At 71.1% G+C, this 57,671-nt stretch carries 41 protein-coding genes, 1 tRNA gene and 5 pseudogenes (2 of these 47 cut by a window edge); 25 read left to right on the top strand and 22 right to left on the bottom strand.

Going from position 1 to position 57,671, the window contains the following annotated elements:
* Positions 1-977: the 3' portion of an MFS transporter gene (locus IF22_RS0104245; protein WP_081883692.1), read on the top strand. It extends 415 nt beyond the left edge of the window; the window shows 977 of its 1,392 coding nt (coding positions 416-1,392); its start codon lies beyond the left edge, outside the window; the stop codon is at positions 975-977.
* Between the two features lie 14 nt (positions 978-991).
* Here IF22_RS0104245 and IF22_RS0104250 read toward each other — a convergent pair whose 3' ends face one another.
* The gene (locus tag IF22_RS0104250; RefSeq protein ID WP_081883693.1) at positions 992-2,026 is read right to left on the bottom strand and encodes an NAD-dependent epimerase/dehydratase family protein; all 1,035 of its coding nucleotides are present in this window, start codon (positions 2,024-2,026) and stop codon (positions 992-994) included.
* A 189-nt stretch (positions 2,027-2,215) separates the two neighbouring features.
* Here IF22_RS0104250 and IF22_RS33605 point away from each other — a divergent pair, with 189 nt between their 5' ends.
* A complete protein-coding gene (locus tag IF22_RS33605; protein ID WP_051708170.1) occupies positions 2,216-3,193 on the top strand; it encodes a helix-turn-helix transcriptional regulator in 978 nt (325 codons plus the stop codon).
* A gap of 175 nt (positions 3,194-3,368) precedes the next feature.
* Positions 3,369-4,673: an ABC transporter substrate-binding protein gene (locus tag IF22_RS0104260; RefSeq protein WP_051708171.1), complete on the top strand. Its 1,305-nt coding sequence runs from the start codon at positions 3,369-3,371 to the stop codon at positions 4,671-4,673.
* A 744-nt stretch (positions 4,674-5,417) separates the two neighbouring features.
* Here IF22_RS0104260 and IF22_RS0104270 read toward each other — a convergent pair.
* From IF22_RS0104270 to IF22_RS0104280, 3 genes are all read right to left on the bottom strand, one after another.
* Positions 5,418-8,720 carry an ATP-binding protein gene (locus IF22_RS0104270; protein ID WP_036410755.1) on the bottom strand — a complete coding sequence of 1,101 codons (3,303 nt, stop codon included), beginning with the start codon at positions 8,718-8,720 and terminating at the stop codon, positions 5,418-5,420.
* A 137-nt stretch (positions 8,721-8,857) separates the two neighbouring features.
* The gene (locus IF22_RS0104275; RefSeq protein ID WP_156057295.1) at positions 8,858-12,043 is read right to left on the bottom strand and encodes a hypothetical protein; all 3,186 of its coding nucleotides are present in this window, start codon (positions 12,041-12,043) and stop codon (positions 8,858-8,860) included.
* A 29-nt stretch (positions 12,044-12,072) separates the two neighbouring features.
* Positions 12,073-12,852 (bottom strand): hypothetical protein, encoded by a 780-nt coding sequence (locus tag IF22_RS0104280; protein WP_030328604.1) that lies wholly within the window; start codon positions 12,850-12,852, stop codon positions 12,073-12,075.
* A gap of 243 nt (positions 12,853-13,095) precedes the next feature.
* Here IF22_RS0104280 and IF22_RS32840 point away from each other — a divergent pair, with 243 nt between their 5' ends.
* The gene (locus IF22_RS32840; RefSeq protein WP_156057297.1) at positions 13,096-13,470 is read left to right on the top strand and encodes a hypothetical protein; all 375 of its coding nucleotides are present in this window, start codon (positions 13,096-13,098) and stop codon (positions 13,468-13,470) included.
* 482 nt (positions 13,471-13,952) lie between these two features.
* On the opposite strand, the gene IF22_RS0104290 is transcribed toward IF22_RS32840, so the two are convergent.
* The 4 genes from IF22_RS0104290 to IF22_RS0104305 all read right to left on the bottom strand — a co-directional run bounded on the left by IF22_RS0104290 (position 13,953) and on the right by IF22_RS0104305 (position 20,180).
* Positions 13,953-15,584, bottom strand: a complete 1,632-nt coding sequence (locus IF22_RS0104290; RefSeq protein WP_030328608.1) for a hypothetical protein — start codon at positions 15,582-15,584, stop codon at positions 13,953-13,955.
* A complete protein-coding gene (locus IF22_RS0104295; protein ID WP_425339838.1) occupies positions 15,581-16,252 on the bottom strand; it encodes an ABC transporter ATP-binding protein in 672 nt (223 codons plus the stop codon). The genes IF22_RS0104290 and IF22_RS0104295 overlap by 4 nt, the downstream gene beginning before the upstream one ends.
* Before the next feature lie 346 nt (positions 16,253-16,598).
* On the bottom strand, positions 16,599-17,477 hold the full coding sequence (locus tag IF22_RS0104300; protein WP_030328612.1) for an alpha/beta hydrolase: 879 nt from the start codon (positions 17,475-17,477) through the stop codon (positions 16,599-16,601).
* Positions 17,478-17,480: 3 nt separating this feature from the next.
* Positions 17,481-20,180, bottom strand: coding sequence for an ATP-binding protein (locus IF22_RS0104305; RefSeq protein ID WP_030328614.1), 2,700 nt, complete (start codon positions 20,178-20,180; stop codon positions 17,481-17,483).
* A 66-nt stretch (positions 20,181-20,246) separates the two neighbouring features.
* Between IF22_RS0104305 and IF22_RS36365 the strand changes: the two are divergent.
* Positions 20,247-20,525, top strand: a pseudogene (locus IF22_RS36365) (hypothetical protein); the annotation flags it as partial.
* Positions 20,526-20,826: 301 nt separating this feature from the next.
* Here IF22_RS36365 and IF22_RS0104315 read toward each other — a convergent pair.
* Together IF22_RS0104315 and IF22_RS35310 are read right to left on the bottom strand one after the other, a co-directional pair.
* A complete protein-coding gene (locus tag IF22_RS0104315; RefSeq protein WP_081883702.1) occupies positions 20,827-21,726 on the bottom strand; it encodes a 2-hydroxyacid dehydrogenase in 900 nt (299 codons plus the stop codon).
* A 151-nt stretch (positions 21,727-21,877) separates the two neighbouring features.
* Positions 21,878-22,112, bottom strand: a pseudogene (locus IF22_RS35310) (hypothetical protein); the annotation flags it as partial.
* Positions 22,113-22,304: 192 nt separating this feature from the next.
* Between IF22_RS35310 and IF22_RS35315 the strand changes: the two are divergent.
* A complete protein-coding gene (locus tag IF22_RS35315; RefSeq protein WP_081883695.1) occupies positions 22,305-22,640 on the top strand; it encodes a hypothetical protein in 336 nt (111 codons plus the stop codon).
* A 117-nt stretch (positions 22,641-22,757) separates the two neighbouring features.
* Here IF22_RS35315 and IF22_RS34885 read toward each other — a convergent pair whose 3' ends face one another.
* Complete coding sequence (locus IF22_RS34885; RefSeq protein ID WP_156057301.1) at positions 22,758-22,997, bottom strand: winged helix-turn-helix domain-containing protein; 240 nt, start codon at positions 22,995-22,997, stop codon at positions 22,758-22,760.
* 459 nt (positions 22,998-23,456) lie between these two features.
* Between IF22_RS34885 and IF22_RS34890 the strand changes: the two genes are divergently transcribed.
* The 6 genes and pseudogenes from IF22_RS34890 to IF22_RS36375 form a co-directional block, all read left to right on the top strand.
* Entirely contained in the window at positions 23,457-24,023 is a 567-nt protein-coding gene (locus IF22_RS34890) for a hypothetical protein (RefSeq protein WP_156057303.1), read from the top strand.
* 125 nt (positions 24,024-24,148) lie between these two features.
* Complete coding sequence (locus IF22_RS0104330; protein ID WP_030328623.1) at positions 24,149-24,385, top strand: hypothetical protein; 237 nt, start codon at positions 24,149-24,151, stop codon at positions 24,383-24,385.
* Between the two features lie 351 nt (positions 24,386-24,736).
* Positions 24,737-25,084, top strand: a complete 348-nt coding sequence (locus IF22_RS35755; RefSeq protein ID WP_156057305.1) for a hypothetical protein — start codon at positions 24,737-24,739, stop codon at positions 25,082-25,084.
* Between the two features lie 247 nt (positions 25,085-25,331).
* Positions 25,332-25,940 carry a TetR/AcrR family transcriptional regulator gene (locus tag IF22_RS0104340; protein WP_030328628.1) on the top strand — a complete coding sequence of 203 codons (609 nt, stop codon included), beginning with the start codon at positions 25,332-25,334 and terminating at the stop codon, positions 25,938-25,940.
* 910 nt (positions 25,941-26,850) lie between these two features.
* Positions 26,851-27,057 (top strand): annotated as a pseudogene (locus tag IF22_RS36370) (IS5/IS1182 family transposase); the annotation flags it as partial.
* Positions 27,050-27,178: pseudogene (locus IF22_RS36375) on the top strand (IS5/IS1182 family transposase); the annotation flags it as partial. The pseudogenes IF22_RS36370 and IF22_RS36375, both read left to right, overlap by 8 nt.
* Positions 27,179-27,592: 414 nt before the next feature.
* Here the strand turns inward: IF22_RS36375 and IF22_RS33610 are convergent.
* Positions 27,593-28,051, bottom strand: a complete 459-nt coding sequence (locus IF22_RS33610) for a hypothetical protein (RefSeq protein ID WP_167337270.1) — start codon at positions 28,049-28,051, stop codon at positions 27,593-27,595.
* A 190-nt stretch (positions 28,052-28,241) separates the two neighbouring features.
* Between IF22_RS33610 and IF22_RS36380 the strand changes: the two are divergent.
* From IF22_RS36380 to IF22_RS0104370, 4 genes and pseudogenes are all read left to right on the top strand, one after another.
* Positions 28,242-28,505 (top strand): annotated as a pseudogene (locus tag IF22_RS36380) (transposase); the annotation flags it as partial.
* The gene (locus IF22_RS35760) at positions 28,501-30,033 is read left to right on the top strand and encodes an IS701 family transposase (protein WP_280940597.1); all 1,533 of its coding nucleotides are present in this window, start codon (positions 28,501-28,503) and stop codon (positions 30,031-30,033) included. The pseudogene IF22_RS36380 and the gene IF22_RS35760, both read left to right, overlap by 5 nt.
* Positions 30,034-30,473: 440 nt before the next feature.
* Positions 30,474-30,803: a PrgI family protein gene (locus IF22_RS0104365; protein WP_156057307.1), complete on the top strand. Its 330-nt coding sequence runs from the start codon at positions 30,474-30,476 to the stop codon at positions 30,801-30,803.
* Between the two features lie 2 nt (positions 30,804-30,805).
* Positions 30,806-31,813 (top strand): MmcQ/YjbR family DNA-binding protein, encoded by a 1,008-nt coding sequence (locus IF22_RS0104370; RefSeq protein WP_156057309.1) that lies wholly within the window; start codon positions 30,806-30,808, stop codon positions 31,811-31,813.
* 9 nt (positions 31,814-31,822) lie between these two features.
* Here IF22_RS0104370 and IF22_RS0104375 read toward each other — a convergent pair whose 3' ends face one another.
* The 3 genes from IF22_RS0104375 to IF22_RS0104385 all read right to left on the bottom strand — a co-directional run bounded on the left by IF22_RS0104375 (position 31,823) and on the right by IF22_RS0104385 (position 33,544).
* Positions 31,823-32,845 carry a tyrosine-type recombinase/integrase gene (locus tag IF22_RS0104375; protein ID WP_030328637.1) on the bottom strand — a complete coding sequence of 341 codons (1,023 nt, stop codon included), beginning with the start codon at positions 32,843-32,845 and terminating at the stop codon, positions 31,823-31,825.
* Positions 32,842-33,318 (bottom strand): hypothetical protein, encoded by a 477-nt coding sequence (locus IF22_RS33620; protein WP_156057311.1) that lies wholly within the window; start codon positions 33,316-33,318, stop codon positions 32,842-32,844. The genes IF22_RS0104375 and IF22_RS33620 overlap by 4 nt, the downstream gene beginning before the upstream one ends.
* A 139-nt stretch (positions 33,319-33,457) precedes the next feature.
* A tRNA-Leu gene (locus IF22_RS0104385) sits at positions 33,458-33,544 on the bottom strand.
* Between the two features lie 231 nt (positions 33,545-33,775).
* On the opposite strand from IF22_RS0104385, the gene IF22_RS36385 reads away from it, so the two are divergent.
* The 5 genes from IF22_RS36385 (at position 33,776) to IF22_RS0104415 (ending at position 43,967) form a co-directional block, all read left to right on the top strand.
* On the top strand, positions 33,776-36,631 hold the full coding sequence (locus tag IF22_RS36385) for a fibronectin type III domain-containing protein (RefSeq protein WP_280940596.1): 2,856 nt from the start codon (positions 33,776-33,778) through the stop codon (positions 36,629-36,631).
* A 219-nt stretch (positions 36,632-36,850) separates the two neighbouring features.
* The gene (locus IF22_RS0104400) at positions 36,851-39,475 is read left to right on the top strand and encodes a fibronectin type III domain-containing protein (RefSeq protein ID WP_030328645.1); all 2,625 of its coding nucleotides are present in this window, start codon (positions 36,851-36,853) and stop codon (positions 39,473-39,475) included.
* Between the two features lie 27 nt (positions 39,476-39,502).
* On the top strand, positions 39,503-40,498 hold the full coding sequence (locus IF22_RS0104405) for an AAA family ATPase (protein ID WP_030328647.1): 996 nt from the start codon (positions 39,503-39,505) through the stop codon (positions 40,496-40,498).
* A gap of 14 nt (positions 40,499-40,512) precedes the next feature.
* The gene (locus tag IF22_RS0104410) at positions 40,513-41,685 is read left to right on the top strand and encodes a DUF58 domain-containing protein (RefSeq protein WP_030328649.1); all 1,173 of its coding nucleotides are present in this window, start codon (positions 40,513-40,515) and stop codon (positions 41,683-41,685) included.
* Entirely contained in the window at positions 41,679-43,967 is a 2,289-nt protein-coding gene (locus IF22_RS0104415) for a transglutaminase domain-containing protein (protein ID WP_245233521.1), read from the top strand. The genes IF22_RS0104410 and IF22_RS0104415 overlap by 7 nt, the downstream gene beginning before the upstream one ends.
* A gap of 16 nt (positions 43,968-43,983) precedes the next feature.
* Here the strand turns inward: IF22_RS0104415 and IF22_RS0104420 are convergent, their stop codons facing one another.
* Both IF22_RS0104420 and IF22_RS0104425 read right to left on the bottom strand, forming a co-directional pair.
* Positions 43,984-44,775 carry an SDR family oxidoreductase gene (locus IF22_RS0104420; protein ID WP_030328652.1) on the bottom strand — a complete coding sequence of 264 codons (792 nt, stop codon included), beginning with the start codon at positions 44,773-44,775 and terminating at the stop codon, positions 43,984-43,986.
* The gene (locus IF22_RS0104425; RefSeq protein ID WP_030328654.1) at positions 44,772-45,755 is read right to left on the bottom strand and encodes an LLM class F420-dependent oxidoreductase; all 984 of its coding nucleotides are present in this window, start codon (positions 45,753-45,755) and stop codon (positions 44,772-44,774) included. Before IF22_RS0104425 ends, IF22_RS0104420 begins: the two co-directional genes overlap by 4 nt.
* A gap of 154 nt (positions 45,756-45,909) precedes the next feature.
* On the opposite strand from IF22_RS0104425, the gene IF22_RS0104430 reads away from it, so the two are divergent.
* Both IF22_RS0104430 and IF22_RS0104435 read left to right on the top strand, forming a co-directional pair.
* Complete coding sequence (locus IF22_RS0104430) at positions 45,910-47,130, top strand: low temperature requirement protein A (RefSeq protein WP_036410760.1); 1,221 nt, start codon at positions 45,910-45,912, stop codon at positions 47,128-47,130.
* A 47-nt stretch (positions 47,131-47,177) separates the two neighbouring features.
* Positions 47,178-48,041 carry a DUF1028 domain-containing protein gene (locus tag IF22_RS0104435; protein ID WP_030328657.1) on the top strand — a complete coding sequence of 288 codons (864 nt, stop codon included), beginning with the start codon at positions 47,178-47,180 and terminating at the stop codon, positions 48,039-48,041.
* A 36-nt stretch (positions 48,042-48,077) separates the two neighbouring features.
* Here IF22_RS0104435 and IF22_RS0104440 read toward each other — a convergent pair whose 3' ends face one another.
* Together IF22_RS0104440 and IF22_RS0104445 are read right to left on the bottom strand one after the other, a co-directional pair.
* The gene (locus IF22_RS0104440; protein ID WP_245233522.1) at positions 48,078-48,746 is read right to left on the bottom strand and encodes a maleylpyruvate isomerase N-terminal domain-containing protein; all 669 of its coding nucleotides are present in this window, start codon (positions 48,744-48,746) and stop codon (positions 48,078-48,080) included.
* An 8-nt stretch (positions 48,747-48,754) separates the two neighbouring features.
* Complete coding sequence (locus tag IF22_RS0104445) at positions 48,755-49,642, bottom strand: phosphatase PAP2 family protein (RefSeq protein ID WP_030328658.1); 888 nt, start codon at positions 49,640-49,642, stop codon at positions 48,755-48,757.
* A gap of 230 nt (positions 49,643-49,872) precedes the next feature.
* On the opposite strand from IF22_RS0104445, the gene IF22_RS0104450 reads away from it, so the two are divergent.
* Positions 49,873-50,481: a DUF3159 domain-containing protein gene (locus IF22_RS0104450; protein WP_210865367.1), complete on the top strand. Its 609-nt coding sequence runs from the start codon at positions 49,873-49,875 to the stop codon at positions 50,479-50,481.
* A 333-nt stretch (positions 50,482-50,814) separates the two neighbouring features.
* On the opposite strand, the gene IF22_RS0104455 is transcribed toward IF22_RS0104450, so the two are convergent.
* Positions 50,815-53,721 carry a glycoside hydrolase family 48 protein gene (locus tag IF22_RS0104455; RefSeq protein ID WP_030328662.1) on the bottom strand — a complete coding sequence of 969 codons (2,907 nt, stop codon included), beginning with the start codon at positions 53,719-53,721 and terminating at the stop codon, positions 50,815-50,817.
* 842 nt (positions 53,722-54,563) lie between these two features.
* Between IF22_RS0104455 and IF22_RS0104460 the strand changes: the two genes are divergently transcribed.
* On the top strand, positions 54,564-55,907 hold the full coding sequence (locus IF22_RS0104460) for a GH1 family beta-glucosidase (protein WP_030328664.1): 1,344 nt from the start codon (positions 54,564-54,566) through the stop codon (positions 55,905-55,907).
* Between the two features lie 79 nt (positions 55,908-55,986).
* Here IF22_RS0104460 and IF22_RS0104465 read toward each other — a convergent pair whose 3' ends face one another.
* Both IF22_RS0104465 and IF22_RS0104470 read right to left on the bottom strand, forming a co-directional pair.
* On the bottom strand, positions 55,987-56,409 hold the full coding sequence (locus IF22_RS0104465; protein WP_030328666.1) for a roadblock/LC7 domain-containing protein: 423 nt from the start codon (positions 56,407-56,409) through the stop codon (positions 55,987-55,989).
* Positions 56,406-57,671 carry the final stretch of a sensor histidine kinase gene (locus IF22_RS0104470; protein ID WP_030328668.1) on the bottom strand. The gene runs 1,278 nt beyond the window's last position, so the window shows 1,266 of its 2,544 coding nt (coding positions 1,279-2,544); its start codon lies beyond the right edge, outside the window; the stop codon is at positions 56,406-56,408. Before IF22_RS0104470 ends, IF22_RS0104465 begins: the two co-directional genes overlap by 4 nt.

Consider the following 57,671-nt stretch of genomic DNA (forward strand, 5'->3'; position numbering starts at 1 on the left):
CGTGGCGCAGCCGGGTGTTCTCCGTGGTGGCGGCCGCGGCGAACACGGCCGGCATGGCCGGGGCGGTCCTCGGCGGCGTGATCACTTCGTACCTCGGCTGGCGGTGGGTGTTCATCGTCGTTGTTCCGGCCGCGGCGCTCGCCGCGGTGGCGGGGCTGTTGTTGCTGCCGGCCGACGAGCCGTCCGGCAGCCGGCGGGAGCGGCTCGACGTCACCGGGGCGGCGTTGGTCACCGGTGGGCTGCTCGCCGTGATCTACGGAGCCACCCGGATCGGTGAGCACGGGCCAGGACTGGCGACGGTGTCGCCGGTCCTGGCTGGCGTGCTGATGCTGAACGCGCTGGTGTGGTGGGAGCGGCGGGTTCGCAACCCGATCATCAAGCCGTCGGTGGTGCGGTCCCGCCGGCTGGTGGCCAGCTGCCTGGCATTCGGTGCGCATTCGGCGGCGTACGCCGCGGTCGTGGTCGTGGGCAGCCTGCAGTTGCAGGACGTGTACTCGTTGTCCGCGGCGCAGGCCGGCATCGCGCTGGCTCCGGTGCTGCTCGGCGCCGTGATCAGTGCCGCTCCGGCCGGCCGGTTGGTACGGCGTTACGGCTCCCGCCGCGTCGTGGCACTGGCTCTCCTGCTGTGTTCGATCACGTTGGCCCTGGTGGCGTTCGGCACCGCCGGGTCCCTGACCGTGCTGGTGGTGTACCTGGTCCTCTGGGGACTGAGCGCGGGCCCCATCTACGTGGGGCTGACCCGAGAGTGCATCGGCGACGCCGCGCCGGAGGATCGAGGGCTCGCCTCCGCGCTGTTCGAATCGACCACGCACGTCGGCGGCGCGGTCTCGGTCGCCGTCTACCTCACCATGATCGGCGCCGGCTCCGGATACAGCTCCACGCAGTTCATCGGGGCCGTGGTCGTCGGTGCGTCGGTCCTCACGACTCTGCTCATCATGCCCGGTGCTCCGGCGCGGGACCCGGAGCACCGGGCATGAGGGCGGGGTGCTGGTCAGGCCCGACCGGAACTGGCGGCGAGGCGCTGCTCCGCGCGGAAGATGGTGTCCACGCCGGGCAACTCGGGCCGGTCGCCCAGCGCGTCGGCGAGGTTCCGGACGCCGTCCAGCAGGGGTATGCGAGGACGGTAGCCGAGCTTACCCAGCTTGGTGATGTCGGCAACCATGCGGTACGTGTCCTCAGTGACCGTTCCGTCGCTGACCAGCCGGGCGGGTTCGCCGGTCACGGTCTCGATGACGTGGGCGAGCTCCCGCAGAGACGTCTCGGTGCCGGAGCCGATGTTGTAGACCTCCCCACTGCGGCCCCGCACCGCGAGTAGGAGCAGGCCTTGGACCAGGTCCTCGACGTGGCAGAAGTCGCGGGTCTTGCGGTCCGGGTCACCGGCGGCGTGGATGGGCAGGCCCCGCAGGTGCCAGCGCAGGAACTGGGACACCTCGCCGCCGGCGATCTGCGGCTTCTCCCCCGGGCCGTACAGCGTGAAGGCCCGGCCGATGGTGGCCTCGAGGCCGAAGGCGTGGCAGAAGCCGATCACCGCGTGTTCGCCGGCCAGTTTCGACGACGCGTACGGCAGAAAGGGGGCAACGGGGTGCGTCTCCGGCACGGGAGTCACCTGCGGGACGCCGTACACCATCGCCGAGGAGAGGTAGACGAGCCGGGCGACGCCCGATTTCGTCAGCGCTTCACAGAGATTGAAAGTCGCCACCGCGTTGGTCTCGAAGTCGAAGCGGGGCCGCTCGACCGAGACCGTTCCGCTGGCGTTCCCAGCCAGATGGATGACCAGGTCGGCATCGGCGACGGCGGCCTCGACGGCCTGGGCGTCGCGCAGGTCCACATGGCGGGTCTGGGTGCGGCGCGGATGCGGTACGGGCGGGGGTGCCACGTCAAGGGCGACCACATCCCCGTGCCGCGCGGCCAGGGCCGAAACCAGATGACGGCCGACGAATCCGGATCCTCCGGTGACCGCTACCCGGGAGTACCGCTCGAGTTCCGCGGTGATCTCGTCGTCGGGCGGTTCCTGCGCGCTCGTCATGGACGCTCCCCTTCCAAAACTATCGACATACGTCGAATTCTGCTCACCGGTCCGATTTCCGGGCCGGCCTCGGCCAAACGCCGATCGGCTGGCATGCCGATGCCGCCACCCCTTTTGGCACCCACCTGCAGCGGGTCACCGGCACGGGCTCGCGGACCCGGCCGACAACATCGACGATCGGGGGTATCGATGCTCGAAGCACTGGGACTGACGACGATCGACCAGGAGGCGTACGAAACCTGGCTGCGGAACCCGTCATGGACAGCGGCGCAGGTCGCCCGGCACCTCGGTGAGAAAGAGGACGCCGTACTCGCCAGCCGGGCGGCGCTGATCCGGGAGGGTCTGCTGGTCGACGATCCTCGGCGCCCCGGGCAGCTCGCGCCGGTCGTGCCCGACGTCGTGCTCGCCCAGCGGCTCGCCGACATCGAGGCCGCCGCGGCCCGTCAGCGTGCGAATGCCATGCGAGCGCGCGTACACCTCTCCGCGATGATGGCGGCGCAGCTGACCGGTGACGGCGGCGGCCCGGGGCAGCGCATCCGCAGCTGGCCGCTGCGCCAGGCCAAGCTTGACGAGCTGGTCCGCGGCGCCAGCCGTGAGATCGTCGCCCTGCAGAGTCACCGCCCCGCCGTGCACGGGCTCACCGGCGCCTCTGCGGACCTGGACCGGTGTGCGCTGCGCCGAGGCGTGGCGATCCGGGCGCTCTATCCCCACGACCGGCTGGTGCATCAGGACGACCTGGCGTACGTGGGCGAGTTGGTCAGCGAGGGCGGTCAGGTTCGGACGGCGGCCGATGTGGCTGCCACGGCGATCGTCGTCGACCGGGTCACCGCCGTGCTCACGACCGGCCACGAAGGCCGTCTCGAGACCGTCATCGTCATCGACCCCGCCGTCTCCGAAACGCTGGCGGCCCTCTTCGAGTCCTGCTGGGCACACTCCCAGCGGCTCGGCGGCCCGGACCATACGGCGTCGGCCGGTGGTGGGCTCAGCGACAGTGACCGCAGGCTGCTGCAACTGCTGGCGCTCGGCGTCACCGACGAGTCGGCGGCGCGCAGTATGGGGATCTCGGTGCGGACCGTCCGGCGCCATGTCTCCCTGCTGCTCGACAGGCTCGGCGCCGCCAGCCGATTCCAGGCCGGTGTCCAGGCGGCACAGCGGGGCTGGCTGTAGCGCCGGGTACCCGGGCAGGAACCGGTCATCGCGGGGATTGTCCGGCCGTGGCCACCACGGGGTCGGTTTGCCGCCCTCCGCGCCGGGCACGGTCCGGCAGAAATGACCATCGAAGGGCAGCGATGTGGTTGCTGTCGTGGTCCCCGCCCAGGCTGTCACAGGAGGTAGGACAACGATGTTGCGTCATCTCACCGGGGCCTACGCCCTGGCGGTGCTGCTGGTCGCGGCCGCCGGATGCAGCGAACAAGAGCCGGACGGCAGCGCGAAGACCGGTCCGCCGGAGACCGTCACCATCCTCGGTGCGACCTCCGATCACAAAAAGTACATGCAGAGACACTTTGACCAGTGGGCCAAGACGAGCGGCATCCACGTCACGTACGTGACCTCCAGCGACTTCGAGAACGAGGCCCCCGAACGCCTACGCTCGGCCGACCCGCCCGACCTGCTGCTGCTGCCCCAGCCCGCACTGCTGTCGCAGTTCGCCGAGAAGGGCGACGTCAAGGATCTGGAGAAGATGGGCCTCTTCGACCGCGACGAACTCGGCCGCCGGATGCGCCCGGGACTCATCGACAACGGGGTGGTCGGCGGGACCCTCGCCGGCGTGCCGCTCTCGCTCAACCTCAAGGGCCTGGTCTGGTACCCGCCCCAGGCGTTCCGCAAGGCGGCGTACCAGGCGCCGGCCACCTGGGAGCAGATGCTGGCCCTCACTGCGCGCATCCGCGAAGAGCAGAAGGCGGCGCCCTGGTGCATCGGCATCGCCGACGGTGGGGCGACCGGGTGGATGACCACGGACTGGATCGAGGACCTGGTCCTGCGGACCGCCGGCCCGGAGGTCTACGACCGCTGGGTGGCCGGCGAGCTGCCGTTCACCGCGCCGGAGATCAAGCGGGCGTTCACGATGTTCGAGCAGGTCGCTCTCGCCGACGGCAACGCGCTCGGCGGACGCGGCCACATCGTGTCGACCACCTTTCCCGAGGCGCTCAAGCCGATGTTCCAGTCCCCGCCCGGATGCTGGCTGAACAAGCAGAGCAGCTTCATCGTGGGCTCTTTCCCCGAGGGCACGAAGGCCGGCAGCGACTACGACGTCTTCCCGTTCCCGGCCCCGGCCGGCTCCGACGCGGCCGACGGCAGCCGGGCGGTCATCGGCGGCGACATCCTGGCGCTGGTCCAGGACCGGCCGGCGGTGCGGGAGACCGCCCGGCTGATGACGACTGCCGACTGGTTCCGTCAGTCGCGGGCGCACGAGGGCGGCACCCTCTCGGCCTTCACCGACGTGAGCCCGGGCGATTACGCGCATCCGGTCGACGCGACCCATGCACAGATCCTGAACCGTGTGCGGACCTTCCGGTTCGACGGCTCGGACTCCATGCCGCCCGCGGTCGGCGCCGGATCCTTCTGGCGCGAGACCACCGCGTGGATCGCCGGCCGGCAGGATCTCGACACGACCCTGCGCGCCATCGACGCGAGCTGGCCACGCTGACCGGCCGGGCGGTGCCGCCAACGGCGCAGCTTGGGTGACGACCCGGTCGACGCGGACCCTGTGGGTGCCGAAAACCTCATCCACGCTGGCCACAGTCATCTTGATCAGCGAGGTCAGGCGGCTGGTGCCGACACGGACCCTCTCGGCTGAATCGCAACGGTGCCCTACGTCGAGCACTGCGCGACGATGACGAGTGTGCTGTTTCGACTGGCCTACTCGGCGTGACCAACGCCCTCGCGCTGCTACGGCTGCTACCGACGAGCGACAGCAACAAGGACGCCGAGATCCTCGCTCTCCGGCACCAGATCATGGTCCTCAAGCGACAGCTGCACGGCGACGGCCCCGGTTCACCCCAGCCGATCCGTCGGCTCGCTACTCGAAGCGCCTCCCGAGCCGTCGGTGATCAGCGACATGTACCTGCCGCTTCCGTGTGTGGTGTTCCCGAGCAGGTCCGCGAGTACCAATACGCGGACCTGCTCCCCGATGACCTACGCCAACGGCTCGACGAGTGGGATGACGACGAAGACGAGAGCCGTCCCCACTATCGGAGCGACTTGTCGCTCGCGCCGGGATGGAAGGTCGGCGGATACGCGAACTGGTCACTGACCGATCCGTGCCCGATGGACTGTGCCGCCTGCGGCACCACTCACCCGAGCAACCACACTCATCCAGCCTCACGGTGGACGCATGGTCGGCACCGGTGGACGCTCCGGCTGGCCGGTCGCGGGCCACGCGGCGAGGTCGTCAACCGGCGATGCTCGTCGCCCACGGCACCGCGCCGACCCGCCGTGCCAGGCTCAGCCCGTCGGCTCGGTGCCGACCCGCCGCCAACGGGTCGTCGAGCAGGTCGGCCAGCGCCGCCAACGTGTTGTCGACAGGACCCAGCGACAGCGAACCGGTTTCCAGACCCGCGAAACACCCCCGCCACGGCGTCAGCTCGGCGTAGGACTTGCGGGCGACCTTCCGGTCACCGAGTCGGGCGGCGACCTCGCCGCGCACGCATGCCCACAGCAGCCAGAAGTAGTCGGGCCGGATCGGCAGCTCCGGCTTCCACACGGCGCGCGCCTGCTCCAGATCGCCGGCCTCCACCAGGGCCAGGGCGAGCAGGTCGTGGCTGTCCTGGGGCACCCGGGCGTGCACCTGCCGCAGCTCGGGCACCGACTGGGCCGCGCCGCCCCCGGTCAGCCCCACGACGAACCGGCCGAGCATTCCCATCGCCTGCGCGTTGGGCCCGCCAACCTGTTCCATCCGCGTCGCGGCCTCGCCGTAGCGCCGCAGGGCGAGCGGATAGTCCCCCGCGAGCAACGCGGTCAGCCCGTCGAACCAGGACAGCACGGCCAGCATCAGTGCCAGTTGTCCGGTGTTGGCCTGCTCCACCGCCTTGTCGACGTGCCGGCGAGCGTCGACGAGGTCGGCCCGGTGCAGCGCCGCCTGGAAGAGGATGTGATGAGCCTGGGCCCGGTATCCGGTCAGTCCGTGGGCGGTGGCCACCCGCAGCATCTCCTCGCCGACGGCCGGCAGCTCGGCACGCCGGGCCGGCGCCATCACGGGGAAGTAGCGGGCGTTGAGCGCCCGACACAGCAGTCCTGGCTGCCCCGACTCGCGCGCCAGCGAGAGAGCCTCGCGGCTGGCCTCGTCGGCCCGGTCGTCGTCGGCGCCCTCCACCTCGAAGACCAGGGTGCACAGCAGCTCGCAGCGGGCCACCGGGGCGTCCGAACCGAGAGCAGCGAGCGCGGCCTCGACGGCGGCGACGAACTTCGTGTCGACCGCGCGGTCCGGCCGGACGGTCCAGGCGACCGGGGCATCCAGGCAGTTCAGTGCCCGACGCAGGGCGGATGGATCGGCGGCCATGGCCGCCAGCGCGACGGCCTCGCCGCGTACCTGCCGGGCGGTGAGAATATCGCCGGCGCGGGCGGTTGCCGCGGCTCGCGCACACCAGCCCGCCAGCCGGGTCGCCAGGGGTGTCTCGGGCAGCAGCGCAATCGCCCGGCCCACCCCCGACCACAACGCGGCAGCCTCTCGGGGCGCGTCCAGATCGGTGGCGTGGTGGGCGGCGGCGGTGGTGTACCGCAACGCCCGCTCGGCGGTGGACGTGGAGAGCCCGGCCAGGGCGTGCCGGCCCAGGCCGGCCACGTCGTGGGGCCGACGCCGTTCCAGGGCCTCCAGGGCACGGTGGTGCGCGCGGGTGCGGCGCAGCAGCGGAATGTCCTGGTAGAGGGCGTCGCGCATCACCGCGTGCGCGAACCGGACCCGCCCGGGAGCGGGTTCGACGAGCAGCCCGGCCAGCAGCCCGGCCTCCAACCCGTCCAGCACCGTCTCCTCCGGGCCGCCCACCACCTCGATCAGCAGGTCGACATCGACGTCCTGGCCGATCACCGAGGCGGTCCGCAATGTCGACCGGGCGGCTGCCGGCAGCCGGGCCAGCCGGCGGCGCAACACGTGCCGCAGGCCGACCGGCACCCCGGCGACGGCCGCCGCCGGTCCCTCCGCGGCGATCAGCCGGGCCGTCTCGGTGACATAGAGCGGGTTGCCGCCGGTGCGTTGCCAGACCGCGCGGACCACGTCCGGGCCCACCATCCCCGCGCCGTGGCGCCGCAGCAGCTCCGCGACGTCGGTCTCGGACAGACCGGCGAGGACAACGTCCTCACCACACCCCCCGGTCAGCGCGCCACGGGCGGCGACCAGGTCGGCGTTCACCTCGTGGGGACGGTAGGTGGCCACCACCAGCACCGGCCGGTCGACCAACGCGACGGCCAGGTGCCGCAGCACCTGGAGGGTCTCCCCATCGGCACAGTGAAGGTCGTCGAGGACCAGCAGCAGCGGCCCGCCAGCGGCGACGGTGCCGAGGTAGTCGCCGACCGCCCTGCGGAGGTGGAATTCGCCGCCCGTCGGCAGCGGGGCACCGCCCTCGCTGAGCAGCGTGGCGAGCCGGTCGGCATGCGCGGGTGCCGGCGGAGCGGTGGTCTGCAACGCGCGCAGCACCTCACCCCAGGCCCAGGCCGGCGGGGCCCCGTCCAGCTCGGGGCAGCGGCCGATGGCCGTCCGCCAACCGTCGGCCGTCAACTGCCCGACCAGCAGCCGACCAAGGGTCGACTTTCCCGCGCCGGCGTCGCCCAGCACCCAGGACATCCGGAATCCCCTCCGGACGGCGTACGCGGCGGCCTCGCGCAGCCGGGCCAACTCATCTGGTCGGGGCAGCGGGTCCCCGTCCACCGGAGCGGACGCCACGACCGCGGCGGGGAATCGCGGCGCGGCGAGCCGGAGGTGCGTGGTGGGCGTCGGCTGTTCCAGGGAGGGCGCCTGCTGCAGCAGATCCGTCTCGAGGGCCCGCAGGCCGGGGCTCGGGTCGACGCCGAGCTGGTCGGCCAGTTCGGTGCGCAGCCGCCGGAGCACGGCCAGCGCGTCGGCCTGCCGGCCGGATCGGTACAGGGTCAGGGCCAGGAGGGCGACCGCCTGTTCCCGCAGCGGATGCGCCTGGACATGCCGCTCCAGCTCGGGCGCGACCTGTTCGGCCCGGCCCAACGCCAGCGCCGCCCGGGCCCGGTGTTCGATGGCGACAAGACGGAACTCGGCCAGCCGGGCCGACTCCGCGGCGGCCCAGCCCTCATCGGCGAACTCCACGTAGGCCGGGCCGCGCCAGCAGGCCAGCTCCGCGTCAAGCCGACGGTACGCCTCCTCGGGATCCGCATCGAGCACGGCCATCGCCGAGCGGGTCGACGCCTCGAACCGCCCCGCGTCGAGCTGCTCCGCCCGCAGCCGCAGCGCGTAGCCGGGCGCGGCGGTGACGATCACCTGTGCGGGGCTGCGGGGCGGCCGGTCCGGCTCGAGGGCCCGACGCAGGTTGGACACGTACACCTGGAGTGCCGCCTGGGCGCGCGGTGGCGGGTCGCCGGCCCACAGGTCCTCGATGAGCCGGTCCACCGGGACCACCTGATCGACCATGGTGGCCAGTCGGGCCAGCACGGCACGCTGCCGCAGCGGACCGAGTTCCACGGGCACGTCGCCGTGCCACGCCCGCAGCGGACCGAGGACCCCGATTCTCAGCACGGGCAGGAGCGTAGGTCAGTGCGGCGGCACGTGCAGACAACTGGCGGACAGTCCCCGCGGCCGGGGGCGTCAGCCCGCGTACGGGCGGCGGACCCACACCGAGCTGGTGCGGGTCCGCCGCGTCGTGCCGACCCCGGTCAGTGCAGGTGTTCGTTGGTGATCCGCAGGAGGTTGGTGACGGTGGTGACCTCCGGAATGCCCTCCCGGTGCCGGCCGCCGGCAATCTCCGCCGACCAGTGGGCGTACCGGCCGGCCAGCTCGTTGGTCCGGTCACCGGCGACGGCGTAGACGCACCGGCCCAGCGGGTCGACCGGCGCGTTGGGCCGGTCGACCTGCCCACACGCGAAGTACGGGTTCTGGCCCTGCTTCGCGTCGAACCCGGAATTCAGGCCCTGGCAGGGATCCCAGTCGACGGCCTGCGCGCAGCCGGCGTAGTTGCTCACCGCCTGGGCGTACGCCGTCTGGAGGTAACGCCGGCCCGTGTCGCCGTTGAGGTCGCCACGCGGCGCGGTGTAGTCGCCGGGCAGCGAGCGGTCACCGAACAGGACGAGGTGCATCATCTCGTCCCGATCGAGCGCGCTCGCCCAGCCCAACTGGGTGAACGCCTGCAACAGTCGAACGGACTCAGCGAGCTGGCGGCCCTTCTCCCACAACGTCTGCGAGACGGCCCAGGTGGTGACCGGCGGGGCCTCGACACCGGTGCCGGCGGCCGCCACCCGGTAGAAGTACTTCTGCCGTCCGGAGAGCATCGACCGGGTACGCGCAAGTGTGTCGTTGTCGACCTGGGGATGGGTGGTGACGGTGCCCTGGGTCTGCAGTGCGTTGAGGTACTGCGGCCACTGGGTGAGCACGTAGTCCGACGGGCTGTGGCACTCGGTGTCGGGATAGGGCCCGCTGCCGTTGTAGATCTCGCAGTAGACGCCGACCGGCCGGGTCGTGGTGACACTGCGCACGTCCTGCCAGGTCTCACTGCCGCCCTGCTTCACCTGGTGGCGCAGAGTGATCTTCAGGTCGCCGGAGTAGATCTCGTACTTGGGCCTGATGGTCTCCTTGACGTTGACGAAGTCGCCCTCGATACAGGTGCGCAGCGTCGGCCGGTAGCCGGGCGGCGCCGCGTAGGCCAGCAGGTCGTAGTAGGCGGGCAGGTCCGAGTTGCGCAGCGTGGCGGGGACCGACCAGGCGGGCATACCGATGTCGCCGACCCGGCAGGGCGTCAGGCCGGGCGCGTCCGGGATCTGCGCCGCCGCGGGCAGCGCCTGGTCGGGGGCACCCCACAGGTCGTACGTCCGGTCGTTGCCGGCGGCCGGGTAGGCCGGATCGGTCTGGTTCCAGCGGACGGCGCGCCCCACGTCGTCGAGCGCGTCGGACCACCCGTCGAGAGCGGCCCGGTAGTCGGCGACGAGCCGGGTGAACAGCTCGTTGGTGACACCACCGGCGCCCGGGTTGCTGAACTGCCGCACCCGCTGGTTGACCCGATTCCCCGCGTCGAGGGTGCCGGCGGTGTGCTCCGCCGTGACCGCCGCCGCGAACTGCGGATTCTCCAGCTGCATGACGAGGTTCGCGCGGGCACCGATCAGCCAGGCGGACGGGTTCGCCACGCCGCTGACCGCCTGGTCGCCGGTGGCCGGCCGCAGCGGAACGCCCTTGGCCGCCGCCCACCCGGCGAGGTAGTCGATCGCGCCGTTGGGCAGATGGAGGTCGAGGACGCTGACCGGGTTCGCGGTCGACGTGCCCGCGGGCACCACGAACGGGGCCTTCTTCGCGGCCGTCGTCGCGAACGTCCGGGTCGGCGAGTCGACCTCGTCGAAGTACTCGGCCACCGACCCGATCGCGCCACCGTCGACGCGGACGGCCCGGTGCAGGTAGCGGTCGGTGGCGTCGTCGACGTCGTCCGCGGCCAACTGTTCGAAGGCAGCCTGGTTGGCCAGCGCCATCTGGTCGATCTTCTGATCCATCGTGTGGAGCTGGTCCCCGATCACGCCGAGGATCCGCTTGACCTCCCTGACGTCCTGGCCCAGCAGACCGAGCTGGGTGCTCAGGCCGTCGTACATCGCGGTGAGTTTCGCATCGACCCGGTCGAATCGGTCGCCGATTCCCTCGGCCATCCGCCGGACCTGCTCGCTGAGGCCCTTGATCTGCTTGCTGATCATCTGATCCGGCGACTCCTGGCCCATGAACAGCGGCAGCAGGGCCATCGCGGCACCGATGAAGTTGCCGGTCAGCGAGAGGGCGGCGGCGGCCGACGCGGCGCCGGTGAGCTGACCCGAGGCGATCGTCATCTCGTAGGAGATCACCGAGGTCACCGATTTGACCAGCGCGTCACCGACCGTCTTGACGGTCTTGGCGAACTTCGGGTCGTAGATCCCCCCGATGTCGCCGAGGACCACGGTCAGCAGGCTGCCGGCCTCGCTGACCAGCTTCTTGGCGTCCTCGGCCGACTTCTTGGCCGCCGCCTCCTCCGCCGCAGTCGGCTTGGCGCCCTCGATCGGGAACTTCGCGTTGAGGGCGGTCGCGGCGGTGATCCGGTCGTTCGCCAGCGCCTCCAGCGCCTCGAACTGCGCCTGCACGGCCGTGCGTACGGCAGCGGAGAACGCCGCCTCGTCGTCCTTCTTGGCCAGGATGCCCGGCAGGTCGACCCGGCTCGCGAACGCCGGTAGGGCCATCAGGTCCTGCGCCGGGGTGTCCAGCCGGACCGACAGGCGCGCCGCGTAGGTGCCGTCCCACGCCGTGCGCAGCCCCGCGTCGGTTGACGCCGCCCGGTGCAACCGCTTCCACGCCCCGGCGAGCCGCCCCGGCGCCGACACCTCCCACAGGAAGTTCTGGCTGCCGGTACGCACCTGCTCAGTCGGCGTGACCACCGCACCAAGTTCCTCCCCCGTGGTGGCGGTCAGCAGGGCGCGCAGGCTGGACCCGCGCACCTCGGCCCGGTCCAGCGCGGCCTGCGCCGGGTCCTGGTCGACAGGGACCGCGAGCAATCCCGCGGCGGCGGCCGCGAACGCGGCGAGCCCCTCGGACGACCCGACGCCGGACACAGCCGCCCGCACGGCCGCGTCGGTGCGTCCGAAGTGGCGGACCACCTGCGTGCCGTCCACGTTCGGATGGGCCGCTCGCCAGTCGACGATCTCCGCCGCCACGACGGCGTCGACCACGCCCGCGACGCCGGTCGTGCGCGACTGCACCGCTGCGGCATACAGACTGTCGTGCAGGGCAGCCTCGTCGATCGGAACCGGCGCGGCGTAGCCGGGCACCGCGTACGTCGACACCGCCACGACGACCCCGACGGCCGCGGCACCCACGCGCCTGCGGATTCTGCCTGGTCTCACCTGCGAACCTCCCTCATCTCCCCCGGTGGTCACGGCGCCGTGACCCCGCCGCTCAGCGACTCCGAGGTGATCTCGCCGACTCTGCTGTTCACGAGCACCTGGAAATGGGTGTTGGCGTCCTGGTCGGAAAGCACCAGCGACATCCGTCCGGTACCGGGCTGCGCCGCGACGACGAAGGACTCACTCGTCGGCTCCTGCCAGGAGTAGTTGCCCTCCCAGTGCCGACGCAGGTAGCTGAGCGTGACCAGGTAGGACGTCTCGTCGGTCGCGTTGTCGGTCCAGCCCAGTCGTAGGATGCTGCGGTTGTAGGCGCTCTCGGCCGTCGACACCAGGTCGGTCGGCTTCGACGGCCGGGAGCTGACGCAGCCCAGCGGCACGGCCGACGCCACCGGTGTGCTGCCGTCGGGCACGTTGCGTGCGGTCGCGCACAGCCGGCGGACCGGCCCGGTCGGCGGGACGACGACGGTGTGGGTGAACCCGAGGGGCCCGGCCGGCAGCCAGGTCCGGAAGTCGCTGGCCGGCTTGGACGCGACCAGGGCTCCGTCGAAGGTGATGTCCACGGTGACCGGCCACCCGTTGCTGTCGGCGGCCCAGCCGGTGATGCCGAGGACACCGTTGTTCTGCGGCCCGGTGGCCTGGGCGGCTCCGGTGGGTGCCTTGTCGGTCGGCGTCGGTGGTGGCGGTGGTGGCGGGGGCTCGCAGCCCAGCGGATTGGTTTCACAGATCGGAACAGCGCCGGCCGCGCCCGGGGTCGTCAGCGCTCCGAGCGTCGTGAGGAGGGCTGCCGCCCCCGCAAGCGTGCGTTTCATACGAGGATCAGGCCAGCAGCGACTTGGTGGCCACTTGGCGGCGACTTTGTGCGCCCACCGACGCGTCGGGGTCAGCGACTCCCAGACCGAGCCTCGACCGCGCTCATGGCGACTCGTCCCGCCATGATCTTCCCCTGCCCCCGTCCGCTCCCCGGGGGCAACGCGGCATTCACCAACCGCCCCTGAGCAGGCATTCTTGGGATATGAACCAGTCCCTGGACCCTACCGTCGGAGGTGCTCGTCATGACGACCCCAACTCCCCCCGTGGCCCCGACCCAGACCCGCTACCCATGGCGCGCGACGCTGCGTACCGTGGCGGCCGCCGGCCTCGGCGCGCTGTCACTGCTGCCGGTCGCCGCCGCGACGGCCGGCGTGGACACCCTGCCGGCTGTCGCGCAGGCGATCGTCGTCGCCGGCGCGATCACCCGAGTCCTCGCGCTGCCCGGTGTGGACGCCTGGCTGCGGCAGTACGTGCCGTGGCTCGCCGCTGCTCCCAACCTGCTCCCCCAAAACCGGGGTTCGCACCGGGCCATAGCAACACTCCTGACAGTGCTCGGCGTCGCCGGCCACCACCGCAGAGACCTGCTTTCCCAGAACAGATCGCCTGCGCCGGCGTAGGGCTGCCAGGCAGGGCTTGGTCTCGGTCACTGGCCGCTCGTGTGGCTCCGCACGGTGCAGACGTCTGATCCGCAACACGTTCCGGCTCACCTCCCGCAAGTACTGGGACGCGCCGCGCTCAGCCACGACATCACGTCGATCTACCACGCCGCAATGCACCGCGCCCTGGCCAGAATCACCCGGCTTCTCCAGCAACACGACACCACTATCCCGCCTGCCACCCAGCCGCCCGCCGCACTCGCAGCCCTTCGCGACCGCGTCGAAGCCCGATCAACACCACCTTCGGAACCCACATAGGCGAGTTAATCTTCGGCAGCCCCTCAGGCTTGTTCCTACCTTGGATACGAAGGCCGTTGCGCTTACGAACCCAGAAGCATCACGATGCGCCTGGGACGATCGTGTACGACGACCGCCCCAGGCGCATCTGCCACTAACTGCTGCTGGTCGGCGCGGGGCTCGCCTCGTCGGGGCCGAAATTCGACTCAACCCCATCCCCCCGGGTAACCCCAACGATGACGCCGATTACGGTGCAACAGGGCAGCGTCGCTGGAGACCATCACGTCGAGCAGGCTGGCGCCTCGCCGCTGCAGCAGACGCGCGGTGAGGGTGGGGGTCAGGGAGAGGCTGACCGCGGCTAGCAGGATGGCCGCGAGCACCGGCGTCCACAAGTGACCTCCGGTGGTGGTGCCGATGATGCCGGGGAGAATGGCGCCCAGCAGGACCACGGGGAAGATCGTCATTTGTCCACCGGTCGGATCGCCTGCTCGTTGTCCAGGGTAGCGGCGATCGCGGGCATCGGTGCCGACAGCCGGCATCAGGAGCGCGATCAGCGGTGCCACGGCGCAGGCCACTGCGGCTGCGGCGATGGCGCCGCTGATGGCGACGACGCCCAGCGGAGAGCGGGTCACGGCCCACAACACGGCCGCCAACACGATCGACGGTACGCCGAATAACAAGAACCATGCCGCCATCCGGCCGCGTACGTCAGCCTGAAGGGCGCCCGGTGTGGTGAGCAGCTGCCACAGGGCCGTGCCGTCCAGGGCGTAGGTGTTGACCGCGACCATCGCGCCGAACACCGCCGCCGCGGAACCCACGAGGGGCAGCGCCCAACTCCAGTCGGTGACCCCGATGATGAGCGCCATCAACAGCGGGGTCAGCCAGGCACTACGCAGTTCCACACCGCGCGCGGGATCCCGCGACCAGGTGGCCAGCTCTCGCGAGACGACAGCGGACACCTGCGGCGTCGTGAACGGAAGCGACAGCCCACGACCCGGTGCGTGAGGGCGTCGCGGCGTCACGAGGCGAGGTGGGCGGCGTAGGGCCCGCGCTGTCAGGGTGGTCCAGCCCATGTGCAGCAGTGCACCCAGGGCCAGGAGGGCCATCAGCGGCACGACGACCGCTTCCGTCCCGGCGTTGTCACGGGCGGCGATCGCGGCGCGGTACCCCCACCCCGTGGGCAGGAGGGCGAGCACGTCGATGATCGGCGCGGGTAGCTGCCCGAAGGTAGGGAGGACCAGGGTGGTGTCGCTCTGACCGAGGCGGGGCAGCAACCAGGCCGCGATCGGCACCCAGCCAGCGAACGACAGCGCGAGCATGACGGCGGTCTGGGTGGCGGCCAGCCTCATCCCGGCCCGGGTCTGCAACAGCCAGGCCGCGATCACCGCCACCGTCTTACCCGCCCAGACCAGCAGATACAGCTGTGCCACCATCGCCACCGCGCCGATCGTGGCCGCCGTCAGGCCGCCCGGTGCGGCCAGCACGACCAGGGACGACAGACAGGTCAGCGTGACCAGCGGGCCGACGCCCAGCAGCTCGGTCCAGGACAAGGCCCGAGCCGCGCGCCATGGCCGCAGCGGATAGCCGCGTAACCAGTCGCGCGAGATGACCGACGGATCGTGGCGTGGCTGGGTCAGAGGGCCGAACAGCCACATGCCTCCCCATCCGGTGAGCGCCACGGCGATCCAGCCTTCGTGGAGCAGTCCGCGGTTGGCCACCGCTGCGCCGACGACCACCAACGCGGCCAGGGCCATACCGGTGACCAGGCTGAATCCGCGCTCGTTGTGCGGGCCGTTGCGAAGCAGGCGTAGCTTCAGCGCGAACAGGGCTCGGGTCATGTCAGCCACCTCAACGGGCGGACCGGATCGGCGCCGACCAGCTCGACGAAACGTTCGTTGAGCGTCCCGTTCGCTGCCACCTCGTCTACCGGCCCCTCGACCAACACCCGGCCACCGGCCACCAACGCCACCCGGCGGCAGTTTCGTTCGACGAAGTCCATCATGTGGCTCGACATGACCACCGTGCCGCCGGCGGCGACGTACTGTGTGAGCACCTGTTCGATGGAGCGGGCCGAGACCGGGTCGATTGCCTCGAACGGCTCGTCGAGGACCAGCACCCGGGGGCGGTGCAGCATCGCCAGCGCCAGATTGATCTTCTTGCGCATACCGGTGGAATACTCCACGATCAGCGCGCGTCGAGTAGCGTCGAGGCCAAGGATCTCCAGCAGGTCCTCGGCGCGGACCCGCCAGCTGTCATCCAGCCCACGCAGCCCGGCGCTGTACCGCAGCACCTCGGTGGCGGTCAGCCGTTCGGGTAGCGACAGCCCGTCCATCATGATTCCGAGCTGGGCGAGCGCGGCTTGCCGATCGGTTCGCAGGTCATGACCGGCGATCCTGACCGTGCCGGAGGTCGGCTCCCGCAACCCGCACATGGCCGTCAGCGTGGTGGTCTTGCCGGCCCCGTTCGGGCCGACGATGCCGTAACACATTCCCGCTGGGATGCTCAAGCTGACCCGGTCGACGGCGAGTACAGCGCCGAAACGCTGGGTGAGGTCAGTTACCTCAACGGCTGGGACAGTGTAATCGAACACTTGCATCGTCTCTTTCCGGCAAGGAACGGCAGACCGGTCAATTCGGCCGCACTATTCGTCGGTCAGGCCGCGGATCTCGTCCATGCGACAGGACGTCGAAGCGGGTTGCCGGAGCAGCGCATACACAACGAAATGCGCTGGCCGCCGAGCGGCCATCTCAGTGACGGCACGCCAGCAGTCGCCCGCTGCTACAGCAGAGCGACGTTCGTTCGGCTCCGCTACCACACGACCAGTTCACCGTTCTGTGCAGTCAGATGAGCTATCACTCGGCGGTGTGCGTGAGGATGGCGACGGCCAGTTCCTCGTGCACCTCCGGCGGAAGCGTATGCCCCATGCCCGCCGTGATCATCAGCCGCGCTCCCGGGATCTGCTCGGCGATGATCGCGCCGTGACCCGGCTTGACCGGCTCGTGGCTGCCCTCGATGACCAGCGTGGGCGCCTTCAGTTGGTGCAGCACGCCCACCGGCTCGAAGTCCGGGCTGGCCGCAGCGGCCAGCCGGTGGTTGGCCACCGCCGTCAGGTCGCGGGCCCGGTCGTAGATTCGTTCCTGTAGCCGGCGCGCCGCGTCCCCGTCGAACGGCAGCCCGGTGCCGTTCAGCACGCGCTGTTCGGCGATCATGCTGTTGATCTGGGTGCGCCGGTCCTCGGGCGGTGCGGCGGTCATCAGCGCCCGGTAGAAGGCCACGAACTCCGGCGTCGGCTCGGGCAGGCTGTCCTCGGGCTGCGGCTGCCCCAGCAGAGCCCGCAGGATCACCTGACCTTCACCGCCGCCGAGCGGCGAGGAGGCGATGACGGTCAGTGAGCGCACCCGCTCCGGCTGCTCCACCGCGACGAACTGGCCGAGCAGCCCGCCGGCCGAGTGGCCGACCAGGTGGGCGCTCTCCAGGCCGTGGGCGTCCAGCACGCGGTACACGTCGTTCTTGATGTCGTTCCACGTGTACGGCTGTGCCGCGAAGTCGACCGTGCCCGACATGCCGGTGTCACGGTGGTCGTACCGGATCACCCGGCGGCCTCCGGCGACAAGGCGGCCGACGAACTCGTCCGGCCACAGAACGCCCTGCGACATCGACCCCATGATCAACAGGATCGGCGCATCTGTGACGGCGCCGAACTCTTCACTCCAGATGTTCACCTCAGTCATGTCTCAGAGCATGTCCTCTTCCGCTGCGGGCGCCTTCTGTAGAACTACTAGTCGCGCCAGTTCCGTGCGGGAGCCGATGCCCAGCTTCGGGTAGATCTTGTACAGGTGGTACTCGACCGTGCGAGGGCTCAGGAACAGCTGGGCGGCGATCTGCTTGCTCGACAACCCGTCGGCGACCAGGCCCGCGATGCGCAACTCCTGCGGGGTCAGCGCGTCCAGCACGGCCGAGCCCGGGGCCTGCCCGCTCTCGCCCGCCGCCCGCAGCTCACCTTGTGCGCGCCTCGCCCACGGCTTCGCGCCTGCCCGCTCGAACGTCTCCCACGCCATCCGCAGATGCGCCCGCGCGTCGCCCGGCCGCTGCGCTCGGCGCAGGCGCTCGCCCAGCAGTAGAGCCGTCCTGGCCTCCTCGAACGGGTTGGTGTGCAGCCGCAACGCCTCGCCGAAGGCGTCCTCGGACGACTCGGCCAAGCCCCGGCAACGGGCCAGCAGGGCGCGCGACTCGGACGTCGCGGCGTACGCCGACCATCGCTCGTACGCCTCGAGCGCCGCCCGCGCACCCACCTCGTCGCCCGCGCCCAGGGCGGCCTCGACGCGATCCGGCGCCGTCCGCCACACCACGGTGGGATGCCCGACACCCGGTCCCGCCTCGGCGATGGCCGTGAAGCGGTCATGCGCCGTCGCGTAGCGTCCCAGGCACAGGTCGAGCAGCGCCAGCGCGTACGCGGCGACCCCTGCCCGCAGACCTACCCGGTGCGGTATGGCGATGGCCAGCGCCTCGCGGGCCTGCCGTTCACAAATCTCCTCCTCGCCTCGCAGCGCCGCCAGGACCGCCAGGTTGGCCAGGTGCGCGGCCACGGTGTTCTCATAGCCGGCCTCGCGGGCCAGTTCCAGGCCCTCCTCGGAGATGGCCTGGCTGCTTGCCAGCCGCCCGGCGATGCGCTCGGCCGTCGCCACGAACTCCAGCACGACCGGCAGCTGCCCGGTCATCCCCGACATCCTGGCCACCCGTCCGGCCCGCTCGGCCATCTCGGTCGCCAGATCCGACTCGCCCAGATGGCTGGCCGCGGCCGCCGCCCACAGGTACTCCGCCGCCTCCCCCAGCTCGCCGACCCGCGCCAGCGCCCGCCGCAGCAGACCCGGCCCGGCAGCGTCGCCATCCAGCGCCAGACCGATCCCGGCAACCGTGTCCCGCAAGAATCCCTCGCGGTGCCCTGCCGCCCTCCGCCCGAGCTCGATGATGGCCGCCGTGTCGCCGACGTACGAAGCGGCCTCCGCGGCATCGGCCAGCATCTCCAGGCTGTCGCCCGCCGCCAGGATCCGCACGGCCTCGGCGGCGTTGCCGGAGTTCAACTCAAACCTGCCCCTGAGCTGGGCGATCTCCACGGCGAGGCCGGCATCTGCGCCAGCCTGGTCACGGGCCTCGGCCAGCAGCGACTCCGCCTGCCCGGGGCGACCACCAAGCCAGGCCGCGACGGCGGCGTCCTTCAGGCGGGCAGCACGGGTGCGCGGCTCGGGGGTCAGCTCGGCGGCCCGGGCCAGGGCTGCGGCAGCGGTGCCGTACCCACCGCGGTCGCGCGCCAGCTCCGCGGCGGTCACCAACTCGGTGGCGGCCCGCTCGTCCTGGCCCATGGCGGCTCCGGCCAGGTGCCAGGCGCGACGCTCACCCTCGGTGAGTTCCGCCAGTACGGCATGCACCCGGCGGATCCTGGCCGGGGTGTCCGCCTCGTGCACCGCCGACCGGATGAGCGGATGGCAGAAGCGCACGCGCGTACCCGAAAGCTCGGCCAGCCCGGACTCCTCCAGCTCGGCCAGCGCCATCCGCCCGGTCCACGCCCCCATGTACTCTCCGGGCAGTACCGTCCACTCGGCGGACAACCGGTCGGTGGCGCGCAGGACCAGGTCGAGGTCAGCCTCCACGGCGGCAACCAGCGCGAGCAGCCGGGCGGAGGCGGACAACGCGGCCACCCGGTCGCCGAACAGTCGGGTCCCACCGGGCAGCGGGTCGGGCAGCGGTTCGCTGCCGGCGAGTTGCGCGGGTGTCAGGCGAGCGGCTATCTCGCCCAGCGCGAGCGGGTTCGCGCGGGTCAGCGTGACGAGTTCCCGCGCCACACAGGGCTGCACACCGCAGCGGGACTCCAGCATCTCGGCTGCGGCGGCTCCGGGGAGGCCACGCACCTCCACCGTCAGAGGCACACCCTTGACCGGAGCGTCCCCGCGCACGGCGAACAACATCGCGATCTTTTCGGTCTCCAGCCGCCTGGCGGCGAACAGCAGTGCGTCGGCCGAGGCCTGGTCGATCCACTGGAAGTCGTCGACCACACAGATCAGCCCGTCCGGCGCGGCGGCTTCGACCAGCAGCGAGAGCACGCCAGCGCCCAGCAGGTACCGGTCGCCGGCAGTGTCCGCGGCGAGCCCCAGCGCCGCGCACACAGCGTCGTGCTGCGGTTCGGGCAGCGCGTCGAGCATGCCGGTCACCGGCCACAACACCTGGTGCAGCGCGGCGAACGCGAGGTCGGTCTCAGCCTCGACGCCGGTGGTCCGCAGCACACGCATCGCGCCGCCACGCACGGCCACCGCGTCGAGCAGGGCCGTCTTGCCCACGCCTGCCTCGCCCCGCAACACCACCGCACCACCAACGCCGTCGCGAGCCCGCGCGATCACCTCGTCGAGTGCGCTGACCTCCGCCGACCTGCCGTAAAGCACGAACAACCACTCTAGGAGACTTCCACGCCGTCCCATCCCCACAGAGTCACTTCTCACAAACAGTGACACGGCGTGAACGTGCAGGTCATGACCGCCGCCACCGGCCGCCTCGTCCGGCTTCACCGAGATGTGGTCCACGACCCGACCGCAGCCCGCACACACGGCATCATCGAGGCATTGACCAGGACAGACGCGATGACTTTCGCCGGCAAGGGGCCACCTAGGGAGCCCACGGCAGCGTGGCACCCCGATCAAGCGGGGCACCGCAGCCCGGCAGGTCGCAGCCGGCTCGGTTCCCCCGGCTGCTTCCGACCGAAGCTGTCACGCCCACAGAAGGCCGTAAATCCGTGCACAGTCGAAGATCCGCAATCACAGATCGCGCATAAGCCGATCCTCAGGTCGAACCGACGCTGAACCGCCCCGAATTCTTGTAAAGACCACCGTCGGCGGTGGCCCGCGCGGAGCCGTCTCGGATCGCGTGGTCGAAGGCGACGGCGTCCGCCCACTCGGCTGGACTGTGGGCTCTCTGGTCGGCCCAGAAGCGGTCGTCGGGGAACGGGGCATCCCACTTCCCTGTCAAGTTCCAGCGTGTCTTGTCGGCGGGCCGCTATAGATCATCCGGTTGTCGGACGTCTGCAGTGGGCGATCATGGCGCGACGACAACGTTCGCGAGTGGTTCGCCCGCTGCGTGCCGCCGGACCTGGTTGACCAACAAGCGGCGAGCCCGGGGTGACAACGCAGCGGTCAGGCCGCCGACGTGCGGGCTGATAAGGGCATTCGGCGCGGACCACAGCGGGTGACCAGCGGGCAGCGGCTCGGGCTCTGTAACGTCCAAGGCGGCGTGCATCCGGCCTTTGCTGAGTTCGGTGAGCAGCGCGTCGGTGTCCACCACTCGGCCCCTTGACACGTTTACCAGCAGGGCCCCGTCGGCCATCTTGGCTAGGAAGTCCGAGTTCACCATGCCTTCGGTTTCCGGGGTTAGCGGTGCGGAAAGGATGACGACGTCCGCGTGCGGCAGCATGTCCGCGATCTCCGAGATCGGCCGGACCCCGGGGCGGGCAGTCCGGGCCACCCGGCTGACGGCTACCTCGAACCCGGCGAGCCGGCGTTCGATCGCGGCGCCGATCGAGCCGTAGCCGACGATGAGGACCCGGGCGTCAGCTAGTCCACGCGACCAGTACGGGTCCCAGCGGCCCTCGTCGCCCGCCCGAACAAGTTGCGGCAGTCCGCGCCGGGCGGCGAGCGTAAGCGCCACGGCGAGTTCGGCGGTAGCCGCATCGTGAACGCCCCGGCCGTTGGCCAGGGTCAGACCAGGCCGCAGGAACGGCAGGACGTGGTCGTAACCAGCGGTCACTGTCTGCACAACGTTGAGCCGAGGCATCCGAGTGATCGGCTCACACAGGCGCGGATCGATGATCCCGTACGGCACTGCGTACAACTCGACGTCGTCCAGGTTCTCTGGGAGGGGTTGCGTGCCGTCGTAAAGCCCGACGTCGAGATCGCTGAGATCGGCCACGGCGTCGGGGTGAGGCAGCAGGTAACGCATGTCGATCATCATGCCTCGGCGGACAGTCGGATGTCCGGGAGCACAGCGGCCGACATCCGTCCATCGGCACGAACGTGCGCAGGATCACTGAGCCGGGTCACGCGAACGGTTGCAACAGCCCTGCGGTCGACGCGCATGCCCGATGGCACGTCTACAACTCCCAACTCTTTGAGTAATGGAGGCGGCGCCAGCAGATGATGGCGCAGGCAAGGGTGAGGAAGGCTTCGTGGATGTCGTCGCGGATCTCCCAGCGGATGCGCAGGCGGCGGAACCGGTGCAGCAGGGCGATGGTCTCCTCGACGCCTACCGCGGATGCCCTTGATCCGTGGGACCTTGTCGACCAGGGGCAGCAGTTGGGTGACGTCGTGGCGGTTGCCGCCGGTCAGGTGGTCCGGTTCGATGGCCGGCGGAACGTCGCGGTGGTCGACGGCGGGCGCGGCAGAGCGGCGGACTACGACCGGGTCGACGCCCGGGGCAAACTCGTGCTGCTCAGCATCGACGCAGACAAACCGGTCGGCGGCATCTGCCGGATCGGCGCGGCGCAACTCGCCCGCGCACGCGCCGCCGGCGCGGTCGGGGTGCTGATCGAACCGGTCTCCTCCGGCGGGATCTGGCCGACCACGGTCTGCTCGCTGCCGGTCGACCCGGACTGGTGGTACAACGCGCAGGAGGTGCCGGACATCCCGTACGCGGCCATCGCGCCGGGCGAGGCGGAGACGTTGCGGACCCTGCTGCGCAGGGGCCAGGTGAAGATCGAGTACTCGGGGTACGACGCGACGAGCCCGTACCTCTACACCCTGCACATCTACCAGCAGGGGCGAATCCCGGCCTCGCTGCACACCGAGGTCACCGACAAGCAGCTCGCAAGTCCCGACCTCGCCCGCACCACCAGAACCTGCCTGACTCCCGCATAACAAGATCGACAGGATATGGCCTGGGCTCACTGCGCACACCTTCCATAGGCCCGTCGGCACCCTCATCACGGAGGGAACAGACACCAGAGTCTCTACAAGGTCGAGGGCGGGTCAGGGTTAGGACGCTCCGGGGACGGTCGGTTGCGGGCCGTGGTGGTGGGCGTTCGCCCGCTGCAGTTTGGCCGGCGGCCAGTATCGACGCACGGTGCGCTCGGATCTGCCGATCCGCTCGGCGATCTGCGCGGGGTGCATCGACGGATCCTGCTGGTACCAGTACGCCACGGCGGCCGGAGTGGCCGCAGCGACCTGGGCGGCGCCTCTGGTCCGCGGGGATCGTCGTCGCTGCGGTCCTCCCATGGCCGGCTGGCGTCCTTCCGGCGCGGCCGCCCGCTGCACGGGACTCCTCGGAACCGCCACGGACGTCCTCGCGGTCGGGCCGGGGTGGGCGGCCTGGCGACCCGGCGCTTGGTGTGCTCGCGGCCTGTCCTCGCGGTGAAGCCGGAGTAGACACGGCGCCCGGCGACGCGAAGGTGGCCATTGGTTTGGTCTCGGTGACCGCTTCGGTGAGGCGGGGCGTTCGTCGCCTGGTGGTCCGGTCGGCGCCGGTCCTCGGGGCGTGGTGTCCTGGCCGGTCCTGAGGGGCCGTTGGTTGCTGCGTGGGCGTGGGTGTGGGTCGGCTGGTGTCGGCGCGGATCCTTCCGGTGATCTCGACGAGGCTGATGCTGGCGACGACGACGGCAGCGGCTCCCCCGCCGGATCGAGCGTGCGCAGGTCGGCCACCGTGTCAGCGTCGCTTGCCTCGACGAGGCGGCTGCGGTGCAGGATCTGCGCTTCGATGAGGTCGAGGGCCTCCTCGACGGTGGTGGTGACCGTCAGGCGCGGAGTGTGGGGCAGGGTCGCGGTATCCGTGCCGAGGAGGGTCGTCGCGGTTGCCGCTGGCATCACCACCTGGGTGCGTTCGTGTGGGGCGTCGAGGCCGCCGGCGGCGAGCGCGGCGGTCAGGAAACCGCGGGCAGCGGCGTCGGCGCCCGGGCCGATGAGCCCGAGGCCTGCGGACGGCCAGGCCTCGGCCAGCGGGTGCGCCAGGGACGGCACCGCCGGGCGCGGCACAGGGATCTGGTCGCCGTCGGTGTGGTCTTCGCCGTCGAGGGCGGCCGCGTCCGGGCCGGTATTCCCGTCGATGGGGTCTGGGGACGAGTGGAGGCCGTGCCGTTGGCCGGTGGTAGCGGCTGTGGCGGTGCGTGGTGCAGCCCGGCGCAGCCGGCGGCGGATCTGCGTGACCACGGTCGGCATCGGGGTCGTGTCGAGGCCCAAAGCCGAGGTCTACCGGCAACTCGGACTTCGGCTGAACTACCAGCCGGAAACGCAAACGGTGCGCGCTGAAGTAGATCTCAACGCGCACCGTGGGGTTATGGGTTGTGTCCGAGGGGCGACACGATCCTTTGCCCCACCACCGATGACGCTCAGCGCAACTCTGAAGCTCACGCAAATCTAGCTGCTGCGGTGAGGTGCTGGAGGAGTCCGCGTCCCAGAAGCTGACGAGCTTCAACGCGGCGGGGAAGAACACCAGCCCCGGCGCGACCTATCGCTGCCAGGCGATTTCCCTCTGTGGTGCAGAAATCACCTTCAGCCCGCAGCAGGAGCAGGCCGTGGTCCGCATGCAACTTCCCGGCCGCGACGCCGGACCCACCGTACGCGGATACAAGTACGTCCAGACCCGCGACGAGACCCAACCGGTTCCGTGACCTGCAAAAGAGACCGGCAAGCTATACCGGTCACTGAGGTGGTCTCAACAAGGCTGGGGACGCCGATCGGGACGACGCGGGCATCTTCTCCATAGCGGACAGTGCTGGATGTGGGCGTAGAGCCATCAGTAGGCAGGTCTTTGCGACAAGACCAGTCTCCGAGAGGGCTCCACGTGTTCACATAGGCTGCCAGGCTCGACGTCCCGAGGGAACTCGTGCGGCACGTGGCGCGGCTGTCGCGCGCCGGGTGGTGGGTACCCGGCCGGACGTTGACCTGCTTCTACCAGGCGCTTCTGGTGTTGGTGGTTCCGCAAGGGTGAGGACAAGACCATCCTCGGGGCCTGGCTCGGGGTGTCGAGGGCGACCGCGTACCGGTACGTCGCCGAGGCCGTGCGGGTCCTGGCGGCGCAGACGCCCACCCTGCATGACGCCCTGCGCCGGGACGCCGCCGACGGCTGGTCACACGTCATCCTCGACGGCAAACTGTTCGACACCGACCGCCTCGCCGAGACCACCGTGAGCGTGAAAGGCGACACGATCGACGCCCGGTACTCCGGGGTCACCGCCGGCGCGGAACTCCGGATCGAAATGACTTCTTCCATTAATGACCTTTCATCGAATAAGCCTGGCCTCCACGTTGCGAGTAGCTGCAACGTGACCTGGCAGCCCAACCAGGATCCCGAAGGTCACGCAGCGTGAAGCTCGCCCAGTTGGGCCGGTCTCGCCACGCATTCGAGCACAGCAGACCCCTGACTAGAGGCTGCAGTGCCAGGAGGTGTTGCCCTGACCGCTCGTTCAGGGTTTAAGATCGATACATTCGCCCTCATCGACGGCGTCGCCGTGGTGGAGGCGTGGGACCTGCCCGCACTTCGTTCCACCGGAGATGAACGGGGGATTTATGAGCGTCACCGATAATGAGTCACCTAGGCATACCGCTCTGCGAGCGGTGGAGGTCAGTCTGAGTGACAATCGCGAGGAAAATGCCGCGCCTGAGATCCTTGAGGCCGCGGTTCGGGCCTTTGATGAGTCGGGGTACGAGCGGGCGAGCATCCAACACATCGCAGAGCTGGCCGGCACCTCCAAGTCGTTGGTCACCTATTACTTCCCCACCAAGCAGACGCTCGCGTCTGCCGTAATCAATCTCGCGTACCCGGGGGGCGTATTCATGGGGTCCCCTCGCCCCGCCGGCGATCCGCTCGACGCGATCGTGTGGGTTGCCGAGCATGTGACCACGAACGTGCTCTACAGCCCTCTGGCTCGGGTGGCGATCAAACTCGGTGATGAGGTTTCCGGCGACAAGGGTTTCGGCGGTCGCTTGTCCGGGTGGTATGTCAGGCTTACCGACTACCTCGAAGAGGCTCAGCAGAAGCGTCTGATCTCGCCGAGCGTCGATCCGACTGTAGAAGCAAAATTCCTCCTCTGCGGCATAGTGGGCCTCGTTGCCGTGGCGATGGAGACGGGGTCTCGTCTCTCGCTGATCGATGACGCCGCCCAGATCACTCGCGATCGTCTTACGTTCCTCCGCACGACGGACTTTTCACGAATGGGGGCGTAGCGGTCGGGTGAGTCGGGTCCGCTGCACCGACATGTGACCTCTGAGACGGCTTGTCGCTGCGTCCACGCCTCATCTGGGAAATGCCCTCTGATCTGGGATGACGGGAGCCCTCCAGGGTTCCGTCATCCCAGATCAGAGGGCACCCGCAGATGCGATTGGTGCGTGCTGACCCGTTACGGCCAAGGACCACTGAGGCCTATGCCGAACGCCCCGTCCTGGCCACCCAGGTCCCGCTGAGTGCGACCACGAACACTAGAGCGCCAAGCATCCAGGCGAGCCCGGAAGGACCGTCAGGACGCACCACGGTCCATACAACGATCAAGGACCCGACCAGGGCGACCGCCAGGGCTACCAGATAACCGACGCCGATAGCGCTAGCCGGAATGGGCAGACGAGTTCCCGAGGCTCTCGCCGCGGTACGGCTCGTCACTGCCACAAGCAGGGCTGCGACGACGAGAGTGGGGCCCGCGATCGCCTGCGGCAGAAGCGCAAATGCCACGACCGCAGCGCCCGCGATTACTCCGAGTGTCGCGTAATACCACCCCGGAACGACAAGCTGGCGGTCAGCCGCATCCGAACTGGCGAACGATCCTTGGTCTCCTGCTGAAGCCGGGCCCATGGCCACAAGTCAACACCTCGCTCCATTTTGTGTCAAGATTTTCAGGATCCGGACGAGTGGTGCGGATCAAGCCCTGGTGATGCGCGCGAAGATGGTTTGACGTGCACTGAGCCATCCTCGCAAGCTGGGGGTAGCAGTCAGTAGCTGTCCGGAATGCCGGGAAGGTGTCGGACGCGCCAGATCAGGCGAGGGTGCAGAGAAAATACGCAAGACCTCGATACGAAGTGGTCCTTCCAAAGATCAACTTCATAGCGGCCCTGCGTCGACATGAGTGTCACATAAACCGCTGTACTGCCGGTAGGCGAGGAGACGGTGAACCGTCTGACCGGGCTGCTGGACGCCGAACGCACCCGCCGTGGCAGCCGCGCGCTCGCCGCGCAGCTGCCCGGTCTGCACGGCTCCCTCCTCGCCGCCAAGACCGCCGGCTACTCACATGTCATCATCGACGGCACGCTGGTCGAAACTGACCGGTGCCGCACTCCGGGACCCACGCGGAAGCTCCCTGCTCGAGACCACATTCAAAGCACTACGCAACATCAGCCTCGACCCCTGGCACATCGGCAAGATCTTGGCCGCCGCACTCGTCCTGCTCTACACGCAACACGACCGCAGAACATGATCACCACCGGTGATCAGAACGTTGCGCGGAAAGGCTCACTGAGGGGCGCCTCGAACACCGACGTGGCGATCACTCTGGGTGCCATCTTTGCACTGTGGGTAGATGACGTCTCAGGTCCTGGTCGAGCCTCTCGATGGGCTGATCGATGAGCAGCAGCCGGGCCAGCACCGAGCCGACACGCTGAATCCGACCGGATCCTCCTAGATCTACCCGGTCGAACGCTGATACGGGTTCCTCACTGAACAAAAGATCCGCCGCGGTGTCCACAAATCGGTGCAGTCCCTCGAAGCCGACCTCTCCGGTCGTGGATCGCCGACTGAGCTGCGATCCACGACCAGTCATCTGAACCAAGATCGCCGAGGAGATCCTCGGATCACTCACACCATTTTGTAGGCGAATTTCCGGCGCGACGCGCTAGACAATGCACGAGTCGAGAAGGCTAGCGGCCGCCAGGCCGCTCAATGTGACCCACGCCGCGACGCCGGTCGGAGGGAAGACGAAGAGCGCAACCCCGCCGGCGATCGCCAGGACGCATCCGGTGTTCCACGGGGGATTCTGTGCTGCTCCGCCGCCGTAGGCGAGGTTGTAGGTCGCAAGCAGGTTTCCGTCGAGGTACTTCTGCAGGTAGCTACCGTGACAGTCGGTGGTCGGCCTTCCAGGGCCGATCCAGAAGCTACTGCCATCGGTTCCGATGCAGTTGTATTCGTACTCCCCGGTCTGGATCGCCAACGGGGCCGAAGGAGCCGGGGCCGTGCTGGTGGTTGCCACGTGGCTCGCGGTGATGTTGCCGGCCGGCGCCGCGGCTGCGGCGCTCGAGGCCTGAGGTGCGACGACTCCTGCGGCGACGATCATCGTCGCCAGGATCGTCCTCATGAGCTTCTGCATAGGTGCTTCCCCTCGTCGAGTTGCGGCGTTGCTGCCGCGACCTGCTGAGGACGCTATGCACTGGACGGATGGTCAGGGAATGCCTCACTTTCGCATCGTCCTTCCACAATGGTGCGGTCGGTGGTCCGCCAGGGACTCGGACTTTGACCAAGGCCGCCGGCGATGCGACACCGACCGGATGCAACGGCTGCTCAACAAGGCAGCGTGGGACCCGGACGCTGTTCGCGACGACCTGTTTGCCTACGTGACCGAGCACCTCGGCCATGACGACGGGGTGCTGATCGTCAAGGAGACCGGCTTCCTGAAGAAGGGCATCAAGTCGGCGGGGGTGCAGCGTCAGTACTCGGGCACTGCCGGGCGGACGGAGAACTGCCAACTCGGGGTGTTCCTGGCCTACGCCAGCCCAGCTGGGCGCACGCTGATCGACCGGGAGCTGTATCTGCCCCGCCGCTGGTGCGACGACCCCGCCCGCCGCGAGGAAGCCGGCATCGCAGCCGGTGCCGGGTTCGCCACGAAAAACCGCACTGGACCTGCGAATGATCGAGCGCGCTATCACCGCCAGCCTGCCTGCGAAGTGGGTCACCGCCGACGAGGTATACGGGCAGGATTCCAAGTTCCGAACCTGGCTGCAGCAGCACAGAGTGGGCTACGTGCTTGCCGTGCCCCGCAACCAGCGGGTCCCGACCACAGCGGGCAACTCCCGCCCGGACGTCCTCGCCGCGAACGCACCGGCCCTGGCATGGAAGCGGCGCAGCTGCGGCACCGGCCCCAAAGGGCCACGACTCTACAACTGGGCCGTAGCCTCCCTACCCGGCACGGTCGACGAACACGGCCACTGGCGGCTAATCCGCCGCAATATCGTCAAGCCCACGGACCTGGCCTACTACCTGCGCTTCGGCCCGGCCGGGACGCACGACGAGGATCTGAGCCGGGTCGCTGGGACCCAGTGGGCGATCGAGAAATGCTTCCAAACCGCGAAGACCGAGGTCGGCCTGGACCATTATCAGGTGCGTCGCTACGACGCCTGGTACCGCCACATAACGCTCGTTCTGTGCACCCACGCCGACCTCGCCGTCACCGCCGCCCACGCCACGCCAAAAAGGGGGCGCTTGCCCGGCCTGCTGACTGAAGTCTGCGACGTAGACGAGGACCTGGCCCACCGTATCGGCGACGACGTGTTGCAGCGGGCCGAGGCGCTGGCGGCCCTGCCGCAGCGTGCGCAGGACGTGCTGATCGCACCGTTCGTCGAGGAGGTGTTCGACCACAAGCCGCTGGCGGCACCGCTGGACCTGAAGGCCAAGGTCACCCTCGTGGTGCGAAACAGCCTGCTCGAGCAGGCACACCACGACGGTCCGCTCGACAGCGGGATCATCCCGGCGACGGAGTACGCGGCCGGCCCGCTATCGCATCTGCTGGCCGCGCGCCGCCGCCAGCCCATCGCCGATCAAAAGCCGAACCCTTTCGCCGAGCTGGCCGGGCGCTATCCGCGTGCGTGGGCGTGTCTGGACGCGCTGACCGACACCTTCGCCGACGGCGGTCGCGGTCCACTGCGCCTGCCCTCGGCACCCACACCCAGCCTGCCTTCTGGCGACGAGGTAGTCACGGCACCACCGTCCGGCGACGACACGGTGACCCTGTTCAGCGCGATCGACCCGCGCTTCGACCAAGGTCTGGTGAACCTGCTCAGGAAGGCCACCGAAGGCGATCTCGTACTGTGCACATCGGCGCTGAGCCGGTACTCGCGCAACAGCGAGAAACTGCACCGCATCCTCGAATTCCTCCTCGCGCACAGGGCCACAATCCTGACCACCAACTATCTGATCCGCCACACCGACGTCTGGGTCCGCCGGGGCGCGCTCGTCAAACCAGACAGCAGCAAGCCCTTCGCCGGCGCGCTCGACACCCAGGGACTGGCCGGCACTCACCGGAAGATAGCCGAGAGCGTCGCCGCGCAGCGCGGTCTGCGCTGACTCCATCAGGCGGTCGCGCGTCGGCTTCAACGCGTCGTTGATCAACTTCGGATGCCGACGTTTTCCGGAGTTATCGAAAGGGGTGCAGCTGTCCGCTAATGCCTGCAAGAGCGGTGACAACGAGCCAGCCCCGGACCATCGTCGTCATGCGTCACTGACCTCGGCTTCGGCGGTGACGGTCGCCTTGGCGGCGACGGGATCCAGGATGTCACCCAGCCACGGTAGGCAGCTCACGACCGACCGATGCTGCGACCAGCAGCCGATGAGTCGGCCACCGCGTTGCCAAGTGCCACACCGACTGCTGCTCACGAATGGCCTTGCGCCCCTTGGACCACGGGCAAGCCACACCAGGAAGATGCACGTCGCCAACGTGGCAGATCAAGGACACTCCTTATCGTCGGAGCTTCGCAAGTTTGCGTCCATCGCCCATGATGGACGTCGTGTCCAAACGACAGATGATCGCCTGCGCGCTCCTTCTGATGATCGTTGTCTCGCTAGTAATGATCTTTAGTGGGAGCCTCGACGGCGCGGCGGCCTGGGCAAACATCATCGCGTTACCGGTAGCGATCGTCGGCATGATCTTGACGATTCGAAGCGCCAGCGGCTCGGCACCCTCGTCTGGCGCTCAGCATCGGGACAGCTTGAGCGGTCCGGCGAAGTCGGGCAGAGCTAGCCCCGTGGTCAACCAGGTCGGGTTCAGTAGCGGGCGTCAGGCCAACGTCGCGGGCGACTACTTCGAGCGAGGCCATGATGACCGCGAGGGCAGGTAAGCATGGTAGATCGGCAAACTGGCGTTGGTGGCGAACGTCAGGCCAACGTCAAGGGGTCCTACTACGAAGGGAACGTCGATAAGAGCACCCACACGCATCACCATCGTCACTATGGAACCAGAGCGAATGTCGACCTCAGAGAAGATGAGGCAACAGAGTCTGGCTCCGGAGGTGGCGCGGCAGCAGCCGCGGGTGGTGGCGGACTGGGCGTCGTCGTCGTTCTTGCTGTCTTGGGCTACTTCATCTTCGGCGGAGATGAGCCGTTCCCTGCGACGTCAGATCCCTGGCCGGCTGAGGTGAAGCAGGAGGCCGTGGTCGCGGCTGCAGGTAGCTGGCTCGACAAATGCGCGAAGTCACCGTCTGCGACCCCCGCCAATTGCCCGCAATCCATCGTCGAGACCTCGGACGTCTCCAAGGTCCGATGGGCCTTCTACGGCAACCCTCTGGAAGCTGCGGTCATTCACTACACCGAAGCGGAGAGCCGCTTCGACATGCTCGGGACCGTCATGGTGACGGCGGACTACAACGCTTCAAAGGAGCTACGCCGCGTCGTGACGCCGGCGAAGTACTGGGCCAAGGTGAAGTGGGTCGATGGGAGACTTGACGTCCAGGAGATCAAGGAGCACTCGGCCATAGGCGACCCCGGTGTAGTGAAGCAGGATCCCAAGGTGCCTTGGGAGCTGGTCGCCGCGAAGCTGAGCGAGGCTTTCACACGATGCGTGCGAGACGCCAAGTCGGCTATGCCGGCTGGATGCCCCGAATGGAGTCCGCCGTCGGGCGCCGAGAAGGTCAAGTGGTCTTCCACGGGTGATCCACTTCTGACCGCGCGTGCCACCTTCGATCCGAAGTTTGCGATCTACCGCGTCAAGGGCACGTACGAGCTGGCCGTCCGCTACACCTGGCTCGGAACCACGAAGACCGACACCCGGAATCCCACCTATGAGGCTTGGATCGCTCCAACAGCGGCAGGGCCTGTCGTGCTCCAGATCAAGGACGCGACCACCGTCTAGGTCTGATCATCATCTTAGGACGCTCTCACCTACGGCCAGTGGGTGTGGCTGACCGGTGAAGGCTGCCAGGGCGGTAGCGACAGCGTGCAGGTCGGCCTTGATATAGGTGGTGGTGGCGGGTCCTCGGCGGTCCGTGTGTCCGGCGTAGGCGCGGGCCACACCGTAGCCGAAGTGCCGCTCGACCCAGGTCAGGGTGGTGTGGCGCAGCCAGTACATGGTGATTCCCTGGGCGGCGACCCACGGTAGCCGCCGGCCGATGCGGGCCCACAGTAGGTCGTAGCGCCGGTAGGTGGCGGGTTGGCCGTTACGGTAGCGAAGCAGCGCGTCGGTGGGCGTGACGGCGCCGCGGGCCTGGGCGTGCTCGCTGAGACGAGCGGCGAGCATCGGCGTGATGGGCTGCCACCGCTGCGTGCCACCCTTCTCCGACAGGCGGATCAGCGCGTGGTCGGTGTCCAGGTCGATCAGGCGCAGCGCCAGGGCGCCGCCGCGCCGGCAGGCAGTTTCGGTGTGCAGGCGCAGCAGTAGGGCGTCGAGCACGATGTCGTTACCGCCGCTGCGGGCGGCGGCGTTGATGTCGGCCAGTTCGTCGGGGGTGAGGGCGCGGCGTGTGTTGGGCAGCCGACGGGGTTTGCGAACCCGGTGGGCAGGGCTGTCCACGACGGTGAGGTAGCCGTCGGCAATGGCGCGATTGTAGAAGGCGCGGGCGGCGGCGATGAGGTGCTCGCCGGCGTGCCGGCCGTTTCGGGAGTTGCGGCGAGGGCGGGCGTCTGCGGCGGCCTGTCGCATGAGGGCTTCGATGTCGCTGGCCCGCACCGCATCGATACGCCACTCGCCGAGGGCAGCGGCCATGCGTCGCCAGGAGCTGCCGTAGGTGCGTCGGGTGCCCGGGCTCGCCGCGGCGACCACAGCAGGAAGGTACTCGGCGACTGTCGGCATGGCAGGCCGGTTACTGCCGGTGAGGTCGGCGGCGGTGAGGCCGAGGTGCTCGAGGAGCGCTCGGGCGGTGGCGACACGATCGGGACCGGTGGTCATGAGGGCTTTGCGAGGATGCGGGCGTGCAGGTCGGCCAGGACCGCAGTGATGGTGTTTGAGGGGTGCACGACGATGCGGTTCTGGCGGGGCAGGGCGGCCAGCAGCACGGGTTCGCCGGTGGCGATGCCGCACAAATGTCGGGCGGCGGCCGGTAGGGGCAGCTCCTTGCGAGCACCAACGACGCGCGCGCCATCGACGGCCGGGGTGATCAGGATTGCGCCGGTCACGACGTCGACGTGCAGCGTGAGGCCCGGTATCCAGTCCAAGGCCCGCAGCAGCGCGCGAGCGGTGACCCGGCCGGCGGCGTCGGGTCGGGCCACGTCGAACAGCACGCCATCGCCCGTGCGGGCGGCGGGCGCGGGCAGTGTCGGCAGCGGCGCCGGCTCCGGCGATGCGACCGGCAGTGGGGTGGGAACGAGCGCCTCGACGAGCTGCTCGTCGCGCCAACGAGGGCGCGGGCGATCACGACTCACCCGACCCCCGCCAGCGGGGCGGCAAGGGTGTCAGCGCAGGTAGCACCGACTCCCGGGAGACGGTGCGCACATATGATCCGTCGCAGGTCGCGTTCCCCGCGCGAGAGGAAGTTGATCTCGCGCGGATATCCACGAACTCTGGTGTCCGAGGGGGGACTTGAACCCCCACGCCCTATACGGGCACTAGCACCTCAAGCTAGCGCGTCTGCCATTCCGCCACCCGGACCTACACGTTCAGCCTACCTCGCCGACCAGATGATCTTTCCATCCGGTGGTCGGCACGGCGGGCCGCACGGGGAGTTACTGTACACGCCGCTCGTGGATCATGCACATCGCCTTCCGGCACCTCTCCCCCGGTGCTTCCGCCGCTGCTCAAGCCGCCTCAAACGGCGCGGCGACACACGGTCGAGGCGTGTCCGGGTAGCGTCCGGCAGCCCTCTGACGGCAGCATTGCCACGTGCCCCATCCCTCCCCCTTGGCAGCCGCCCAGCACCGAGCCCTCGCCCTGCGCGCCGCGGGCGACCTCAGCGCCGCCCGGCACCTGCTCGCGGAGGCCGTCGAATCCGCTCCTCCGCCGTACGGTGACGATCATCCGGAGGTGCTGCACACCGCGCACCTGCTGGCGCGGTTGCACCGGGAGGGGGACGACCCGCCGGCTGCCCGCCGGGTGTTGGAGGAGGCGTTCGCGGCGGGCGAGCGGCGCTGGGAGCACTCGGATCCGCTGATGCTCGCGCTCGCCTTCGAGTTGGCGGAGGTGGCGGAGGAGTTGGGCAACCGGCACGAGGCCCGCCGCAACTACACGCGCGTGGCCACCGCCGGGCCCGCCGTGCTCGGTGAGAACCACCCGGCGGTACGAGCGGCCCGCGACTATCTCGGCCCGCCCGCGTCGACGTCGGGCGAGCAGCACCCCGCGCGAACGTCCGGCCCGGTTCCGGTCGCCCCGGCGGGCGAGCCGGGTGCCCGGTCGGCGCTCACCGGCCCGACCCTGTCGCTGGCGACCCTCGCCGCGATGCGGCCCTCGGCGGGCGGTCCGCCGCCGGCCGTCTCACCCTGGGCGCCGCCGCAACCGCCGGCCGCACCCCCACCAACCCCTCCGGCGGTACGCGCACCCGCCGCACCCTCGTCGCCCCGCAACGCCGTCCCAGCGCCTCGGGCGATGCCCGTTCAGCCGGCAGCCTCCTCGACCCGGCCGACGCAGCCCGGCCCGCCGACGGCCGCACCCAGACCTGCGGCGACGCCAATTCCACCCGCTGACGAGCAACAGTCAGCGACCGCGATGTCGCTTGGCTCACGCTCCAGCGGGCAGTCACCCACGAATGCGCCACCTCCGGTTCAACGCGCCGACGAGTATCCGTCCGCACCGTCCCGGTCAACGGTCGACCCGACGCCCCGGCCCAGGGCTGAGGGCCAGCCGACAACGCCGGCCGGGCAGCGACCACCACACGCACCGCCAGCCGGGCCAACCGTGGCACCACGTCAGCGGGTGGGTGACCAGGCGACTCCGCCGGTTGCTGACGTGCCACCACCCCCACCGACCGCCGCACCGGTGGTGCCGGCACCTCGCTGGGACAACCCCACGATCCAGGTACGGCAGATCGAACCGCTGCTCGCCGAGGAGGCCGCCCGAGTCGCCGCCGGGCCAACCGCACCGGGCGATTCGCACAAGGTGTCCGACACCGAGGCGACGCTGCCGGGTAGGGCCGCCCCGGCCGTCGACCATCCGGGGCCGGCCTACCCGCCGAGCGGACCACCTACCCAGCCTGTCAGCGCACCCCCGGTGACCCCGCATCCGATCTCCGCGCCACCCAGCCAGCCGCACCCGGTCTCCGGGCCGCCGGCCCACCCATACCCGGTCTCCGCACCCCCCGGCTACGACCAGCCCGTCTCCGCACCACCCGGACACACCTACCCGGTCTCCGCACCCCCCGGCTACGGCCAACCCGTCTCCGCACCACCCGGACACACCTACCCGGTCTCCGGGCCGCCGGCCCACCCATACCCGGCCTCCGCACCACCCGGCTACGGCCAACCCGTCTCCGCACCACCCGGACACACCTACCCGGTCTCCGCACCACCCGGTTACGGGCAACCCGGGTTCGGGCAGCCTGTCTCCGGGCCGCCTTACGGGCCACCCGTCTCCGCGCCTCCGGTGAGCGCGCCACCCGTGCCGCCCTGGGGGTTGACCGCACCGCCCTGGAGCAGCAGCGCCCCACCGCAGCCTCTGCCGACTCCCGCTGCCGACCCCACCGACCCGCCCGCGACGCGCAATCAGCCCGCGACCGCCGCACAGGCCACGACCGCCGCACAGGGCATGACCGTCGGACAGGCCATGACCGCCGGACAGCCCGCGACCGCCGCACAGGGGACGGCGGCCGGACCGGGCACGGCGGCCGGACAGACCATGATGGACGCGGGTGGCACCGGTGCGGACGGTGACCCCGGGCTGGGCATCCTCGACGCCCCGGCAGCGTCGAGCCGGCAGACCGGGGGTGCGCTGTCCGACCAGACCGTGGTGTTCCCGTCGCCCGGCGGGCCGTCCAGTCCGGGCTGGCCCGAAGCCGCCCCGCCCGCCCCGCTGGCCGCGCAGACGAAGCCCACCGCCGCGCCGACGAACGTCACCGGAGCCTCCCCAGCAGACCCGAGCATCGCTCAGGCGAGACCCTTCACGCAGCCGGCCTGGTCACCGAGCGCCGGCCCGAGGCCGCCGGCCGCGCCGCCACCGGTGCAGCAGTACCACCATCAGCCGACCCAGGCGCCGTACCCGATTCAGGACCAGTACCAGGCGCCGTACCCGGGTCAGCAGTACCACCCGCCGGCGTACGCCGATGATGGTGGGTCGACGGGCCGCAACCGGGCGGCGCTGATCGGTGCGGTGGTGGCGGCCGGGGTGGCCGTCGTGGCGGTGGCGGGTCTGGGCGCGGTGGTGCTGACCCGTGACGACCCGCCGCCGGCCGCGACCCCGACGACGGCGGCGACGCAGGCGCCGACGGCGGCCGGGCCGGCACCGGGTGACCTGAAGCTACGGGACGATTCGACCACGATCACGTTGACCTGGACGGACCCGACCGGTGGTGCGGTGCCGTTCATGGTCGCCGCCGGTCGGGCCGGGCAGGCGTTGGGGGTGATCGCCACCGTGGACCCGGGCCGGACCAGCTACACGGTCAACGGGCTGAACTCTCGGGTGGATCACTGTTTCACCGTGTTGGCGGTCTACTCCACTGACAGCTTTGCGACTTCCGGGCAGGTCTGCACGGCGCGGGAGCGGCGACCCACGCCGACCGGGTCGCCCTCCGGCCGACCGTCGCCGCGCTGAATCGAGCAGGGAACCGCGCTGAGCCGAGCGGGAAACCGCGCCGAGTCGCGCCGGGAACCCGGCTGAGCTGGACGTCCACAACGCACACGCTCGGTATCCACAGGGGTGACAGTGCGGGTTCCCCCGCCACCACCAGCGCCATATGATGGCACCCGGCTCAGGGGAGGGGTCGCCGCGAGGCGCACGCCACCTGCCACGACTCACGGGAGGCAGCCGGCTGTGGCCAGCATCGACGACGCCGTACGGACCGAGGCCCCCCGCCCCCGGTCCCGGCTGCGCGGCGGGCTGGTGACCGTCGGCACGGTGGCCGCGCTGCTGGCTGCCATGGGGTTGACAGTCCTCGGGTTGGGCGCGGCGGACAACGCGGTGGCCAACTACGACGCGAGCTCCTGGTTGTGGAGTGCGGCGCGCAGCGAGCTGGCCCGGGTCAACGGGGTCACCGCCCGGGTGGACACCCGCACCGAGATCCCCGGTGCCCGGCAACATCCGATGCAGATCACCCAGACCGACCGGCTGCTGATCCTGCGTGACCTGCAGACGGGGCAGGTCAGCTCACTGGATCTGGCCACCCTCCAGCTCAGCGCGACCACCCGGACCACTCCTGGCCTGGGGGTGAGTGTGGCCCTGCACGAGGACGCGGCGTTCGTCGTCGATGCCGTGCAGGGCATCGTCCGGCAGCTCGACCCGCGATCGTTGACCCCGGTCGGTGAGCCGGTGCGCTATCCGCCGGGCATCGCCGGCGGCACCTTCGACGGTGCGGGTCGGCTCTGGATCGCGGTGCCCAGCGAGGGCACCGTCTCGGCGATCACCGCTGCTAAGCTGCCGTCCGCGCCGGCGTCGGCCGCGCCGGCGGGCACCGGGCTCAGCCCGCAGCGGGTCGAGTCGTACGACGTCGCCGACGCCAGCCACGAGCTGGTGGTCTCCACCCTGGACGACGGGGTGGCGGTGCTCGACCGGACGGCCGGCAAGCTGGTGCGGGTGCAGCACGGTGAGGTGCACCCGACGCCGCTGACGCTGTCCGGCCCGGCGGCGCTTCCCGCGCGTACCAGCGGTTCACGGGTGCCGGTCACGGTGACCGCCGACCGGCGGGTGCTGCTGGTGGGTGACGGTGGGCAGGAGAGCGCGTTCACAGTGCCGGGTGAGGGGGGTCGGCTCAGCCCGGCGGTGGCCTGGGCGGACCGGTTCTACTGCGCCGACGAGGCCACCGGCATGATCTACTCCTTCGACGCGGCGGGTCAGCTGGTCGAGACCATCCGGGGGCGGGCCAACGGGCCGCTGGAGCTGGAGGTCCGGGAGAATCACCTGTTCATCAACTCCCCCGACTCGGCGACCGCCCGGGTGGTGGACGACAAGCACCAGGTGCGCGAGGTCAACAAGTACGCCAACGATGTGCTCGGCGGCGACCCGCCGCCGGTCCCACCGCCGCCGCCCCCACCGAAGAAGCCGCGGGTGGGCAAGCCGAGTGCGCCGCGCAGCGTCACGGCCGCCGCCGGTAACGCCCAGGCGCGGGTGAGTTGGCGGCCGGCCGCCGCCAACGGCGCCGAGATCATCAAGTACGTGGTGGAGGGCGCCGGCCAACGCCTGCAGGTGGGCGCCAACCAGCGGGCGGTGGAGGTCAAGGGTCTGACCAACGGCGAGACGTACCGGTTCGCGGTGCACGCCGTCAACGCGAAGGGCGACGGCCCGGCGCGCAACAGCAACCCGGTGACGCCGACCGCCGCGGTCCCCGACCCGCCGGCGAGCGTCACCGCGCAGGAACGGCCCGACGGCACGGTGCTGGTGAAGTGGCCGGCGGCGAACGGGCAGGGCAACACCATCGCGAGGTACGCGGTGACGGCCAGTTCGGCGGGTTCGAACGCGCCGGCTGGCGAGTCGACCAGGACGGAGCTGGTGGTGCCCGCCGGTGAGCTGGAGTACGGCACCCAGTACGCGTTCACAGTGGTGGCGGTCAACAGCAAGGGCGCCGGGTCGGCGGCGTCCCCGGTCAGCAACACGGTGGTGCCCTTCGCCGCGCCCGGTCGGCCGCTCAACCTGCGCGCCGGCACTGTCGCCAACCAGCCGGGTGCGGTGACGGTGCAGTGGGCGCCGGCCGAAGCCAACGGTCGGCCGGTGACGAAGTACCTGGTGGACGTCGGTGGGCGGGTCAGTGAGGTGACCGACACCCGCACCACGGTGACCGGGCTGGGCAACGGCCAGAACGTCACAGTGAAGGTGAAGGCGGTCAACCAGGCCGGGCCGGGGCCGGAGGCCACCGCCACCGCCCGGACGGTGGCCGAGCCACGGGTCACGGTGACCGGCTCGTCGTCGACCGCCACCGGGGCGACTGTGACGTTCACAGTGGACGCGGGCGGCGGTCAGGCCACCTGCTCGCTGAGCACGGCGGGCGAGCCGGCGAAGGCCGGGGCCTGCTCCAGCATCACGATGGCGGGCCTGACGCCGGGCACGAAGTACACGTTCACGGTGACGGCCACCAACGCCGCCGGTAAGGGCACGGCGCAGAAGGCCCAGAACACGCAGCCGCTGTACGGAATCGCTACCTGCAACAACGGGCCGGACGGTGACCAGCGGACCTACTGCGACAAGGAGGTCGACGGCCGCAACGGCAACGAGGTCTTCAAGGTCACCCGGCAGGACAACGACCAGCAGGCCGGCTGGGCGAAACCCGGCACCCGGTTGAAGGCGTACTGCAAGAAGTCGGGCGAGAACGTCGACTCGTGGATCTACAACAACCAGAAGCAGAGCAACTGGTGGGTGCAGGTCGAGTTCAAGGGGAAGAACTACATCCCGTGGGCCTGGCTCAACCTGGAGGGCGGCGACACCATCAACGTCCTGCCCACCTGCTGAACCACCAGGCGAGGAGCACCACCGACCGTGAACACCCACGAGCCGCTCACCCAACCGGAGGTGCAGGGTTTCGCCGCCCTGGCCGCCCGGCTGGCCGAGAACGTCAACGCGGTGGTGCTCGGCAAGCCGCAGGTGGTGCGGCTGGCGCTGACCGCTTTGTTCGCCCAGGGTCACGTGCTGCTGGAGGACGTGCCCGGGGTCGGTAAGACGACCCTGGCGCGGGCCATCGCCGCCACCGTGAAGGGTGAGTGGCGGCGCATCCAGTTCACCCCCGACCTGCTCCCCTCGGACGTGTCCGGCGTGACGATCTTCAACCAGGCGACCCGGGACTTCGAGTTCCACCCGGGGCCGGTCTTCGCCAACATCGTCATCGCCGACGAGATCAACCGGGCGTCGCCGAAGACGCAGTCGGCGCTGCTGGAGGTGATGGAGGAACGGACTGTCACTGTGGACGGGGTCCGGCACCCGGTGCCGTCGCCGTTCCTGGTGGTGGCCACGCAGAACCCGGTGGAGATGGACGGCACCTATCGGCTGCCCGAGGCGCAACTGGACCGTTTCCTGGTGAAGCTCTCCGTGGGGTACCCGGACGAGGCGGTCGAGGTCGAGGTGCTGCGCGGGGCTACCGTGCGGTCCCCGGAGGCGCTCGCCCCGGTTACCGACACCGCCACCGTCGGCGAGATGGTGCGGATGGCCCGTCGGGTGCACATCGCCGAGCCGCTCTACGCGTACGCGGTCCGGCTGGCCGCCGCCACCCGCACCCACCCGCAGGTGCGCGTCGGGGTCAGCCCCCGGGGCGTGATCGCGTTGACCCGGGCGGCGTGCGCGTACGCGTTGATCGACGGGCGGGGCTGGATCATGCCGGAGGACCTCAAGGCGCTCGCCGAGGCGGTGTTCGCGCACCGGCTGTTGCTCACCCCGGACGCCCAGGTGCGCGGGATGACCGCCGCGGAGGTGCTGCGCCAGGCCGTGGCCTCGGTGCCGGTGCCGCTGCCGTCGGGGCAACCCGCTCCGGTGCAGGGCTGACCGGCAGCAGCGCGATGGGGATCACCGCCCGTGGGGTCGGGCTGCTCGTCGCCGCCGTGGTGCTGCTGGCGGCGGGTTTCCGGTTCGCGTACCCCGAGTTGACGTTGCTCGGCGCGGCGGCCGGAGCGGCCGTGGGCTACGCCGCGCTGGTCGCGGCGTGGCGGCCCCGGCTGGCGGTGACCCGCCGTGCGGACCCGGACCGGGTGGCCCGTGGCGAGCCGGCGAGCATGACGTTGACCGTGCGTAACACCGGCCGCCTGCGATCGGCGAACCTGCTGGCCGAGGACCGGTGCGGGGAGCGGACCGTGCCGGTGCCGGTGTTGCGGCTACGGCCCGGCCGGGACACCGAGGTCCGCTACGACGTGCCGACCGACCGTCGTGGGGTGGTGCCGGTCGGCCCGTTGCGGGTGACCCGGCGCGACCCGCTGGGGTTGGTGGCGCTGGCCCGCCCGTACGGTGCGACGGTGCCGGTCTGGGTGCACCCCCGGGTTCATCCGCTGGCGGCGGTGCCCACCGGCGCGGGGCGCAGCCTCGACGGTCGGGTGGACGGGGTCCCGCACGGGTCGATCACGTTCGACTCGTTGCGGGAGTACGTGGTCGGTGACGAGCTGCGCCGGGTGCACTGGCGCACCAGCGCCCGGGTGGGTGAGCTGATGGTGCGGGAGAACGTGGACACGAGTCTGCCGCGCCTGGTCGTCCTGCTGGACAACCGTGTGGCCGCGCATCCGGGGCGGGTCGGTGGGGTGGCGGAGTCGTTCGAGTCGGCGTGTGAGGCGGCGGCGTCGATCGTGACCGCCGCGCACCGCGCCGACCTGCCGGTGCTGTTGCTGCTGGCCGCCGGGGAGCCGGCGCAGGTCACGACGCCCGACGGCGAGGGCGACGGCGCGCTCGGGCCGCTGGACCGGCTGGCCGCCGCCGAGCTGTCCGGCGATGGTGCGGCGGTGCGCGCGGCCACCACCCGGCTGCGGCAGGACCGGCTGGGCGACACGCTGATCTTCCTGACCGGGCCGGGTGGCCGGGAGGAGTTGGGGCACGTCGGGGCGCTGCGGGGGGCGTACCCGTCGGTGGTGGTCGGGGTGTTCGGCGCGGCCGAGCCGACGCCGCCGGGCACCGCCGGCCTGGTGGTCGTCGATGCGGCGGACGGCGCGCAGTTCGCCGCCGAGTGGGACGGGGTACGCCGGTGGTGACGGGTGCCGCGCGGGTGCTGCGGGCGGCGGTTCTGCCGCTGGCGCTGATCGGGCTGACCGCGCTCGCCGGGGTGGTGCTCGGTCGGGTGTACGCCGGTGGCCTGCTGACCTGGCTGGTCGTCGGCGCGGCGGCGGGTTCGGTGCTGGTCAGTGTGGCCGCGCGGCGGCTGCCGTCCTGGCTGGTGGCGCCGGTGTCGGTGGCCGCGATGGCCGGTTGGACACTGTGGTCGCTGCGGCTGGCCGCCACCCGCGCCGACGTGCCGGGCGGCCTGCTGGAGGTCACCGCGGACGCCGCCCGCAACGGCATTCCCCGGCTGCTCACCGCGATGATCCCGGTGGAGCCCACACCGGACACGGTGCTGGTTCCCGTCGTGGCCGCTTGGCTGGCCGGGTTGGCCGGCGCGGAGGTGGCGCTGCGCACGGGCCGGGTGCTGCTGGGTTATCTGCCGGCGGCGGGGCTCTACGCCGCCGCCCTGTACGTGGTGGGCCCGAACGCCGAACCGGCGGTGGGGTCGACGGTGGCGTTCGTCGCGGTCGCGGCGGTGGGCCTGGCGACCCCGACCCGGGCGGCGGCGTCGGGCGGCGATCCGACCGCCGAGCTGACCCCCCGGGTACGGGCGGCGGTGCGGTTGCGGCTGGCCGCCAGCGCGGCGCTCGGGGTGGCTCTGGTGGTCGGGTCGGTGGCGCTGCTCGGCCCGGTCGTCGCCGGGCAGGTCGACGGCCGGCCGGTGGACCCGCGCCGGTACGTGGAGCCGCCGCAGGTGCAGACGCTCGACGAGAACCCGTTGATCCGGATCTCCGGCTGGGCGCTGCACCCGGAGCAGAAGCTCCTCGACGTGAGCACGGAACGCCCTGACGCGCCGCCCGACACCGACGCAGCGGCGGACACCTCGCCCGGTGTGCGGATCCGCTTGGCGGTGCTCAGTGACTACGACGGGGTGACCTGGCGCGTCGGCGCGACGTACCGCAACGCCGGCCGGATCCTGCCGGCCGCGACCGCCGCCCGCGACAGCACGGTGCGCACGGTCCGGCAGCGGATCAGCGTGGCCGAGCTGACCGGCCGGTTGCTGCCGGCCGTGGCGACGCCCCGGGAGGTCAGCGGGGCGCGGGTGGCGTACGACCCGGCGAGCGGGACGTTGATCCGGCCGGAGGGGCTGGCGCCGGGGCTGCGGTACACGGTGACCTCCGCCGAGGAGCGCCCGGACCTGAACCTGTTGGCTACCGCGAACGTGCCCGCCGGTGGTGAGGTGGCCCGGGTGCTGCGGGTGGCGGACGGGGTGCCGGACCCGATGCGCCGGCTGGCCGGGCAGCTGGCTGAGGAGAACGGCGCGCCGTTCGCGCGGGCGTCGGCGATCGAGCAGTTCCTGGCCGAGCACTACCGGGTGGTGGCGGACGCGCCGAGCGGGCACGCGTACCCGAATCTGGGTTTCTTCCTGTTCGGGCCGCGCAACGGCGGCGGGCAGGAGGGCACCTCGGAGCAGTTCGCGGCGGCGTTCGCGGTCCTCGGCCGGCTCTGCGGGCTGCCTACCCGGGTGGTGGTGGGTTTCCGGACCAGCGGGCAGGGGCCGGTGCTGGCCGGTGACGCGTACGCCTGGCCGGAGGTGCTCTTCGACGGGTTGGGCTGGGTGTCGTTCGACCCGCTGCCCCGCCCGAACGACGAGCCGAGGCCGGTGGAGGAGGATTTCCGCCCGACGCCGGAGGACCCGCCGCCGTCGGAGGCGCCCGCGCCGACCGCGGAGCCGAGCGCCTCACCGGAACCGGTGACCGCCGCCGATGTCCCGTCCGGCCGCGACGGGGTCTCCACGCCGGTGCTGGTCGCCGCCGGCAGCGGTGGTCTGTTGCTGGTGGTGGGGGCGTTCCTGCTCACCCTGTTGGCGATGCGCCGCTCCCTCACCCGCGGTCGGCTCGTGCGGGGCGACCCCGGTCAGCGCATCGCCGGCGCCTGGCGGGAGGTCACCGACGCGCTCCGGCTGGCCGGGAGGCCGGTCGGCGACGACCTGGCCGCGACCGAGGTCGCCGGGCACGCCCGTCAGGCGCTCACCGACACCGGGGCGGGCGGGTTCGGCGGCGGCACCGACGGGCCGGCCGTCGACGAGCTGGCGGCCCTGCTCAACCGGGTGGGTTTCGCACCGGGTGCCGCAACAGCGGACCAGGCCGCCCGGGCCGCCGAGGTCGCCACCGCGTACGTGACCACCCTGCGCTCGGCGCGCCCCTGGTGGCGCCGTCTGCTGTGGTCGGTGCATCCCGCCCCGCTCCGCCGCGCCCGCCGCTCCCCACGGTGATCGAAAACGTAGCGGGTCAGGCGGTCAGCCGGCGGACGAGTTTGCGCATGCCGGCCTGCCAACCGTCCGGGTCCTCGGCGCGGCGGCGCGCGTAGTCGGCGACCTCGGGGTGCGGAAGGATCAGGAAACGTTCCTCGGCCAGCCCGGCGATGGCCGCCTCGGCGACCTGGTCCGGGGTGAGCACCGCGCCGGACGCGGCGACCACCCGGGCGCCGAGGTGGCCGTCGGCGAGCCCGTCGGCGAGCATCGGGGTGTCCACCCCCTGGGGGCAGAGGGCGCTGACCCGGATGCCCCGGTCCCGGTAGGTGATGGCCAACCACTCCGCGAAGCCCACCGAGGCGTGTTTCGTCGCGGTGTACGCGGCGTCGCCCACCGCGGTCAGCACACCCGCCGCGGAGCAGGTGTGCAGCAGGTACCCGCCGCCTCGGGCGAGCATGCCGGGCAGCACCGCGCGGGCCGAGTAGACGTGGGCCAGCACGTTGACCCGCCAGGCCTGGTCCCAACCGGTGTCGTCGACCTCCACTCCCCCGCCGGTGGTCACTCCCGCGTTGGCGCAGAACAGGTCGATCCGGCCGTACCGCTGCTCGGTGTCGGCGACCAGCGCGCGGACCTGCTCCTCGTCGGTGACGTCGACGGCGTGGGCGTGCGCGACCGGGCCGATGCCCTCGGCGACCGCGCGGGCCGCGTCGGCGTCCAGGTCGGCGACCACCACGGCCGCGGCTCCCTCGGCGGCGAACCGGCGGGACAGCGCGGCGCCGATGCCGCCGGCCCCGCCGGTGACCACGACGATCCGGTCGGTGAGGTTCACGCGGACGCCTCCACGAGGTTGGTGCCCAGTCGGGCGATGAGGCCCAGGAGCGCGGTCGCGCCACCGGCGGTGACCTCGGGGGTGGGCAGCAGCGCGATGATCGGCACGTCCACCCCGTTGTCGGCGTAGCGGCGCACCTCGGCGCGGCACCGCTCCGGTGAGCCGTGCAGCACCAGCGCGTCGACCACCTCGTCGGGCACCGCCGCGTTGGCACCGCGCCGGTCACCGGCGGCCCAGGCCGCCCACATCGGTGCGAGCGCCTCGTCGCGGCCGAGCCAGCGGTGGAAGTCGGCGTACGCGCCGACGGTGAGGTAGCTGGTGATGAGCCGGCGGCCCAGTGCCCGGGCGTACGCGGTGTCCTCGGTGGGGCAGACGAAGATCCGGGCGGCGACGTCGAAGTCGGCGCGGCGCTCGCCCAGCTCGGCGAGGGCACGCGGTACGTCGTCGGCGCTGAGCCAGTTGAGGATGACCCCGTCGGCCTCCGCGGCGGCCAGCCGGAGCATTCCCGGGCGCAGCGCGGCGAGCAGGATCTGTGGCGGCACCGCCGGCGGTCGTTCCAGCGTGAACCGGCGGACGGCGAACGTGTCGTAGACCTCGTCGACGGTCTCGCCGCGCAGCGCGGCGCGCAGGAAACGCAGCACGTCGCGGGTACGCCGGAACGGCTGGTCGAACGGCACGGCGTTCCAGTCCCGGACCAGCACCGGTGAGGACGCCCCGATGCCGAGCGAGAACCGGCCCGGCGCGGCCTCGGCCAGCGCCGCCGCGCTCATCGCGAGCAGCCCGGGACCCCTGGTGTAGACCGGGGTGATCGCGGTGCCCAGCCGCAGCCCGGGCTGCCAGGCGGCGGCGAGGGCCAGCGGGGTGAACGCGTCGGCCCCGGCGACCTCGGACGACCAGACGTCGGTGAACCCGGCCCGGTCCAGGGCCGCGTAGGCCGCGTCGTGCTGCGCCAGCGCGATCCCGCCCAGCGGCACGGTCATGCCCCATCGATTCGTCACCGATCGATCGTGCCCGTTGACGACGGCCCGGGCAAGATCCCCGGGTTGGGCAGAATCGCCGGTTTCCGGCCGTGCGGCCCAGTGGGAGGTGCTACCACTTCGAGGTGGACCGGACCGACGGCGCAGGCCGCTGACCATGGGTTCCAGGGCGGCGGGACGCCTGGAGCCGGTCCCGGCCGCGGCCGCGCCCGGCCGGGCGACGTTCCTGGAACTCTTCTTCGACCTGGTGTACGTCTTCGCGCTCACCCGGATCTCGGCACGCGCGTTCGAGGATCTGACTCAGGACCCGGGCCGGGAGCACGGCTGGGGGACGATCACCGGCAGCGGCAAGACGCTGCTGTTGCTGCTGGCGCTGTGGGCGGTCTGGCAGGGCACCGCGTGGACGACCAGCCGGTACGACCCGTACCGGGTGCCGTTGCAGACCGTGGTGATCACCGCGCTGGTGTGCAGCATGGTGATGGGGGTGGCGATCCCCCGGGCGTTCAGCGAGACCGCGCTGATGTTCGCCGTGGCGTACGTGATCGCGCAGGTGACCCGGCCGGTGATCCTGTCGGTCGCGCTGGGCCCGCACCCGTACCGCCGGTTGAAGGTGCGGATGGCGGTGATCTACGCCGTCAGCGGGGTGCTGTGGATCGGCGGCGCGATGCTGAGCACCAACGCGCAGGTGGTGCTCTGGTCGGTGGCGCTGGGCTTCGAGTACCTGGCCGCCCGCTGCGGCTGGCCGGTGCCCGGCCTGGGTCGTTCGACGATCTCCAAGTGGGAGATCGCCGGGGAGCACCTGGCCGAGCGGTACCAGCAGTTCTTCCTCGTCGCGCTGGGCGAGACGATCCTGGTGGCCGGTTTCTCGTACAGCAAGGGGCCGTACGAGAAGGGGCACGCCTGGGCGTTCGCGCTGGCGTTGGCCACGTCGATCATGTTGTGGCGGATCTATGTGCAGCGGGCTGGGCGGATCCTGGGCGAGGCGGTGATGAAGGCCCGGCACCCCGCCAATATCGGCCGGTCCGCGGCCGACACCCACCTGGTGATGGTGATCGGTCTCGCGTGCACCGCGATCGGCTACGAGCTGATCATCGAGGCTCCGTTGGAGCGGATCCCGGGCTCGTGGTTGGCCATGGTGCTCGGTGGCCCGGCCCTGTTCCTGGCCGGCCGGGCCCGCCTGGAGTACGAGGTGTTCGCGCGGGTCTCCCCGTCCCGGTGGATCGCCCTCACGGTGCTGGTGGTGTCGTCGGTGCCGTTGCTGCACCTGCCCGGTGTGCTCACGACAGCGCTCGGGGCGCTGGTGTTGGCGGCGGTCGCGGTGGCCGACGCCCGGCGGGCGCACGGCGCCCCACCGGAGGCCGCCACGCCACCGTTCTGAGCGTTGCGCGCGAATGCCGTGCCGGAGCGGAGGGTTACTCTCGGCCGGTGACCTTCTCGCTCGTCGCCCGCTCCGCCGACGGCCGCCTGCACGGCGTGGCCGTCGCCAGCAAGTTCCTCGCCGCCGGGGCGTTGGTGCCGGCCGCCGCCGCCGAGGTGGGTGCGCTGGCCACCCAGGCGCACGTGAACCTCGCCTACCGCCCGCAGGGTCTCACCCTGCTACGCACCGGGGTGGCTGCCGCCGACGTGGTGGCCGGGCTGATCGCCGCCGACCCCGAGCGGGACCATCGTCAACTCGGCGTCGTGGGGGCCACCGGAACGGGGGCCAGCTGGACCGGGCCGGCCTGCCACCCGTGGGCCGGCGGGCGGACCGGCGACGGCTGGGCCGCGCAGGGCAATGTGCTCACCGGGCCGGAGGTGGTCGACGCCCTCGGTGCGGCCTGGGAGGCGGGAGCGGCGCTGCCGTTCGCCGAGCGGCTGGTGGCCGCGTTGCGGGCCGGCGACGAGGCCGGCGGCGACCGGCGTGGGCGGCAGAGCGCCGGCCTGCTGGTGGTCGAGCGCGGCGGCGGGTACGGCGGCACCAGCGATGTGGTGGTGGACCTTCGGGTGGACGACCACCCCGACCCGGTGGCCGAGCTGGGTCGTCTGCTGTCGGTGCACACCATGCTGTTCGGCCGGCCGGACCCGGCCACCCTGCTCGACCTCACCGGCGCGGTCGCCGCCGAGGTGGCGGCGTTGCTCGCCGCGCTCGGTCATCCGGCGCGGGAGGACGATCCGGAAGCGGCGTTGATCTCCTGGGCCGGGTTGGAGAACCTGGAGGAACGGCTGGTGCCGGGGCGGATCGACCCGGTGGTGCTGACGCACCTGCGCGGTGTCGCCCCGCACGTCCCCGCGCCCCGCTCGGCGAGCTGATTCAGCAACACCGGCGCCGGACCGCAGGGCCGGCCGTCAGCGGCCGAAGGCCAGCCAGCGGAAGCCGGCGGCGTCGACCGCTGCCCGTTCCGGGACGGTCACTGCCGTCCGGCCGGTGGCCTTGCGGATCAGCGTCAACCGGTCCCAGCCCAACCCGGCCGGCGTCGGTCGTCCGCCGGTGAGCAGCTCGGCGATGACCGCCGCCGCCGGTGGGGTGAGCCACGGGGACCGGCCCAGCGCGGCGGCCAGGTCCAACCCGTGCACGCCCACCTCGACGACCCGGGTCCGCAGGAACTCGCCGAGGCGCATCGCGTCGCCGTGGCGGGTTCGCACCACCCGGTCGGGCGCGGCGGCGGCGACGGCCGCCTCGGTGGCCCGCCAGGCCCGGTCGAACTCGGTCGCCAGCGCCGCCCGGTCCACCGGTAGCGCGTCCCGCTGCCCGCCGGCGATCCGGTCGGCGTCGACCTCGGCGGTGAACTTCGCCGCGCCGAAGTAGCCTGCGGCGTCCACCTCGGCGTGTGGCGGGGCGGGCGCGGCGAGCATGTCGGTCAGTCGGCCGACCCCGGTGCGGGTGTGCGCGATCAGCTCCCGGACGGTCCACGGCGGGCAGTCGGTGGGCCGGCCGAGATCATCGTCGGTCAGCTCGGTCAGGACCTCGGTGAACCGCGCGCACTCGGCGGAGAACGCCGCCCGGGTCGGCTCCACCGGGCGGCTCAGCCCTTGACCCGGGGCACCAGCCGGTGCACGACGGTGAGCACCAGCGCCATCACCACGGCCATCGTGCCGGCGATCCCGGCGGCGCTGCCCGCGTACCCGACGAACAACGGCCGGCGGGACAACTCCTGCGGCCCGGTGCCGCGTAGCTCGATCAGCCAGGACAGGGACAGTCCGCTGGCGACCAGGGCGAGCAGGCCGACCACCCCGAGCACCAGCGCGGCGACCCGGTGCGCGTCGCCGGGGGCGACCTCGGCCTGCTCCCGTTGGGTGATCAGCAGGAGCAACCCGGCCAACGCCGCCCAGACACCCACCACCAGGTACGCGGCGACGGCGTCGCTGGGCCGGTGCCAGCCGGCGGACAGGGTGGCGACTCCGGCGACGGCGGCGTAGCCGGCACCCACGAACGCGCCGACCGCCCGGACCTTGCGCGGCAGCACGAGCATCAGCGCGACCGCCACCGAGGCGGCCACCGTGGTGTGCCCGCTGGGCAGGCTGTTGCCCACCGCCGCGCGTTCCGGGTCGAGGCCGAAGTCGGGGCGGTTCAGCCCGTACTTGAGCAGTTGGGTGGTGACGTTCGCTCCGGCGATCAGCAGGGTCGCGGTGATCGCCAGGGCGATCCGCCCCCGGATCAACGCGATGAAGCCGATCATCGCGGTGGCGGCCAGCAGCGAGACCACCGACATCGCGTTGAGGATCCGGTCGACCGGACCATCGATGGTGTCCTGTCCGATCCGGTTGCCGGTGAGGGCGACGGTGTCCACCCACTGACCGATCTCGAGGTGCACGGCCACCCGCCACACGGCGAGGAAGGCAGCCGCCTGGACAAGGGCCAGTACGACCAACCAGACCGCGGTCCAACCCCGTGCCGTCGCGCGCATCCGCACACCGTAGCGGCAGGTGTCGGCGGTCCGAGCGGTGGCCCGCCACCAATCGCCGGTTAGGTTGTGCCGGAGGTGAGGAGGCGGTGGTGAGCGGAACACCGGAGCGCGACAGCTGCCCGGCCGAGCCCGGTCCGGAGCAGCGCAGAGGCGGCGATCCGGGGCCGGAAGGGCCGGCGCGGGCCGGCGTCGACACCGGTCCGGGAGAGCCAGCGCGGGCCGAGTCGCTGACGGATCTGCTGGGCGGGCGACGCGGCGCCATCGACGCCACACTGCCGCCGCTGGCGTTCGCCGCGGGGTGGTTGTGGGGCGGCGAGTCGCTGTGGGGCGGGGTCGGCGCGGCGCTGGCAGTGGGCGCGGTGGTGGCCGGCGTACGCCTGCGTCGGGGTGACCGGCCGCGTTCGGTCCTGATCGGGCTGCTGGCCGTCTGTGTCGCGGCGCTGATCGCGGTGCGCACCGGTCGGGCCGAGAACTTCTTTCTGATCCAGGTGTTGTCAAACGCCGCGAGCGCTCTGGCGTGGACGGTCAGCATCGTGGTGCGGTGGCCACTGCTCGGTGTGCTGGTCGGCGCGGTGCTGGGCCAGCGCGCCCGATGGCGGCGCGACCCGGTGCTGCTGCGCGGGTACGGCCGGGCGAGTTGGGTGTGGACGGCGACGTACCTGCTGCGGGTCGCCGTGTTCGTGCCGCTCTACCTGGGCGGGCAGGTGCTCGCGCTGGTGGTGGCCCGGGTGGCGCTGACCTGGCCGCTGGTGGCGGCGGCGCTGGCACTGAGTTGGGTGGTGCTGCGGCGCTCGCTGCCGGCCGGGCACCCGGGGCTGCGTCACCCGGTCGTGCCGCCTCGCTGAACCGGTCGCGCCGCCTCGCCGGTGCGGCGGGGCGGCGCGGACTCGCTGCAAAAGTGGAGAGGCCGCCACGGGGGGAGCGGCCTCTCCGGTGACGTACGTTACTCCGTCACGGACCTCGGTGTGATCCCGCGACGGCCCGAATTTCTGGGCTTTTTCGCGGCTAGCTTCAGTCCGGGCGGTGGGGCGGGCCAGCCGATCCGCTGCGTCGGCCAGATGGCCGGCCCACCCCGGCCTGACCGTGGGTGTCAGGCCGTCCGCCAGCCCTGGTCCGTCGTTCCCCGGACCGGGCCGGACCCCGGGGTGGGCGGTCCACGCCACCCACCCCGGGTCGTATCAGCCGTTCGGGAACAGGCTGCCGTAGTCGGCGTACGCCATGGCGACGTCAGCCTGCGCCCAGAACCGGTGGTAGTTGAACTCGGGCTCCGGACCACCGTCCAGGTACGCCTGCACCTTGGGCCAGTCCGGGTCGTTCTTGTAGAAGGACCGGATGTCCAGGAAGCTCTTGCCGGCGGCGATGGCGTCGCCGTTCGGCATCTTCCCGGTCCAGCCCGACGGGACGTAGAGGCCCTGTCCGGTGGACGCGTTGTAGACGTCGTCGAAGCGCCGGTAGTCGCCACGCTTCTCGGTGGTGGACACGCCCTTGGCGTCGCTGGCGGACGACAGCGCGTCGAGCAGCCCCTTGGCGGTGTCCTTCGCCGCGACGTTGCCCGACTTGGCCGCGTACGCGATCAGGGTCCGGGCGTAGGCGGCGGTGACGCCGACGTCCTGGCCCTTCACCGTGACCTCGACGTGCAGGTTGGTGTTGGGCTGCGGGTTGGACGGGTTCCAGGTGGTCGGCTGACCGGTCCACGCCATGTCCGACGGGATGGACCAGTTGGTGCCGAGGGTGGTGTTGGCGATCGCCCACGGCACCCACTTGTCCAGCAGCGCCTTGGCCTTCGCGTTGCCGGTCTGCAGGTACAGCTCGGCGATGCGCTGCATCGACCAGGCCTGCATGCCGAACCACTGGTTCGACGGCGGGTCGTTGTAGACCGGGTCGACGTCGTAGAACATGCCGTAGAAGGTGCTGGTGCCGGCCGGCGGCTGGGCGTAGCTGCCGTCCCAGCTGTTGGTGGCACCACCGGCGATGCCGCCCTCGGCGGACTGCAGCCAGGTGTAGAACTCCAGCTGCCGGTCGAGGCTCTTGGTCCAGTCGCTGGCGGCGGTCGGCGACTTCGGCGCCAGCTCCGGGGTGTTGGTCAGCGCCCAGGCCGCGAACGGGTTCTGGTAGCCGAAGTGGTTGTGGCTGGAGCCGATCCGCCAGGACCAGTTCTGGCTGGTGTCGTACGCGCCGCCCCAGGCGTAGTACCAGGACAGCAGGTAGTGCGCCGAGTCCTTGCCGCTGCCGGCGGGGCAGGTGCTGGCCCCGACGCAGTTGCCGATCTTCTTGAAGTACTTGTCGAACATCGCGTACCGCAGGTAGTCGCCCATCTTGGCGGCCTTGGTGATGGTGGCCGCGACGTCGGCCTGCTTGTTCTGCGCCTTGGCCCAGGTCAGCGCCCAGTACGCGGCCTGCACGGCGCGGGCGTCGGCGTCCGGAGCGTTGGTGTACTTCCACTGCTTGGCGGGGGCCCCGGTGTCCTTGACGAACAGGTCGAGGTAGCCGTACTGACCGCCGTGCTTGAAGGTGTCGCAGGACGGCTGCGGGACGGTCTCCCACACCGACTCCTGGGTGCCCCGCTGGAAGGTGTTGATGTACGCCGGCTTGGTGGTGCCGTCACCGCAGCGGCCGAAGCCGTAGGTGTTGTCGACGTCCATCAGCCAGTGCATGCCGTAGATGTCGCCGGTGCCGTAGGTGGACTGCAACTCCGAGCGGAGCGGGTCCTGGCCGACCGGGACGTTCGGGTCCAGCGCCGAGGGGTACTGGCTGGGCAGGTTGTACTCCGCGGCGTACTGCGGGGTGCCCGCGGAGCCGGCGGTCGGCTGGTCGGCGTGCGTCGGGATGATGTACTTCTCCATCACGGTCCACGCGTTGTTGAACGGGGCCCAGTTCTGGGTGACCCGCCCGTAGTTCGCCTCCAGCCAGAGCCAGAAGCTGAACGCCTCGGAGGTGGTCTCGTGACCGTGGTCGGGGGCTTCCACGATCAGCGTCTCCACCGAGTGGTACGGCACGCCCTCGGGGCTGAAGTAACCCGAGTTCTTGATCTTGCCGTACTGCTCGAGGAACTTCGCGATGTAGGTGTTGTCGCCGCCGGGGGTGTCGTTGTCGATCTCGGTGGCGGTGACCGCCAGCGAGGCCAGACCCGTGGCGGTGGCGGTGATGGTGGCGGCGCCGCCGACGGTGTCGGCGTCCTCGGCCGCGGCGACCGTGACGGTGGCCCCGGTGTTCCAGTTGCTCGGGGTCAGCGTGACGGTGCTCGGCGAGACCGTGACATCGGTGTCACCGGTGCGGGTGAGGGTGACCGGCACGTTGGCCGTCGGCGCGGCGCTGAGCTTCAGGTTGAAGGTGGCGGTGCCACCCTCGGCGACGCTCACCGCGGACGGCGTGGCGACCAGCGTCGGGCCGCTGGCGGCGCCGACGGTGAATGCCTTCTCGTCGACCCCGATGCCGTTGGCGTTGTCATACGCCTTGGCCTGCACGGTGTAGCTGCCGGCCGGCAGGTCTTCCTGGGTGTAGGCGTACGGGGCGCTGGTGTCGGTGTTGATCAGCAGGCCGTTGCGGTAGAACTCGACCTTGCTGATCGTCCCGTCCGGGTCGCTGGCGGTGGCGGTCAGCGGCACGTCGGCCGGTGCGGTGAACGGCCCGCTCGGCAGGCCGAGCGAAACCGTCGGCGGCTGGTTGGCCGGGGTGCCGTTGCACGGGGTGCCGTTGATGGTGAACGCGGTGGGCTTCGGGTTGCTCCCGGTGTGGGCGCCGTTGAAGCCGATGGTGGTGGAGGCCCCGGTGCCGAGGTTGCCGTTGTACGACTCGTTGGTCGCGGTGACCTCACTGCCGGTCTGGCTGTACCGGGCCGACCAGCCCTGGGTGACGCGTTGACCGCTGTTCGGGAAGGTCCACTTGAGCGTCCAGTTGGTGATCGGGTCGCCCAGGTTCTTGATGGTGACGTTGGCGGTGAAGCCGGTGTTCCAGTCGTTGGTCGCGTAGACCACGTCGCAGGCGGGCGCGGCCTGTGCGGCGCCGGCAGGCAGGGTCACCCCGCCGATGGCGAGCAGCGCGGCGGCGGCGAGCGCCACGCGGCGGCGTATTGCCAGTTGTCTCATGTGCGCGGTGTCTCCTCGGACCAGGCCGGGATGGTCCCCGGCGAGGCGCCTGCCCGCGAGGGTGGTGGTGCGCGGGGATGTCGAGGCGCCGGGAAGGTGGTCTCCCCCGGGCCCGGCCGGGGTTCGGCGGTGCGAGCCCGCACGGGAGGGGTCCCGCCGGCTGATCGGGTGACCGTGACCGGAGCTGGTGCTGCCGGCTGCCCTCGGTGGACCCGCACTCACGCGATGTGGCTCCTGTCGCGTCGAATCGACAGTGTGCCATGGAAGCGCTCCCACAACAAGCGCACGGAGCCTCGGATCAGCTCCTTGTTTCGATCTCGTTTTGGGGCTTTCACAAAGGCGTGACGGGCGTTACAGTCGCAACATCGGTCGATGGGAGCGCTTCCATCGACAAGGTTCCAACAAGAAGATCGCTGGGATCGTCTCTGACGAGCTCAGGGAACCAGACCGAGGGCCGACGACGGGCCAGCCCGGACGCCGTCGTCAGCCATCGTCCCGCCACAGGGAGGGAGGTGGAACCAGAGCCACTCGCGTGGCCCGGCTCCCGCGCGACACGCACGGCAGGACCCAAATTCCGCCCGTGTGTGTGCAGTTACGGTGGGGACGGGGGTTGCCCTCCCCCGTCCCCACACTAAACCCCCGTACACGATAGGAAAAGAGGCCGACGGGACAGGCGCGCCGCGCCGCCCGGACGGCCTCGTTCGCTGCTCGGGGCCACACCCGTCTCCCACTCGCCAGCGCCGGCCGCCATGACGGCCGGCTGACCAGCCGGCAGCGCCTGCCCTATCATGGGAGCGCTCCCGAATCTTTCGGCGGTGGCCCCGTATCCATGAGGAGAATCCATGTCGATACCTATTGGGCCCGCCGGCCCGCTGCGCTTCCCGGACAACTTCGGCTGGGGCGCGGCCACCTCCGCGTACCAGATCGAGGGCGCCACCAAGGAGGACGGGCGCGGCGAGTCGGTCTGGGACACCTTCAGCCGCGTCCCGGGGCGCACCCGCAACGGAGACACCGGCGACGTGGCCATCGACCATTACCACCGGTACGCCGAGGACCTCGACCTCATGCGCGACCTCGGGTTGCGCAGCTACCGCTTCTCCATCTCCTGGCCCCGGATCCAACCCGACGGCACCGGCACGCCCAATCAGCGCGGCCTCGACTTCTACCGCCGCCTCCTCGACGGCCTGCACGAGCGCGGCATCACCCCGATGGCCACCCTCTTCCACTGGGATCTGCCCCAGGCGCTCCAGGACGCCGGCGGCTGGGAGTCGCGCGACACCGCCCACCGCTTCGCCGACTACGCCGACGTGGTCTTCCGCGCCCTCGGCGACCGGGTGCCGTCCTGGCTCACCATCAACGAGCCCAAGACCGTGGTGCAGAACGGCTACCTCACCGGCCACCACGCCCCCGGCCGGCAGGACCCGGACGCCGCCTACCTGGTCGCCCACCACCTGCAACTCGCGCACGGGTTCGCCGTCGGCGCGCTGCGGGCCACCGGCAGCGACAGCCGGATCGGCCCCGCGCTCAACCTGCACCCCTGCTACCCCGCCGACGACTCCCCGCAGGCGGCCGCTGCCGCCCACCTCTACGACGCCTACGAGAACCGCCTCTACCTCGACTCGCTGTTCAAGGGCAGCTACCCGGAGGACCTGCTGGCCGACCTGGGCCCGCAGAGCCGGATGGTCCAGGGCATCCGCGACGGCGACCTGAAGGTCATCTCCGCGCCGGTCGACCTGCTGGCCGTGCAGTACTACACCCCGATCTACGTCACCGCCGACGGCGGCACCGCGCACCGGTGGGCGACCTCCGAGGCCGAGTGGCAGCAGATCTACCCCGAGGGGATGTACGACCTGCTCACCCGGATCACCCGCGACTACGGCCCGATCCCGCTCACCATCACCGAGAACGGGCTGCCCACCCCGGACACCCTGGACGCGGACGACACCGTCCAGGACACCGGCCGGATCAGCTTCCTGCGCGACCACCTCACCGCGGCGCACCGGGCCATCGCCGACGGGGTGCCGCTGGAGAGCTTCCACGTCTGGTCACTGCTCGACAACTTCGAGTGGGACCAGGGCTACGACCAGCGCTGGGGCCTGGTCTACGTCGACTACCCCACCCAGCGGCGGGTGCTCAAGAGCAGCGCCACCTGGTACCGCTCCGTCATCGCCGACGGCGGCTTCTGAACGCGCCGCCACCCGGACCGCCGGGCCCGGACGGCTCGGCTCGGGTGAGCCGGTGACCGTCCGGGCTCGGCCGGCTCACTCAGCGGGGCAGCGCCTGCTGCAACTCCGCCCGCAGGGCCGGGGTGAGCATCTCCCCCGCCTGCTTCGCCAGCCGGGCCATCTCGTAGCCCACCACGCCGATGTCCGCGTCACCGGCCGCCAAGGTCGCCAGAATCGAACCGTCGCGGATCTGCATCACCAGGAAGTAGCCACGGCCCATCTCGACCACCGTCTGCTTGACGACATCGCCGTCGAACATCTGGGCCGCGCCCGCGGTGATGCTCATCAGCCCGGAGGTCACCGCGGCGAGCTTGTCCGCGTTGTCACGCGGCAGGTGATCGGAGATCGCCACCAGCAGCCCGTCGGAGGAGACCACCACCGCGTGCGCCACACCCGGCACCCGCTCCGCGAACGCGCTCACCAGCCAGCTCAGGTCACGCGCCTCCTGGCTCAACGTCGTCACTGTCGTCGTCCCCCTTCGTCGTGCCCCCCGGACGGTGGCACGGGTATCTCGGTGGTGTCCTCAGCCTCGGCGCGCCGTACTCCGCTGTAGAGCCGCGAGAGCATGCCGCCGACCGCCTCCGGGTCCGGGTCGGTGCGGGTCGGTGCCGTCATCGGTTGGGCCGAACGGGTGACAGCGCTCAACTGCGCCATGGGCACCCGCACCGGCAGTCCCCGCTCGTTGGTGCCTGCGGTCACCGGGATGGTCGGTGGCGCCGCCGGTGCGGGCACCACCGGTGAGGTCGGGCCCTGCCGCGAATACCAGCCCCCACCGTTGCCGTTGCCGTTGGCAGCGGCCGGGGCCAGCACGTCCTCGGCGCGCACCGGCATCGGGCGGCCCTGACGCGGCACGCCGACGCCCGGCGGGCGGCCGGCCACCGGCAGGTCCCGCACCGCAGCGCCCGGTGCGGCGGCAGCGCCCGGCCAGCCCGCCCCGGGCTGCGCAGCCAGCCCTCGCGCCGCGCTCGCCGCCAGCATCCGCGCCGACGGGGGCGCGTCCAGCTCCACGTTGCCCGGGGCAGCCAGCAACTCGGCGGGCAGGACGAGCCGGGCGACCAGGCCATCCTCGCCGCCCTCCAACCGCACGCGGAGGCCCAACCGGGCCGCCAGGTGGCTGACCACGAAGAGCCCCATCCGCTCCACCGCCGCCACGTCCGCGGCCGGCGGGCTGGCCAGCACCTCGTTCGCCTGCACCAGCGCGGCCGGGCTCATGCCCAGACCACGGTCGACGATCTCGATCAGCGGACCGCCCGCTCCGACCCGGGCGGTCACCACCACGACGGTGTCCGGGCGGGAGAAGGCCGTGGCGTTCTCCAGCAACTCGGCCAGCAGGTGCACCAGCTCGCCGACGGCGTGCCCGACCACGTGCACGTCCGCCACCGACTCGATCCGGACCCGCTGGTACTGCTCGATCTCGGCGGCGGCGGCCAGCAGCACCGCACCGAGACCGACCGGCCGGTTCCACCGGCGGGTCGAGTCGGTGCCGGCGAGCACCAACAGGCTCTCGTCGTTACGGCGCATCCGGGCGGCCAGGTGATCGAGCTTGAACAGGTTCTCCAGCTGGTCCGGGTCGCTCTCCTCGCGCTCCAGGTCGTCGAGCAGCTCCAACTGGCGCTCCACCAGCACCTGACTGCGCCGGGCCAGGTTGACGAACATCGCGTTGACGTTACGCCGCATGAGCGCCTGCTCGACGGCGACAGTGACCGCGCTGCGGTGCACCGCCAC

The sequence above is a fragment of the Micromonospora parva genome (assembly GCF_000718515.1).
Taxonomy (GTDB): domain Bacteria; phylum Actinomycetota; class Actinomycetes; order Mycobacteriales; family Micromonosporaceae; genus Micromonospora; species Micromonospora parva.

Bases quoted from the DNA above. Each gene is read 5' to 3' on its own strand.
- IF22_RS34885 (WP_156057301.1), bottom strand. From the start codon at position 22,997: ATGGGAGGACCGCAGCGACGACGATCCCCGCGGACCAGAGGCGCCGCC.
- IF22_RS0104370 (WP_156057309.1), top strand. From the start codon at position 30,806: ATGGTAGATCGGCAAACTGGCGTTGGTGGCGAACGTCAGGCCAACGTC.
- IF22_RS33610 (WP_167337270.1), bottom strand. From the start codon at position 28,051: ATGAGGACGATCCTGGCGACGATGATCGTCGCCGCAGGAGTCGTCGCA.
- IF22_RS0104250 (WP_081883693.1), bottom strand. From the start codon at position 2,026: ATGACGAGCGCGCAGGAACCGCCCGACGACGAGATCACCGCGGAACTC.
- IF22_RS0104290 (WP_030328608.1), bottom strand. From the start codon at position 15,584: ATGACCCGAGCCCTGTTCGCGCTGAAGCTACGCCTGCTTCGCAACGGC.
- IF22_RS0104410 (WP_030328649.1), top strand. From the start codon at position 40,513: ATGGGGATCACCGCCCGTGGGGTCGGGCTGCTCGTCGCCGCCGTGGTG.
- IF22_RS0104455 (WP_030328662.1), bottom strand. From the start codon at position 53,721: ATGAGACAACTGGCAATACGCCGCCGCGTGGCGCTCGCCGCCGCCGCG.
- IF22_RS0104430 (WP_036410760.1), top strand. From the start codon at position 45,910: ATGGGTTCCAGGGCGGCGGGACGCCTGGAGCCGGTCCCGGCCGCGGCC.
- IF22_RS33605 (WP_051708170.1), top strand. From the start codon at position 2,216: ATGCTCGAAGCACTGGGACTGACGACGATCGACCAGGAGGCGTACGAA.
- IF22_RS0104375 (WP_030328637.1), bottom strand. From the start codon at position 32,845: ATGACCACCGGTCCCGATCGTGTCGCCACCGCCCGAGCGCTCCTCGAG.
- IF22_RS32840 (WP_156057297.1), top strand. From the start codon at position 13,096: ATGACGACCCCAACTCCCCCCGTGGCCCCGACCCAGACCCGCTACCCA.
- IF22_RS0104425 (WP_030328654.1), bottom strand. From the start codon at position 45,755: ATGACCGTGCCGCTGGGCGGGATCGCGCTGGCGCAGCACGACGCGGCC.
- IF22_RS0104300 (WP_030328612.1), bottom strand. From the start codon at position 17,477: ATGACTGAGGTGAACATCTGGAGTGAAGAGTTCGGCGCCGTCACAGAT.
- IF22_RS0104280 (WP_030328604.1), bottom strand. From the start codon at position 12,852: ATGAAACGCACGCTTGCGGGGGCGGCAGCCCTCCTCACGACGCTCGGA.
- IF22_RS0104315 (WP_081883702.1), bottom strand. From the start codon at position 21,726: ATGCGTTACCTGCTGCCTCACCCCGACGCCGTGGCCGATCTCAGCGAT.
- IF22_RS0104260 (WP_051708171.1), top strand. From the start codon at position 3,369: ATGTTGCGTCATCTCACCGGGGCCTACGCCCTGGCGGTGCTGCTGGTC.
- IF22_RS0104460 (WP_030328664.1), top strand. From the start codon at position 54,564: ATGTCGATACCTATTGGGCCCGCCGGCCCGCTGCGCTTCCCGGACAAC.